Annotated in this window: 60 protein-coding genes and 2 tRNA genes (1 of these 62 running past the window's edge); 21 read left to right on the top strand and 41 right to left on the bottom strand. The window is 59.0% G+C overall.

Annotated elements, in window-relative coordinates; genetic code table 11:
* The 10 genes from radA to leuC form a co-directional block, all read right to left on the bottom strand.
* On the bottom strand, positions 1-179 hold the 5' end (the start) of the coding sequence (radA, locus tag B5F98_RS01305) for a DNA repair protein RadA (protein ID WP_087234302.1). The gene continues 1,189 nt to the left of window position 1, outside the view; the window shows 179 of its 1,368 coding nt (coding positions 1-179); the start codon lies at positions 177-179; its stop codon lies off the left edge, out of view.
* Positions 180-893, bottom strand: coding sequence for an N-acetylmuramoyl-L-alanine amidase (locus B5F98_RS01300; protein ID WP_158096806.1), 714 nt, complete (start codon positions 891-893; stop codon positions 180-182).
* 59 nt (positions 894-952) lie between these two features.
* The gene (locus B5F98_RS01295) at positions 953-1,744 is read right to left on the bottom strand and encodes a Nif3-like dinuclear metal center hexameric protein (RefSeq protein WP_087369293.1); all 792 of its coding nucleotides are present in this window, start codon (positions 1,742-1,744) and stop codon (positions 953-955) included.
* Positions 1,741-2,421 carry a class I SAM-dependent methyltransferase gene (locus B5F98_RS01290; protein ID WP_087369292.1) on the bottom strand — a complete coding sequence of 227 codons (681 nt, stop codon included), beginning with the start codon at positions 2,419-2,421 and terminating at the stop codon, positions 1,741-1,743. The genes B5F98_RS01295 and B5F98_RS01290 overlap by 4 nt, the downstream gene beginning before the upstream one ends.
* 66 nt (positions 2,422-2,487) lie before the next feature.
* Positions 2,488-2,688 (bottom strand): DUF1858 domain-containing protein, encoded by a 201-nt coding sequence (locus tag B5F98_RS01285; RefSeq protein ID WP_087234294.1) that lies wholly within the window; start codon positions 2,686-2,688, stop codon positions 2,488-2,490.
* Positions 2,689-2,771: 83 nt separating this feature from the next.
* On the bottom strand, positions 2,772-3,920 hold the full coding sequence (locus B5F98_RS01280; protein WP_164488792.1) for a pyridoxal phosphate-dependent aminotransferase: 1,149 nt from the start codon (positions 3,918-3,920) through the stop codon (positions 2,772-2,774).
* 167 nt (positions 3,921-4,087) lie between these two features.
* Entirely contained in the window at positions 4,088-4,900 is an 813-nt protein-coding gene (locus B5F98_RS01275; RefSeq protein WP_242955024.1) for a type III pantothenate kinase, read from the bottom strand.
* Positions 4,901-4,985: 85 nt separating this feature from the next.
* Positions 4,986-6,062 (bottom strand): 3-isopropylmalate dehydrogenase, encoded by a 1,077-nt coding sequence (gene leuB, locus B5F98_RS01270; protein ID WP_087369290.1) that lies wholly within the window; start codon positions 6,060-6,062, stop codon positions 4,986-4,988.
* Positions 6,059-6,544: a 3-isopropylmalate dehydratase small subunit gene (leuD, locus tag B5F98_RS01265; protein WP_087369289.1), complete on the bottom strand. Its 486-nt coding sequence runs from the start codon at positions 6,542-6,544 to the stop codon at positions 6,059-6,061. The genes leuB and leuD overlap by 4 nt, the downstream gene beginning before the upstream one ends.
* Before the next feature lie 15 nt (positions 6,545-6,559).
* Positions 6,560-7,819 (bottom strand): 3-isopropylmalate dehydratase large subunit, encoded by a 1,260-nt coding sequence (gene leuC, locus B5F98_RS01260; protein ID WP_087369288.1) that lies wholly within the window; start codon positions 7,817-7,819, stop codon positions 6,560-6,562.
* A 109-nt stretch (positions 7,820-7,928) separates the two neighbouring features.
* Here leuC and B5F98_RS01255 point away from each other — a divergent pair, with 109 nt between their 5' ends.
* Positions 7,929-8,534, top strand: coding sequence for a Crp/Fnr family transcriptional regulator (locus B5F98_RS01255; protein WP_087369287.1), 606 nt, complete (start codon positions 7,929-7,931; stop codon positions 8,532-8,534).
* 43 nt (positions 8,535-8,577) lie between these two features.
* Here B5F98_RS01255 and B5F98_RS01250 read toward each other — a convergent pair whose 3' ends face one another.
* From B5F98_RS01250 to cdaA, 21 genes are all read right to left on the bottom strand, one after another.
* The gene (locus tag B5F98_RS01250) at positions 8,578-9,354 is read right to left on the bottom strand and encodes a zf-HC2 domain-containing protein (RefSeq protein ID WP_087369286.1); all 777 of its coding nucleotides are present in this window, start codon (positions 9,352-9,354) and stop codon (positions 8,578-8,580) included.
* Positions 9,351-9,839 carry a sigma-70 family RNA polymerase sigma factor gene (locus B5F98_RS01245; protein ID WP_087369285.1) on the bottom strand — a complete coding sequence of 163 codons (489 nt, stop codon included), beginning with the start codon at positions 9,837-9,839 and terminating at the stop codon, positions 9,351-9,353. The genes B5F98_RS01250 and B5F98_RS01245 overlap by 4 nt, the downstream gene beginning before the upstream one ends.
* Before the next feature lie 142 nt (positions 9,840-9,981).
* Entirely contained in the window at positions 9,982-11,460 is a 1,479-nt protein-coding gene (gene spoIVA, locus B5F98_RS01240) for a stage IV sporulation protein A (protein ID WP_087369284.1), read from the bottom strand.
* 107 nt (positions 11,461-11,567) lie between these two features.
* The gene (locus B5F98_RS01235) at positions 11,568-13,082 is read right to left on the bottom strand and encodes an SPOCS domain-containing protein (RefSeq protein WP_158096564.1); all 1,515 of its coding nucleotides are present in this window, start codon (positions 13,080-13,082) and stop codon (positions 11,568-11,570) included.
* Between the two features lie 215 nt (positions 13,083-13,297).
* The gene (rsgA, locus tag B5F98_RS01230) at positions 13,298-14,176 is read right to left on the bottom strand and encodes a ribosome small subunit-dependent GTPase A (RefSeq protein ID WP_087369283.1); all 879 of its coding nucleotides are present in this window, start codon (positions 14,174-14,176) and stop codon (positions 13,298-13,300) included.
* A 3-nt stretch (positions 14,177-14,179) separates the two neighbouring features.
* Positions 14,180-16,198: a Stk1 family PASTA domain-containing Ser/Thr kinase gene (gene pknB, locus B5F98_RS01225; RefSeq protein ID WP_087369282.1), complete on the bottom strand. Its 2,019-nt coding sequence runs from the start codon at positions 16,196-16,198 to the stop codon at positions 14,180-14,182.
* 25 nt (positions 16,199-16,223) lie between these two features.
* Positions 16,224-16,961 (bottom strand): Stp1/IreP family PP2C-type Ser/Thr phosphatase, encoded by a 738-nt coding sequence (locus B5F98_RS01220; protein WP_087369281.1) that lies wholly within the window; start codon positions 16,959-16,961, stop codon positions 16,224-16,226.
* Positions 16,958-18,010: a 23S rRNA (adenine(2503)-C(2))-methyltransferase RlmN gene (gene rlmN / locus B5F98_RS01215; RefSeq protein WP_087369280.1), complete on the bottom strand. Its 1,053-nt coding sequence runs from the start codon at positions 18,008-18,010 to the stop codon at positions 16,958-16,960. The genes B5F98_RS01220 and rlmN overlap by 4 nt, the downstream gene beginning before the upstream one ends.
* A 3-nt stretch (positions 18,011-18,013) precedes the next feature.
* Entirely contained in the window at positions 18,014-19,339 is a 1,326-nt protein-coding gene (gene rsmB, locus B5F98_RS01210) for a 16S rRNA (cytosine(967)-C(5))-methyltransferase RsmB (protein ID WP_087369279.1), read from the bottom strand.
* Between the two features lie 13 nt (positions 19,340-19,352).
* Entirely contained in the window at positions 19,353-20,282 is a 930-nt protein-coding gene (gene fmt / locus B5F98_RS01205) for a methionyl-tRNA formyltransferase (RefSeq protein ID WP_087369278.1), read from the bottom strand.
* On the bottom strand, positions 20,279-20,767 hold the full coding sequence (gene def / locus B5F98_RS01200; RefSeq protein WP_087369277.1) for a peptide deformylase: 489 nt from the start codon (positions 20,765-20,767) through the stop codon (positions 20,279-20,281). Before def ends, fmt begins: the two co-directional genes overlap by 4 nt.
* A 22-nt stretch (positions 20,768-20,789) precedes the next feature.
* The gene (gene priA / locus B5F98_RS01195) at positions 20,790-23,267 is read right to left on the bottom strand and encodes a primosomal protein N' (protein ID WP_087369276.1); all 2,478 of its coding nucleotides are present in this window, start codon (positions 23,265-23,267) and stop codon (positions 20,790-20,792) included.
* Between the two features lie 88 nt (positions 23,268-23,355).
* The gene (rpoZ, locus tag B5F98_RS01190; RefSeq protein ID WP_087234082.1) at positions 23,356-23,568 is read right to left on the bottom strand and encodes a DNA-directed RNA polymerase subunit omega; all 213 of its coding nucleotides are present in this window, start codon (positions 23,566-23,568) and stop codon (positions 23,356-23,358) included.
* A gap of 29 nt (positions 23,569-23,597) precedes the next feature.
* Positions 23,598-24,218: a guanylate kinase gene (gene gmk, locus B5F98_RS01185; protein ID WP_087234084.1), complete on the bottom strand. Its 621-nt coding sequence runs from the start codon at positions 24,216-24,218 to the stop codon at positions 23,598-23,600.
* Positions 24,215-24,487 (bottom strand): DUF370 domain-containing protein, encoded by a 273-nt coding sequence (locus B5F98_RS01180; RefSeq protein ID WP_087234086.1) that lies wholly within the window; start codon positions 24,485-24,487, stop codon positions 24,215-24,217. Before B5F98_RS01180 ends, gmk begins: the two co-directional genes overlap by 4 nt.
* A gap of 15 nt (positions 24,488-24,502) precedes the next feature.
* The gene (locus B5F98_RS01175) at positions 24,503-25,390 is read right to left on the bottom strand and encodes a YicC/YloC family endoribonuclease (RefSeq protein ID WP_164488791.1); all 888 of its coding nucleotides are present in this window, start codon (positions 25,388-25,390) and stop codon (positions 24,503-24,505) included.
* A gap of 7 nt (positions 25,391-25,397) precedes the next feature.
* Positions 25,398-25,928 carry a hypothetical protein gene (locus B5F98_RS01170; protein WP_087369275.1) on the bottom strand — a complete coding sequence of 177 codons (531 nt, stop codon included), beginning with the start codon at positions 25,926-25,928 and terminating at the stop codon, positions 25,398-25,400.
* Between the two features lies 1 nt (position 25,929).
* Positions 25,930-26,541, bottom strand: a complete 612-nt coding sequence (locus tag B5F98_RS01165) for a J domain-containing protein (RefSeq protein WP_087369274.1) — start codon at positions 26,539-26,541, stop codon at positions 25,930-25,932.
* Positions 26,525-27,415, bottom strand: a complete 891-nt coding sequence (locus B5F98_RS01160) for a DUF5685 family protein (protein WP_087369273.1) — start codon at positions 27,413-27,415, stop codon at positions 26,525-26,527. The genes B5F98_RS01165 and B5F98_RS01160 overlap by 17 nt, the downstream gene beginning before the upstream one ends.
* Positions 27,416-27,417: 2 nt before the next feature.
* On the bottom strand, positions 27,418-28,683 hold the full coding sequence (locus B5F98_RS01155; protein WP_087369272.1) for a hypothetical protein: 1,266 nt from the start codon (positions 28,681-28,683) through the stop codon (positions 27,418-27,420).
* The gene (gene cdaA / locus B5F98_RS01150) at positions 28,658-29,551 is read right to left on the bottom strand and encodes a diadenylate cyclase CdaA (protein WP_087369271.1); all 894 of its coding nucleotides are present in this window, start codon (positions 29,549-29,551) and stop codon (positions 28,658-28,660) included. Before cdaA ends, B5F98_RS01155 begins: the two co-directional genes overlap by 26 nt.
* Positions 29,552-29,758: 207 nt before the next feature.
* On the opposite strand from cdaA, the gene B5F98_RS01145 reads away from it, so the two are divergent.
* Positions 29,759-30,853 (top strand): amidohydrolase, encoded by a 1,095-nt coding sequence (locus B5F98_RS01145; protein WP_343219379.1) that lies wholly within the window; start codon positions 29,759-29,761, stop codon positions 30,851-30,853.
* 380 nt (positions 30,854-31,233) lie between these two features.
* Here B5F98_RS01145 and glyA read toward each other — a convergent pair whose 3' ends face one another.
* Entirely contained in the window at positions 31,234-32,484 is a 1,251-nt protein-coding gene (glyA, locus tag B5F98_RS01140) for a serine hydroxymethyltransferase (protein WP_087369270.1), read from the bottom strand.
* A 137-nt stretch (positions 32,485-32,621) separates the two neighbouring features.
* On the opposite strand from glyA, the gene nth reads away from it, so the two are divergent.
* The gene (nth, locus tag B5F98_RS01135; protein ID WP_087229786.1) at positions 32,622-33,260 is read left to right on the top strand and encodes an endonuclease III; all 639 of its coding nucleotides are present in this window, start codon (positions 32,622-32,624) and stop codon (positions 33,258-33,260) included.
* Between the two features lie 34 nt (positions 33,261-33,294).
* Here the strand turns inward: nth and folD are convergent, their stop codons facing one another.
* From folD to B5F98_RS01115, 4 genes are read right to left on the bottom strand one after another with little or no spacing between them, the layout of a single operon-like run.
* Positions 33,295-34,134, bottom strand: coding sequence for a bifunctional methylenetetrahydrofolate dehydrogenase/methenyltetrahydrofolate cyclohydrolase FolD (gene folD / locus B5F98_RS01130; protein WP_087369269.1), 840 nt, complete (start codon positions 34,132-34,134; stop codon positions 33,295-33,297).
* Entirely contained in the window at positions 34,124-35,047 is a 924-nt protein-coding gene (gene lgt, locus B5F98_RS01125) for a prolipoprotein diacylglyceryl transferase (protein WP_087369383.1), read from the bottom strand. The genes folD and lgt overlap by 11 nt, the downstream gene beginning before the upstream one ends.
* A gap of 2 nt (positions 35,048-35,049) precedes the next feature.
* Entirely contained in the window at positions 35,050-36,345 is a 1,296-nt protein-coding gene (locus tag B5F98_RS01120) for a pitrilysin family protein (protein ID WP_087369268.1), read from the bottom strand.
* A 1-nt stretch (position 36,346) separates the two neighbouring features.
* Positions 36,347-37,630, bottom strand: a complete 1,284-nt coding sequence (locus B5F98_RS01115) for a pitrilysin family protein (RefSeq protein WP_087369267.1) — start codon at positions 37,628-37,630, stop codon at positions 36,347-36,349.
* A gap of 260 nt (positions 37,631-37,890) precedes the next feature.
* Here B5F98_RS01115 and ylxM point away from each other — a divergent pair, with 260 nt between their 5' ends.
* The 12 genes from ylxM (at position 37,891) to B5F98_RS01055 (ending at position 45,353) form a co-directional block, all read left to right on the top strand.
* The gene (gene ylxM, locus B5F98_RS01110; protein ID WP_087229773.1) at positions 37,891-38,262 is read left to right on the top strand and encodes a YlxM family DNA-binding protein; all 372 of its coding nucleotides are present in this window, start codon (positions 37,891-37,893) and stop codon (positions 38,260-38,262) included.
* 3 nt (positions 38,263-38,265) lie between these two features.
* On the top strand, positions 38,266-39,606 hold the full coding sequence (ffh, locus tag B5F98_RS01105) for a signal recognition particle protein (RefSeq protein ID WP_087369266.1): 1,341 nt from the start codon (positions 38,266-38,268) through the stop codon (positions 39,604-39,606).
* 65 nt (positions 39,607-39,671) lie between these two features.
* On the top strand, positions 39,672-39,908 hold the full coding sequence (gene rpsP, locus B5F98_RS01100; protein ID WP_087229767.1) for a 30S ribosomal protein S16: 237 nt from the start codon (positions 39,672-39,674) through the stop codon (positions 39,906-39,908).
* 20 nt (positions 39,909-39,928) lie between these two features.
* On the top strand, positions 39,929-40,159 hold the full coding sequence (locus tag B5F98_RS01095) for a KH domain-containing protein (RefSeq protein ID WP_162607922.1): 231 nt from the start codon (positions 39,929-39,931) through the stop codon (positions 40,157-40,159).
* 66 nt (positions 40,160-40,225) lie between these two features.
* Positions 40,226-40,711 carry a ribosome maturation factor RimM gene (rimM, locus tag B5F98_RS01090; protein ID WP_087369265.1) on the top strand — a complete coding sequence of 162 codons (486 nt, stop codon included), beginning with the start codon at positions 40,226-40,228 and terminating at the stop codon, positions 40,709-40,711.
* Positions 40,712-40,716: 5 nt separating this feature from the next.
* Positions 40,717-41,907: a tRNA (guanosine(37)-N1)-methyltransferase TrmD gene (gene trmD / locus B5F98_RS13505; RefSeq protein ID WP_087369264.1), complete on the top strand. Its 1,191-nt coding sequence runs from the start codon at positions 40,717-40,719 to the stop codon at positions 41,905-41,907.
* Between the two features lie 18 nt (positions 41,908-41,925).
* Positions 41,926-42,741, top strand: a complete 816-nt coding sequence (locus tag B5F98_RS01080) for a hypothetical protein (protein WP_087369263.1) — start codon at positions 41,926-41,928, stop codon at positions 42,739-42,741.
* A complete protein-coding gene (gene rsmA / locus B5F98_RS01075; RefSeq protein ID WP_087369262.1) occupies positions 42,732-43,589 on the top strand; it encodes a 16S rRNA (adenine(1518)-N(6)/adenine(1519)-N(6))-dimethyltransferase RsmA in 858 nt (285 codons plus the stop codon). Before B5F98_RS01080 ends, rsmA begins: the two co-directional genes overlap by 10 nt.
* Before the next feature lie 102 nt (positions 43,590-43,691).
* Entirely contained in the window at positions 43,692-44,432 is a 741-nt protein-coding gene (locus tag B5F98_RS01070) for an SH3 domain-containing protein (RefSeq protein WP_087229749.1), read from the top strand.
* Positions 44,433-44,867: 435 nt separating this feature from the next.
* Positions 44,868-44,943: transfer RNA gene (locus B5F98_RS01065), tRNA-Thr, on the top strand.
* A gap of 14 nt (positions 44,944-44,957) precedes the next feature.
* Positions 44,958-45,034: transfer RNA gene (locus B5F98_RS01060), tRNA-Arg, on the top strand.
* Positions 45,035-45,104: 70 nt separating this feature from the next.
* Complete coding sequence (locus B5F98_RS01055) at positions 45,105-45,353, top strand: ASCH domain-containing protein (RefSeq protein ID WP_087369261.1); 249 nt, start codon at positions 45,105-45,107, stop codon at positions 45,351-45,353.
* A gap of 4 nt (positions 45,354-45,357) precedes the next feature.
* On the opposite strand, the gene B5F98_RS01050 is transcribed toward B5F98_RS01055, so the two are convergent.
* On the bottom strand, positions 45,358-46,539 hold the full coding sequence (locus B5F98_RS01050) for an IS110 family transposase (RefSeq protein WP_158099742.1): 1,182 nt from the start codon (positions 46,537-46,539) through the stop codon (positions 45,358-45,360).
* A 571-nt stretch (positions 46,540-47,110) separates the two neighbouring features.
* Between B5F98_RS01050 and B5F98_RS01045 the strand changes: the two genes are divergently transcribed.
* The 5 genes from B5F98_RS01045 to B5F98_RS01025 are packed head-to-tail and all read left to right on the top strand — an operon-like array spanning position 47,111 to position 52,209.
* Entirely contained in the window at positions 47,111-48,406 is a 1,296-nt protein-coding gene (locus tag B5F98_RS01045) for a dihydroorotase (RefSeq protein WP_087229743.1), read from the top strand.
* Positions 48,396-49,319 carry an orotidine-5'-phosphate decarboxylase gene (gene pyrF / locus B5F98_RS01040; protein WP_087369259.1) on the top strand — a complete coding sequence of 308 codons (924 nt, stop codon included), beginning with the start codon at positions 48,396-48,398 and terminating at the stop codon, positions 49,317-49,319. The genes B5F98_RS01045 and pyrF overlap by 11 nt, the downstream gene beginning before the upstream one ends.
* Before the next feature lie 23 nt (positions 49,320-49,342).
* Positions 49,343-50,113: a dihydroorotate dehydrogenase electron transfer subunit gene (locus B5F98_RS01035; RefSeq protein ID WP_087369258.1), complete on the top strand. Its 771-nt coding sequence runs from the start codon at positions 49,343-49,345 to the stop codon at positions 50,111-50,113.
* Positions 50,106-51,023, top strand: a complete 918-nt coding sequence (locus B5F98_RS01030; RefSeq protein WP_087369257.1) for a dihydroorotate dehydrogenase — start codon at positions 50,106-50,108, stop codon at positions 51,021-51,023. Before B5F98_RS01035 ends, B5F98_RS01030 begins: the two co-directional genes overlap by 8 nt.
* Before the next feature lie 31 nt (positions 51,024-51,054).
* Positions 51,055-52,209, top strand: coding sequence for a bifunctional histidine phosphatase family protein/GNAT family N-acetyltransferase (locus tag B5F98_RS01025; RefSeq protein ID WP_087369256.1), 1,155 nt, complete (start codon positions 51,055-51,057; stop codon positions 52,207-52,209).
* A 44-nt stretch (positions 52,210-52,253) separates the two neighbouring features.
* Here the strand turns inward: B5F98_RS01025 and B5F98_RS01020 are convergent, their stop codons facing one another.
* The gene (locus B5F98_RS01020) at positions 52,254-52,637 is read right to left on the bottom strand and encodes a YtxH domain-containing protein (RefSeq protein WP_087369255.1); all 384 of its coding nucleotides are present in this window, start codon (positions 52,635-52,637) and stop codon (positions 52,254-52,256) included.
* 144 nt (positions 52,638-52,781) lie between these two features.
* On the opposite strand from B5F98_RS01020, the gene rbr reads away from it, so the two are divergent.
* Positions 52,782-53,315, top strand: a complete 534-nt coding sequence (rbr, locus tag B5F98_RS01015) for a rubrerythrin (RefSeq protein ID WP_087229723.1) — start codon at positions 52,782-52,784, stop codon at positions 53,313-53,315.
* Positions 53,316-53,380: 65 nt separating this feature from the next.
* Here rbr and rsfS read toward each other — a convergent pair whose 3' ends face one another.
* From rsfS to yhbY, 3 genes are all read right to left on the bottom strand, one after another.
* Positions 53,381-53,731 (bottom strand): ribosome silencing factor, encoded by a 351-nt coding sequence (rsfS, locus tag B5F98_RS01010; RefSeq protein ID WP_087369254.1) that lies wholly within the window; start codon positions 53,729-53,731, stop codon positions 53,381-53,383.
* Between the two features lie 62 nt (positions 53,732-53,793).
* Positions 53,794-54,975: a bis(5'-nucleosyl)-tetraphosphatase (symmetrical) YqeK gene (gene yqeK / locus B5F98_RS01005; RefSeq protein WP_087369253.1), complete on the bottom strand. Its 1,182-nt coding sequence runs from the start codon at positions 54,973-54,975 to the stop codon at positions 53,794-53,796.
* Positions 54,976-55,026: 51 nt separating this feature from the next.
* Positions 55,027-55,332, bottom strand: coding sequence for a ribosome assembly RNA-binding protein YhbY (gene yhbY / locus B5F98_RS01000; protein WP_087229713.1), 306 nt, complete (start codon positions 55,330-55,332; stop codon positions 55,027-55,029).
* Between the last annotated feature and the right edge of the window lie 116 nt (positions 55,333-55,448).

The raw sequence follows: 55,448 nt of genomic DNA, 5'->3' as shown, positions 1-55,448 counted from the left end.
CGGGGCTTTCGCAGGGGCGAGGTGGACAGGCTCCCCCCTGCTTTTTTCTTGCTCTCCGCCGCCGGGGCGGGCTGCTCCACAATGGTGTTCCAGGCCCCGCAGGCCAGACATCTGCCCTGCCATTTGGGAGTCTCGTTGCCGCACTGAGTGCAGTAGTACACAGTTTTATTTTTTGCCATTCAGATTCCTCCTGAGGCTCGGTTTATCATTTGCATTTGGTGGAGGTAGGCTCCGGTGATGGCCATGGACAGCCGGGTCTGATACCCGTCTGTGAGAAGCAGCGAGGCCTCCAGCCCATTGCTGAGAAAGCCACACTCCACCAACAGGCCAGGACAGGAAATATGGGAAAAGAGATACACGTCCTCGGACACCTGCTTGGCCTTTTTTGTGTTGGAGCTGTCCACCGTCTCCTGGAGCATCTGCTGGGTATATTCTCCCCACTGCCGCCCCACATCGCCCAGGGTGTAAAACACCTGTGCCCCTCGTACCGAGGGGTCGGAATATTGGTTTTGATGGATGCTGATGAGCATGGCCCCTGGGGTGTCGTTGACCAACTGGACCCGATAGTCCAAATCGGAGCGTTTCCGCTCTCCCCTCTCCTCTGCCCCCGGCGTATGGAGTGAGACATCTTCCGTCCGGGTGAGCACCGGCTCCACTCCGCACAGAGCCATGAAATATTCCAGCTTCTTCACGATCTGGAGATTGATCTCACTCTCCCGGTGGCCCGAAGCGGTGACGGCTCCCCCGTCCTCTCCACCGTGTCCGGCATCCAGCACCACGACAGGATGTCCGGTATCCACTTGAACCACTGTGGGCACCACCAGCTTGCCCCATCGGGCGAAAAAACAGAGGATACATGCCGCAATGAGCAGAATCACCATCCATGGCTTCATAGCCATCCCCCCTTCCCTCCATCCATATGAAGCAGGGGGACAACTCATACCAGCCTAGGTTAGACGCAGTGATAGACCTCTCGGTGGCGCTGGGAAATTTCCACCCGCAGGTCGGGGAACGCCTCCTTCAGCCACCCCTCCAACACGGGGCACACCACGTTCTCTGTGGGGTAGTGTCCGGCGTCCAACAGGTTCAGCCCCTGGGCCTTGGCCGCCAGAAACACGTCGTACTTCACGTCAGCGGTGACAAAGGTGTCACACCCGGCGGCCACCACATCACCCAGCATACTGCCGCAGGAGCCGCCGCCAACAGCCACCCGGTGCACCGGCTTGCCGCTGTCCACCACCCGCACGCAGGCGGCATCCAGCCGCTCCTTCACCAGGGCAGCAAAGCTCTCCACACTCTGAGGTTCCACCTGGCCAATCCGTCCAATGCCATAGGGTTTTCCCTGCTGGTCCACCCCATCCTGGCTCAGCTGCTCCACCTGGGTCAAACCCAGCTTGCAGGCCAGGGCGTCGTTGACCCCCTCTGCTACAGCGTCCAGATTGGTGTGGGCGCAGACGGCGGCAATGCCGTGCTCTGCCATGGTCAGCAGCAGGTCTCCGCCGGGGGTGACGTCGGTGAGCTGTTTGACCCCTTCCCAGATCACCGGATGGTGGGACACAATGAGCTGTGCTCCCAGCTCCACGGCCTCGTCCACTACGTCTCTGGTGATGTCCAGAGCGATGAGAACCCGATCCACCGGGGCGTTGCGCCGCCCCACCAGGAAACCGGCGTTGTCAAACCCCAGCTGATATTGAAAGGGGGCCTTCTTCTGGATGGCCTCATAGATTTGCTGTACGGTGTTCATGCTTCCAGCTCCTTTTTCATCTCATCCATGCCTGCCAGTACCTGTTCCAGCTGCTCCACCACAGCCTGGTCCGGGTTGGCAGAGGCCTTCTGTCCCTCCAGGGCCCGGCGCACCTTGCCCTCCATCATGGACAGGTATGCCCCTCTCAGAGGCTGTGGGGTGTTGCGCCCCACCCAGAGCTCTGCCGGGGTCATAGGTGCATCCTGGCCGCCCCACACGGTGAGCACGGTATACATACGGCTCCCTTCTTGGCACAGGGTCTCGTGCTCCACCCGGTAGCCGTTTTCCACCAGCCACTGGCGGAGGTCCGGGAAGGAGGTCATGGGCTGGAGGAGCAGCAAGGTGTTCTCCTTCGTCCAGGGGGCCTGCTCCAAAATGGCGGCAATGGTCTCCCCGCCCATGCCTGCGATGGCCACTACGTCCGCCTCCCCTGCCTGAATTCCGGACAGCCCGTCACACAGGCGCAGAGAGACTCGGTCCGCCACTCCGTGCTGCTCCACCGTCTCCTTGGCCCGGGACAAGGGGCCCTCCCGCAAATCCGAGGCGATGGCGGAGGGGATACACCCCTCTAACAGCAGCCATACCGGCAGCAGTGCATGGTCCGTGCCCACATCTGCCAGCACCGAGCCCTGGGGGACCTGCTGGGCAATGGCACGCAATCTCGGCGTCAATTCCATAAAAATCCCTCATTTTCATCAGATACAAGAAAAGAGCGGTTACCCGCTCTTTTCCCGCAATGGTTTTTATTCGCCGATGTTGGCGTTGAGCTGCTCCAGCAGAGCGTTCACGTCCACGCCGTGGACCATGCAGGCCTGCTCCACCGTCTCACCCCGGGAAGAGGGGCAGCCCAGGCAGTGCATGCCGATGGACAGGAAGATGGGGGCAGTCTGAGGAGCGATGTCCAGAATATCGCCGATGATAGTATCCTTGGTAATCTTAGCCATGTGATATGACCTCCTGATCTAGTTTGTCGAACAGTGATAGTATATCCAACCCTGCAAGGTTTTGCAAGGGTCAGTTGGGGAACTCACTGGAATTCCTTCAAGAACGCCTCCAGGCGGTCCATGCCCTTCTTGATGTTCTCCATGGAGGTGGCATAGGACCAGCGCACAAAGTTGGGGGCACCGAAGGCGGTACCGGGCACGGTGGCCACCAGACCATACTTCAAGAAGGCCTGAGAGAAGTCGTCACAGGTGTGGATCACCTGGCCGTGGACGGTGCGACCCACCAGCTTCTCCATGTTCATCATCACGTAGAAAGCGCCCTCGGGCTTGATGCAGCTGACGCCCTCCACCTGGTTCATGCGCTCCACCAGGTAGTTGCGCCGCTCCTCAAAGGCCTGCCGCATGGTCTCAATCTTCTCCTGAGAGCCGCTGAGGGCCGCCTCTGCCGCCTTCTGGGAAATGGTGCAGCAGGAGCCCGCACAGTGGCTGAGGTAGTTGCTCATGACTTTGATGATCTCGGGCTCAGCCAGAGCGTAGCCAATGCGCCAGCCCGTCATGGCATAGGCCTTGGAGACGCCGTTGATGAGGATGGTGCGCTTCTTTACCTCTTCGCCCAGGCTGGCCACAGAGGTAAATTTCAGCCCATCATAGAGCAGGCAGGAGTAGATCTCATCGGCGATGATGTACAGGTCATTCTCCACGCACACATCCACCAGAGCCTTCAGCTCCTCCCCGTTGTACACCATGCCGGTGGGGTTGGAGGGATTGTTGAGAATCATAGCCTTGGTCTTGGGGGTAATGGCATCCCGTAGCTGCTGAGCGGTAATTTTAAACCCGGCAGATTCCTCCGCAGTCACCACCACAGGCACGCCACCCATCATGCGGACCAGCTCAATGTAGCTGACCCAGTAGGGGGCTGGGACAATCACCTCGTCCCCGGGATTGACCAGAGCCCGGAGGGCCACATACACACAGTGCTTGGCACCAGCGGCCACCATCACCTGGGACGGCTCATACTCCACGTGGAAGTCCGCCTTCACACGCTCGCACACCGCCTTCTTAATGCCGGGCAAACCGGAAGCGGGGGTGTAGCGGGTGTTGTTCTCCTCAATGGCCCGGATACCAGCGGCCTTGATCTCGTCCGGGGTGTTAAAATCCGGCTCACCAGCGCCAAATCCCACCACGTCTATGCCGTCGGCCTTCATCTGCTTGGCCAGAGAGTCAATGGCCATGGTGCTGGATGCCTGCACCTGAGAGGCAATCTTGGACAGTTCTTTCAAGTCAATCCCTCCGTACACTTCATTTGTGACATATTATATCGTCTTTCTTGCACATATGCAAGAGTCAATCCCATGGATACGGGTTATTTTGCATGTTATAACGTCTTGTGCTGCAAAATTCACCGGGTGCGCTTGGTGGTGTTCTTGCGGTAGAGAAAATACAGCCCCTTGACCATCAGGTCCCGGTCGTACTGAATCTCATGGCGGCAGTGGCGGAAGATCTCCGGGGCGTACTCTCCCGTAGCCACCACAGAGGCGGCCTTCTCCCCGGCAGACTCCTCCATCTCGTCAATGAGGCGATCAATGGACCCGGCATACCCGTACACCACACCCGCTCGCATGGAGTCCACCGTGTTGCGGCCTAGGGGAGAATCCACCTTCCCCATGGCAATGTGGGGTAGCTGGGCCCCGTTGTCGGACAGGGCCTCCAGAGCAATGGCCATACCCGGCATAATGGAACATCCCTCATAAGAGGCCTGACGCATGTAGGAGAAGGACAGGGCGGTGCCCGAGTTGATGACAATGGACGGGGACGGATACAGGGCCACCGCTGCCATCGCCGAGGCCACAATGTTGCTGCCCAGCTGGTTGTGCACGTCCGCCCGGATGTTCAGCCCAGTTTTCACTCCCGGGCCCACCACCATGGGGCGCTTCCCCGTCAGACGCTGAATGGCCCGGACAAAAATATCCGTCACCTGGGGTACAACGCTGGACACAATGGCCCCCTGTACTTCCTGGATCTTCCCGCCGTACAGCTGGAACACCCCCATGAGGTCCAGGGCGCATCGATCTTCACTGTATCTGCGCTCACTTTCCAGCTCAGAGCGGAACCGGATGTCACCGTTCTCTTCAAACAGTGCGATGGTGACATGGATATTGCTGATGGCCACAGCCAAAATCAAAGCGCCCAACCCCTTCATGATCAGATTCATATTATTTTTATTATAGCCAGCAATCCAGAGCAATGCAAGAGGGAACCTCCGCCCGAATCCAGTCCGGCGGAGGTTCCCCAGGTCGTTAAATATTATCCCGGATGATCTGACCCATACGGCGGGTGCCAATGACGTCTTCTCCCGGTTTGGCAATGTCGGCCGTGCGCCAGCCGTCAGCCAGGGCCTGGTCCACCGCCCGCTCCACAGCATCCGCCTCGGCAGACAGCTGGAAGGAGTAGCGGAGCATCATGGCCACGGAGAGAATGGTGGCAATGGGGTTGGCCTTGTCCTGCCCGGCGATATCGGGGGCAGAGCCATGGATGGGCTCATAGAGGGCGGGGGCCGTATCTCCCATAGAGGCGGAAGGCAACAGGCCAATAGACCCGGTGATCATGGAGGCCTCGTCGGAGAGGATATCTCCGAACATGTTCTCGGTGACCACCACGTCAAACTGGCCCGGGTCCCGCACCAGCTGCATGGCGCAGTTGTCCACCAGTACGTCCTCATAGGCCACGTCGGGGTACTCCTCCGCCAGGCGGTGCATCACAGACCGCCACAAGCGGCTGGTCTCCAGCACGTTGGCCTTGTCCACACTGGACACTTTCTTCCGTCTCAGTCGAGCCATCTCAAAGGCTCGGCGGCCAATGCGCTCGATTTCCATCTCGGAGTAAGCCATCAAGTCGGTGCACTCCACACCTCGGTCCGAGGTCTCATAGCGGTCCCGCTTACCAAAGTACACGCCTCCGGTGAGCTCCCGCACCATCATCAGGTCAATACCCTTCTCGGCAGTCTCCTTCTTCAGGGGGCAGGCCTCGGCCAAAGCGGGTCGCAGAGCGGCAGGACGCAGATTGGCGTATAGCCCCAAGTCCTTACGAATGGCCAGCAGAGCGGTTTCCGGCCGCTGCTCGGCGGGCTTGTCGCTGCCCCACTTGGGGCCGCCCACAGCACCCAGCAGCACGGCATCACAGTTTTTACAGGTTTCGGCGGTGCCGTCGGGATAGCTCTTTCCCACCGCATCGGTGGCACAGCCTCCCAGCAGCACATCCACATAAGTGAAGGTGTGGCCGAACTTCTCTCCCACCTTGTCCAGGACGCCTACCGCCTCATGGACAATCTCAGGGCCGATTCCGTCCCCCCGAATCAGTGCAATTTTGTAATTCATTTGGCAATCCCCCTAGCTTTCAGAGAGTGGAGCAGGCCACCGTGCTCAATAATGCCGTTGACAAAGGCGGGGAACGGCGCTGCCTGGAAGGTCTGCCCGGTGGTTTGATTCTCAATGACACCCGTAGCAAAGTCCACCGTGACGCTGTCACCGGGAGAGATACCGTCCACCGCCTCCGGGCACTCCATGATGGGGAAGCCGATGTTGATGGCGTTGCGGTAGAAGATACGGGCAAAGCTCTTGGCGATGACGCACTTCACGCCACAGGCCTTGATGGCCAGGGGGGCGTGCTCCCGGGAGGAGCCACAGCCGAAGTTGCTGCCACCCACCACAATATCGCCGGGTTCCACAGTGGTGGCAAAGTCGACATCGATGTCCTCCATACAGTGGGAGGCCAGGGACTTCTCGTCCGGGGCGTTGAGGTAGCGGGCGGGGATGATGACGTCGGTATCCACGTTGTCGCCGTATTTGTAAATCTTCATCTTTTCATCCCTCCCTCAGATGGTGGCGGGGTCGGTGACCACGCCGGTGATGGCAGAAGCCGCTGCCACCGCAGGGCTTGCCAGAATGATCATGGAACTGGTGGGGCCCATGCGGCCCACGAAGTTGCGGTTGGTGGTGGCAATGGCCCACTCGTTGTCACTGAGCACGCCCATGTGGCCGCCCAGACAGGGCCCACAGGTGGGGGTAGATACCGCGGCCCCGGCCTGGATAAAGTCAGCAATGAGGCCCTCCTCCATAGCCTGGAGATAGATCTGCTGGGTGGCGGGAATGACAATGCATCGTACCCCGTCAGCCACCTTCTTTCCCCGGAGGATGGCAGCGGCCTCTCGCAGGTCCTTCAAGCGTCCGTTGGTGCAGGAGCCAATGACCACCTGCTGGATGGGCTTGCCCGCCACTTCGTCCACCGGCTGGGTATTAGAGGGCAAATGAGGCAAAGCCACAGTGGGACGCAGCGTGGACAGGTCGATCTCCACAGTGCGGGCATACACGGCGTCCTCGTCCGCCTCAAAGGCGGTCCAGGCCCGCTCCACCCGTCCGTTCAAGTAGGCGATGGTCTTCTCGTCCACAGGGAAGATGCCGTTTTTGGCACCTGCCTCAATGGCCATATTACAGATGGTGAACCGATCGTCCATCTCCAGGGAGGCCACGCCATCTCCGCAGAACTCCAGGGACTGATACAGAGCTCCATCCACCCCGATCATGCCGATGAGGTGGAGCACCACGTCCTTGCCACTGACATAGGGGGAGAGAGTTCCGGTGAGCTTGACCTGAATGGCCTGGGGCACCTTGAACCAGGCAAGACCGGTGGCCATGCCCGCCGCCATATCGGTGGAGCCCACGCCAGTGGAGAAAGCGCCCAGAGCGCCATAAGTACAGGTGTGGGAGTCTGCGCCAATGATGACCTCACCGGGGGCAGCCAAGCCCTTCTCGGGAATCAGGGCGTGCTCAATGCCCATCTGGCCCACATCGTAGAAGTGGGTGATGTGGTGCTTGTGGGCAAAGTCCCGGCACCTGGCGCACAGCTGGGCGGACTTGATGTCCTTACAGGGGGTGGAGTGGTCCAGCACAATGGCGATCTTGTCCTGGTCAAACACCGTGGACAACCCCGCCTTCTCAAACTCTTTGATGGCCACAGGGGTAGTAATGTCGTTGCCCAGCACCAGGTCCAGCTTGCCCTCTAAGAGCTGTCCGGCCTGTACCTGGTCCAAACCCGCTGCCCGGGCCAAAATTTTCTGCGTCATGGTCATACCCATGAGACGCACCTCCTTGTTTCTCAGGTTGTTCGGTACATTCATTATGCCAAAGCCTCTGGAAAAAGAATGTAACATGTGATACAATCTTAGGGAGATTGGAGGGAACGGCATGGCACAGTGGGACATCTTCGCCCGGGGGCAGACCCCCAAGTTGTACACCAAGGGGCAGATGATTTATCTCCAGGGAGAGCAGCCTCACCACTTTTACTACCTAGTGTCCGGCTCCGCCCGCAGCTTTCTCAGCAGCCCGGAGGGAGACGAGCGTATTTTGACCATCCACCGCAGTGGGGACCTGATGGGGGAGGCATCTTTTTTTGACCAGTACCCCCGGGTCAGCTCCGCCATGGCCTTGGAGGACAGCCTGGTGGTGTCCATTGACCAGCAGCGACTGGATCAGATCTTCATGGAGCACCCACAGCTGGCCCAGCCCATGCTGCGCTATCTGGCCCGCACCATTCGGATTCTCTCCGACCACGTGGACACTGCCTCTCTCCCAGCCATTGGCCGGGTAGCTCGGTACCTGCTGACCTTACCCCGAGGCGAGAACAACACCGTGGCGTGTACGCACGAGAGCATCGGCCAGGCCATTGGCATGAGCCGCATCACCGTCAGCCGGGCCATGAAGCAATTGGTACAGCAAGGAGCTGTGGAGACGGGGTACGGCACAGTACAGATTTTGGACGAAGGACAGCTTCAAGTGTTGCAAAACCGATAAACCAGCGAGGCCGGGAAGCCCCATCGAGCTTCCCGGCCTTCTCTCATGTTCCATGATCGTCAGAGATATCCACTCCAGTATATTGATTGTACATGGTATAGTTCCACGACACCATAGCCTCCAGAGGGTCAGCCAGGCTCAACTCTGCATGGCCGGAATCTACGCCGTCCTTGGTCACCCACAAAATAATCTGTCGGTCCACTCCCTTGTATTCTGCGGCAAACCATATCTCATACTCGTAATCCCCAACGAAATGATCTGCATAACCGTTTACACCGATGTACCGAACATTTTGAATTCCTCCAGCCTGTTCCAGTTCTTCCCCCAACGCCAGAAAACGTGCCTTGGTGTCCTCCTCAAAATGGTCCAGTTCTTCCGCTGGGATATGGCCCTCTTCCAACCATCGCTGCTTCGTATTCCTCAAATCCAGATATTCAAAGGCTTTCTCATAATCTCCAGCTTCCATATAGTGCATAAACCGATTGCCGAGGTAAATTTGCCGCAGGTTAGAAAAGCTGGGGCCTACACCTCTCACTTGTCCTACACCCAGGTAGAGTACAGGAATCAACAGAACTATAACCACAATGGATGCAATCCAGCGGTTGCGAATCTTTTTGAAACTCTTAGCTGCGGCCTTTTTCTCCTGTTTGGGTTTCACCTCCATCTCTGGCTCTGTGAGCTCCTGGACGGCTGCGTGCTGCTTCCCGCAGGCCTCGCACTCCCGCAAATGCTCCTCCACCGCCTCTCGGGTGGCCTGGCTGCACAGATTATCCTCGTACAGCGGCAGCAAGTCCTGCACAATGTCACATGACAACTTCATTTTGACACCTCCTGAATAATCTTCTGCTTGGCCCGATAGTAGGTCACTCTGGCCCACGTCTCGGATTTTTCATATAACTCTGCAATCTCCTTAAGCTTTACATCGGCATAGGTATGGAGAATAAACACATCCTTGTAGGGCTCACTGAGCTGCTGTACCGCCTGACGTACCCGCATACGCTCTTCCCGCTGAACGACCTGTTCCTCAGGAGTCAGTTCCTGAGCGGCTATCTCCACCATCTTCTCCACAGGACATGTCTCATGGTGTTTCTGTCTGCGGCATTCCTTCAGCCAGGCGTTTTTTCCGATCTGGCACAGCCAGGTGTACAGGCTGCTGCGCCCCTCGAATCGGTCAATATGTAAGAGAGCCTGATAGAACACGTCTTGTAACAAATCCTCGGCCATGGTCTCGTTCCGGGTCAGGGCCAGGAGAAACCGGTACACAGGCCGACTGTAGGTCTCATAAATCTCTTGAAATCCTGACATGTCTCTCCCCCCTTCTCCCGGCACTTTGTTTCCCCATTGTATCAGATCTCTTTTCTTGATTCATCCATTAGAACCCGAAACATACAAAACGTTACAAAAAAAGATGTGCCACAGAACCCATGTTCTGCGACACATCTTTTCCTTACAGAATGATGCAAATCAGGCCCCCGGACCCCTCGTTGATGATGCGCTGGAGGGTGTCCCGCAGCTTCTCCCGGGCATCCTCCGGCATACGCTTGAGTTTGGCCTGCAAATCCTCCCCCACCAGCTCGTGGAAGGAGCGGCCAAACATGTTGGAGTCCCAGATCTTTCCCGTATCCCCCTCGAACTGACGCAGGAGGAAGTCCACCATCTCCTCCGACTGTTTCTCCGTGCCCATGATGGGAGAGACCTCGGTTTTAATGTCCGCCCGCATCATGTGGATGGAGGGAGCCGAGGCTTTGAGGCGTACCCCGTAGCGGCCGCCCTGCTTGACGATCTCCGGCTCCTCCAGGGTCATCTCCTGGGGATCGGGCATGACGATGCCGTAGCCCGTCTCCTCCACCTGGGCCAGCGCCTGCTCCACCTTCTCATATTTCCGCTTCATGGAGGCCATCTGGACCAGCTGTCCAATGAGGTCTCCGTCGTCGTGAATCTCCAAGCCGCAGCGCTGGGACACCGTCTCATAGAACAGACTTCGTGGCAGCTCCAGCACCGCCGTTACCACGCCGTTACCCATGTCCATGCGGGTGATCTGGGCAGAGGCAATTTCCTCCCGCTGGTCCAAGGCCTCCACCGCTGCTTCTGTGTCCCGCAGCCGCTCCAACCCTCCGGCCTCTTGGCGAATCATCCCATAGAGCTGGCTTTTGATGGGGTGGTCAAAGGGGAGCACATCCACCCAGGAGGGGAGAAACAGCTCCAGCTGCTTCATGGGGAACTCGTGGAGCACCCCGCTCAGGATGGCCTCCACCGTCTCCTCGTCCAGGGTCAGGCAGTTCACCGCCAGGCAGGTGACCTGGTACTGCTGGGCAATATCCGCCTGGATGGCTTGGGCCCGGTCGCTGTAGGGCTGGGCGGAGTTGAGCAGCACCACAAAGGGCTTGCCCATGGCTTTGAGTTCCTCAATGACCCGCTCCTCCGCCTCCAGGTAGTCCTCCCGAGGGATGTCGGCGATGGTTCCATCGGTGGTCACCACAATGCCAATGGTGGAGTGGTCAGTGATGACCTTCTGGGTGCCCAGCTCCGCGGCCTGAGTCATGGGGACCTCGTAGTCCATCCAGGGGGTGGTCACCATCCGGGGCTGGTCTCCGTCCATCTGCCCCATGGCTCCAGGCACCATATAGCCCACGCAGTCAATGAGCCGCACGGAGAAGGAGCTGCCGTCATCCATGGACAGGCTCACCGCATCCTCCGGGACGAATTTAGGCTCGGCGGTCATCACCACGCGGCCGGACCCGCTCTGGGGCAGCTCATCCCGGGCCCGGTCCCGCAGATAGGTGTTCTGGATTTCCGGCAGCACCATGGTCTCCATAAAGCGTTTGATAAAGGTGGATTTTCCCGTGCGTACCGGACCAACCACCCCAATGTAAATATCGCCTTGGGTGCGCTGGGCGATATCCTCATACAATTTGTTGTGATCCACAGCAATTCCTCCTCACCGCAAGTTCTCTACATGTGTATGGGGATAAGCTGTGTAATATGCCACATCAAAAAATCGGCCGGAGAAACCCTCCGGCCGATTTTGGCGTGTTAGACTCGCTTGGTGGGAATGAGCAGAATCATTCCCTCCGGCACCGTCTCAGAGGCCAGCTCATTGGCGGTGCAGATATCCTGGATGGTGGCACCGCAGGCCTTGGCCACATCCCACAGCTGCTCTCCCGCATCCACCCGGCGAATGACCAGGGAGGGGCGGCTACACGGGCCCTCATAGGCACCCGTAGAAGCCACAGAACTGACACACAGCAGTTCCTCCTCCTTGGTGGTCAGCCAGCGGAACTCCAGCTCAAAGCGCAGGTCAATGCCGCCGCTGACAGCCGCCGCAGTCAAATCTCCCACCGCTCTGCAATGGACCTTGCGCTGGCACCCCTCCGGGATTTGATAGGGGCAGGTGACCAGAACACTGTCCGTGGCCCCACGCAGCTCTCCCTCCTCGTCCAAATACAGCATGTGTACTTGAATCTGGGCGGCTAGCTCGTTTCCGTGCTCTCCGCTGCGCTGGGTCACTTCCTTGACCACGGCGAAGCTGTCCAGCACCTGCTTGGCCTCCACCGAGGTCTGATAGAAGTGCCGGACACTTTGGCTGGTGCCGCCTGTCTCCGCCAGGGTACATAGAGGACAGGGAGAACGTTGGGCATCCAGCCGACAGCTCACAGAGTACACATCGGAGAGCAGTGTCACCTCCCGCTCCATACGCACCACCGCCTGGGCGCAGGCCTCCACAGTGACCTCCAGTTCTCCCTCTCGCAGGCGACAGTCCACGCTTTTCAGGCGCACGTCCACCTGAGAGCCCTGGTCCCCCGCCTCCTGCTCCACGTCCAGCACCTGGGAGAAGGGGAGCTCGAAACAGGTGGAAGTGACGCTGTCCCCGCACTGGTATACCAGGTACAGCTTCACAGAGCCCTTCACCACCAGCTTACGGCCGATGAGCTTTCCCTCCATCACATCCAGCTGGGGTCGGCACAGCAGCAGCTGCTGCACCTCTCCCTTGGAGGGGGGCATGCGCACCAGATCGGAGAAGAGGAAAGGTTTCTCCACCACCCCGGTGATCACAATGTCCCGAGCGGGCAGAAGTCGCTTCTCCAAGCTCCCCTCCGGGCCGCCCTGGACGTCGGTGTTCACCTCTTTGGCCGCCAGCTCATAGGCGGTGAGCTCCACCATAATTTCCGCCCGAGCCACCACTTTTCTGGGATTGATCGCCCGGGCATCCGCGAAGGTGACCGTGGCGCTGGATTGCACCACGGTGGTGGTGCGCAGCGATGGATGGTCTTTCAAGCACTGGAAGGGGATGGCCACCTCCAAGGTCTTGGGCAGCTGCTCCCCCTCAGGGATGTAGAACACCGTGGTCTGGATGGTGCCTGTCAGCCGCACCGTTCCCTCTCCCGGCTCGCAGTCCCGGACATACACCCGCCCCACCGCCGTAACGATGCGGGCAATGTCCGGGTAAGTATCCGGCACAATGCTCTCCAGCGTCTCCTCCTGGGTCACCGCAGTGTCCAGAACCTGGCGGTATCCCTCCAGCACCACAGGCTGTAACTCCATATCCATAGACATCCTCCCTTTGTCCACATTCTGAGGTATCTATATGACCATGGAGGCCGGGATATTCCCTCAACCCGAGATGCCGAAAATCCGGCGCATAATCCCACACAGAGCTTTGGGAAACTTTACAACTACGATCCGCATAAACAACAGCCTCTCCTTTCCATGCTGAAATCTACTACAGCATATGTAAGAAGAGGCTGTCTGGTTCCTGATCCAATTTATTTTTCCCATTGGGGGCGGGACTTCACTTGATCGTACAGGCGCACATAGCTCTGGTAGCGGCTGGGAGCGATGGCACCGTTGTCCACCGCCTCCCGCACCGCGCAGCCCCGCTCCTTGACGTGGGCACACCCCACAAAGCGGCACTGCTCCAAATAGGGGCGGAATTCCCGGAACGTGTGGGCCAGCTCCTCCTTGGGGATGAGCTCCATCTGTTCCACATCGAAGGCGGAGAATCCGGGGGTGTCTGCCACCAGTCCTCCACCCACCCGAAACAACTCCACGTGGCGGGTGGTGTGGCGGCCACGGCCCAGCTTTTCGCTGACCTGACCCACCTTCAAGCCGAATTGCGGGCACAGGGCGTTGAGCACGCTGGACTTGCCCACACCGGAATTTCCAGTGAATGCGGAGATTTTCCCATCCAGAACCCCCAGCAGCTGCTCCAGGCCTTCGCCCGTCTGGGCGCTGATGGCAAAGGACTGAAATCCAGCCCTCTGATACAGCTCCACCAGCTGAGTGGCGGGCTCTAGATCGCACTTGTTAAAGCAGATGATGGGCTGGCACCCCTTGTACTCGGCCAGAGATACCATCCGGTCAATGAGGAATGGGTCCGTGACCGGGATAGCCCCGGAGGCCAAAATCACCAGCTGGTCCATATTGGCCACCATAGGCCGCTGGAACTGGTTGGAGCGGGGCAGGACCTCATCCACCATCCCGGTGCCGTCCTCGGTCACCGTAATGGCCACGTGGTCCCCCACCAGCGGGGTGATCTTCTGGTGGCGCAGTTTCCCACGGCCCCGGCAGGTGATGGGCTCTTGCTCTGCCCCCACGTCCACATAATAGAAGCCGCTGAGGGCCTTAATGATGGTACCCGTCATACGTTAAAACTCCAAATTATAGCTCTCTACTTGCACCCCGTCGATTTCAATGGTCACCCGCTTGGTGGTGCCAGGGCTCTGGGTCACTTCACGGGAGAAGTTGCCCTGCTCATCGGCATTCCAGGAGCCGTCAAAGACGGTGGTGGAGCCCAGGGTTACCTTCAAATTGATGGTACCGGTATAATCGCTGAGGTCCACAGTGATGGTCTTTTTCACCGGGGCGTCTGTGGTCACCACCGGGGGATTGGTGACAGGAGGCTGGGTGGCCTCTGGGCCAAGGCTGACTTGGAGGTCAATGGTGGTGCCAGGGTCCACCATGGTCTCCTTTTCAATGCTCTGCCACATCACCTTGCCGGCGGCATAGGTGTCGCTGTGATACTCCTTCACATTGGCCTTGAGCCCCTGCAGCTCCAGCTGGGCCTTCACCTGCTCCAGGCTCAATCCCACGTAATCGCCCACAGCTACCTTTTGATTCTCCTTGCCCTTGCTGACCACCAGGGTCACCTCGTCCCCCTCTTCCAGCTCGGTATCCTTCTTGGGGGTATAGGAGATGATATAGCCCTCTTCCGTGGTGGAGGAATACTCCTCCTCTGTGACCACTTTGAGTTTCATATCCTCCTTCAGCTTCTTCAATGCCCGTTCCAGTTCCCAACCCGTGACGTCAATCATCTTCAGTTCCTCTGTTCCGCCACTGATGGTAACGGTGATGGTGGACTTGCCATCCTTGACCTTTTCATCGGCCTCAGGGGTCTGCTCACAGATCTGGTCCTTCTCATACTCCTCGTTGAACACCGTCTCGCCCACCTCGATGGTGAAATCGCCCAGGATGGAGGGGTCCTTTTCCAACTCCTCCAGGGTATAGCCCAACAGATTGGGTACGGTGTACTCCTTGGCCGGAGCAAAGATGGCACCTCGGATGAAATTAAAGAGGAAGATCACAATACCCACTACGAAGATAAGGATAGCCGCCACGGCGACCGCAATGGGCGGAAGCTTGACTCGGCCTCCGAACAGCTTGATGCGCTCGGTCCGCTCTCCCTCCTCATCATAGTACTCGTCATCCTCGTCGTACAATGCTCCAGTGTCGTCGGAGACTGGTTGCTGCTGCTCCGGCTCCCGGGCACCGGGAACGGGGATCACCCGAGTGGGCTCCTCGATGTTGTCGATACGGATGGTGTCCGAGCGAACGGCATCGGGATTTTTCTGAAACTCCGTCACCGCATCCAACATATCCTGAGCGGAAGCATAGCGCTGGTTGGGATTGGGGGCCATGGCCTTCATGGTGATGGCCTCCAGACCCACGGGGATATCAGGATTCAATTCCCGAGGCTGAATGGGAATGGAGTTGATGTGCTGAATGGCAATGAGCACCGGGGTCTCGCCCTCAAAGGGCAGCCGCCCGGTGAGCATCTCATAGAGCATGACACCCACAGAGTACAGGTCCGACCGCCCGTCGATGTGGCTGCCCTTGGCCTGCTCTGGGGAGATATAATGCACCGACCCAATGGCCTCCTGGGTCAGGGTGGCCTGAGAGGACGTCAGGCGGGCAATGCCAAAGTCGGCCACCTTAATGCTCCCGTCCCGCAGCACCAGAATGTTGTGGGGCTTGATATCCCGGTGGATGATGCCCCGGCTGTGGGCATGGTCCAGTGCCCGCAGCACCTGGGAGATAAAGTGCAGGGCCTCCTGCCACTTCAAGGGCGTGCCGCGCTTTTGCATATATTGCTTCAAGGTCATGCCGTCAATGAGCTCCATGACGATGTAGTTGAGCCCATCGCTCTGGCACACGTCATAGACACCCACAATATTGACATGGGACAGCATGGCAACCGCCTGAGACTCCGCCTGGAAACGGCGGCGGAACTCCGCGTCGCTGGCCAGCTCTGGCTTTAGGATCTTGATGGCCACCAGCCGATTGAGCCGATGGCAGCGGGCCTTATACACCACGGCCATGCCACCCACGCCAATACGCTCTAAAATCTCATAGCGATTGTCGAGCATTTTACCTATGTATTGATCCATGGTAAATGTTCCTCCTCGTTGTGGTTCACCGCTGCGCCATGACAATGGTCACATTGTCCGGCGCACCGTGCTCCAACGTCATACGCATCATACTGCGGCACCGCTCCTCCAGGGGGCGCTGCTCCACAGCCTGCTCCAGCAAAACCTGGTCGGTGAGGACGTTGGACAGGCCGTCGCTGCACAGCAGCAAGCTGTCTCCCTCCCGCCAGGTCACATGGTAACAATCTGCCGTCACATCCCGGTCCACACCCAGCGCCCGGGTAATCAGGTTCTTCTTGGGGTGGGTACGGGCCTGCTCCGGGGTGATATCCCCCCGAGAGACCAGCATCTGTACCAGGGAGTGGTCACAGCTGACCTGCTGAATCTCTCCATCGTGGATGTGATAGCAGCGGCTATCCCCTACGTTGATGACATAGGCCTCCTGGTCCAGCAGCAATGCCGCCACCAAGGTGGTCCCCATCCCACGATACTGCTCATCGGTGCGGGAGAGCTGGTAGACGTGGGTGTTGGCCTGGTCACAGGCCTGGCGGAGCAGCTGGGTACAGTCCTGCTCCCCCTCCGGGACCCCATCCTGGCACAGCTCCTCCAGTTTCGCAGCAAAACTCTCCACTGCAATGGCGCTGGCCACATTGCCCGCTCGCGCGCCGCCCATACCGTCGCAGACCACCGCAATGGCCACCTGCTCGCTGAGCTGGCGCACGGCATAGCTGTCCTGGTTCTCACTGCGTACCGAGCCGATATCCGTCATTCCAAATATGTTCATAGGGCTTCGTCCTTTCCGGGCTGGAGCTGATCTTGCTGCATGTGCTTCCGGCGCAGCTGACCACAGGAGGCGTCGATGTCGCCCCCCAGCTTACGCCGTACGGTGGCTGTGATGCCCTGGGATTCCAACCGTTTCTGGAATTGCCGCACCCGGCGGCTGGGCTTGAGGGGAGACTCCTCCACGTGGTTCAGGGGAATCAAATTCACATGTCCAGGCTGACCCCGCAGCAGCTTCACCAGCAGGTCCGCCTGCTGGTCGCCGTCATTGACGCCGTCGATCATGGCGTACTCGTAGGAGATACGCCGTCCCGTCTGCTGGAAATACCGCCGACAGGTGTCCATCAGCAGGTCCACCCCCACGGCCCGGTTCACCGGCATCAGCTTGGAGCGGGTCTCGTCATCGGGGGCGTGAAGGGATACGCTTAGAGTTAATTGTAACCCCAACTGTGCCAATTTGTCAATTTTCTTCACCAGGCCACAGGTGGACAGGGAGATGTGGCGCATGCCGATGTTCACACCCTGGGGGTGGTTGACCAGGTGCAAAAATTGGATTACATTGTCAAAATTGTCCAGAGGCTCCCCAATTCCCATCATCACGATGTTGGAAATCTCCGCTCCGCTGTCCAGCTGGGTAAAAATGATCTGGTCTAAAATTTCGCTGGGCTGCAAATCCCGGACCTTTCCACCCAGGGTGGAGGCGCAGAACTTACACCCCATGTTGCACCCCACCTGACAGGACACGCACACGGTATTCCCGTGCTGATAGCGCATGAGCACCGTCTCCACGCAGTTGCCGTCCCGCAGCCGCCACAGGTATTTGATGGTGCCGTCTAAGGCGGACTGCTGCTTGCGCTCCACAATGGGGGCGGTGATGTAGCACTGCTCCTTCAAGGTCTCCCGCAGAGCCTTGGGCAGATCGGTCATCTGGTCAAAGGAGGTCACGCCACGGTGCAGCCACTGGAAAATCTGTTTGGAGCGAAAGGCGGGCTGTCCCAACTCCTTGAGATACGCCCCCAGCTGGTCAGGCAGCATGGATTTGATGTCGATCACGGCTCAGGCCTCCTTCTTTCGCAGACGGGCCACGAAAAAGCCGTCTGTGTGATGTATATGGGGCCAGAACGTCATCATGCCTTCCTGGCGCCCAAAATGGGGCAAATCAAATGCCTCCAACGTAAATTCTGGGTGTTGCTGCAAAAACCACGCCACCACGTCCTGATTTTCCCGCTCCCGCAGGGTGCAGGTGGCATAGATCATCACCCCGCCGGGGCGCACGTAGGCCGCGCAGTTGTCCACGATGCCCTTTTGCACCTGGGGCAGCCCATCCAGAGGCTTGGGGTCCTTATAGCGGATGTCCGGCTTCTTGCGGATGATGCCCAGACCCGAGCAGGGCACATCCACCAGCACCGTATCAAACCGCTCCACCCAATCCTCCCGGCGCTGGACGGCGCTTTGCAGCTGGGCGGTCAGAATGGACAGGCCCAGACGGCTAGCCCCCGCCTCCAGCAGCTTGATTTTGTGGGGATGAATGTCACAGGAGATGATTTCCCCCTGATTGTTCATGTCCACGCCAGCGGCAAAGGACTTGCCGCCGGGAGCGGCACAGCAGTCCAAAACCCGCTGGCCCGGCTGGACATGTGCTGCCGTCACGGCCAGGCGTGCCGCCGCATCCTGGATGTAGAAATAGCCCTTCTGGTAGGCGTTCAGCCGCTCCATATCTCCGGTGCTGCTCAGGAGCAGGCAACCTTCCAACCAGAGGTGGCGCTGTACCTCCACCCCGTCCCGCTCCAGCTCCTCCACCGCCTGGTCCACGGTGCATACCACCGTGTTCACCTGGGCCGTGGTGGGGGGCTGGCAGTTGTCTGCCTGGGCCCAGGCCTTCACGCCGTCCACGCCCAGCACCTGGGCAAACTCCTCCACCAGCCACCGGGGGTGGCTGGTCTGGAGGGCGATGGTCTCCAGCTCGTCCTTCCCCTTGGGAAGAGGCAAGGGCATGTCCCGGAGGATACCCCGGAGCACACCATTGACCATCCCAGCCGCTCGGGGATTGCGGCAGTGCTTTTTGGTCAGCTGGACCCCTTCATTTACCGCCGCACTGGGTGGAATCTTGTCCATATACAGGATTTGATAGAGGGAGAGGCGCAGAATGGACAGCACCTTGGGTTCCAGTTTTTTCAGGCCACCAGTGCATCGGCGTTCCAGATACCAGTCCAAAGTCATCCGGGTTTGGAGCACGCCAAAGCACAGCCGGGTGGCCAAGGCGGCATCCCGACGGTCCAGGGCGCTCTCTTTCAGTATTCGCTTCAAATGTCCCTCAGACCAGGCCCCCTGCTTGTCACAGGCTGTCAGGGTCAACATGGCCGCTTCTCTGGCAGAACCCATAGGTAAACTCCTCTCAGATGGCTTTCTTCTCCTTCAGGGGGTGGCCCAGCAAAAAAGCATGGGCCGCCATAGCCTTCTTCCCGTCGGGTTGAAGCTCCAAAATTTCCAATACGGTGCCCTCTCCACAGGCCACCCACAGGCCACGCTTGTCTGCCTTGACGCAGGTGCCAGGGGCCTGGGCTGTCTGCTCGGTTCCCACCGCCGTGCGGATGATCTTGCACCGCACGCCGTCCACCACTGACGTGGCGGCGGGCCAGGGAGTCAGGCCCCGCACCTGGTTGTGGATTTGGGTGGCAGTATGGGTCCAGTCAATGGGGGACAGGGCCCGGGAGAGCATGGGGGCGTAGCAGGACTGGGCATCGTCCTGGGGTACTGCCACCGCCGTTCCCTGCTCCAACTGCTCCAGCACCTGGGGCAACAGGTCTGCCCCCATCTGAGCCAGACGGTCGTGGAGCTGCTGGGCGGACTCATTGAGATCAATGGGCGTGGCGGCGCTGGCCAGCATGTCGCCGGTGTCCAGCCCCTCTGCCATATACATGATGGTCACTCCGGTCTCGCTCTCCCCGTTGAGGATGGCCCAGTTGATGGGGGCTGCACCCCGGTACTTGGGGAGGAGAGAGGAGTGGACGTTGATACACCCCAGAGGGGGCAGCTGTAAAATATCCACGGGGAGGATTTTGCCGTAGGCCGCCACCACAATGAGCTGGGGAGCCAGCTCCCGCAGCTGCTCCAGGGCGCTTCCATCCCGCAGGGTGGTGGGCTGGAATACAGGAATTCCAACCGACAAGGCATACTCCTTCACAGGAGGCGGCAGCAGCTTCATGCCGCGGTTTTTGGGCTTGTCCGGCTGAGTGAAGACTCCACACACCTCATGGCCATCCTCCACCAGGCGGCGCAGAGAGGGGACGGCAAAGTCCGGGGTGCCCATAAAGACGATTCTCATGCGTCCTCGTCCTCCATGGCATCCAACTCGTCCACCGTGTAGAGCCGGTCGGTGTGCTCCACAAACAGGTGCCCGTCCAGGTGCTCCAGCTCGTGGCAGAAGCAGCGGGCCACAATGCCCTCACCACTCATCTCGAAGAAGTTGCCGTTGCGGTCCTGGGCCCGCACGGTGGCGGTGGCGGGACGGGTGACCACGCCGTACTTTCCGGGCACAGACAGACAGCCCTCCAGACCAGTCTGCTCTCCATCCGAGGCAATGATCTGGGGGTTGACCAGCTCCACCATGTTCTCCTGGTCGTCCATGACGATGACCACTCGGCGCAGAATGCCGATCTGGGGGGCAGCCAGGCCCACACCGTTGGCCTGGGCCAGAGTCTCCTTCATATCGTCCAGCAGATCGTGCAGCTTCTCGTCAAATTTCTCCACCGGGTGGCAAGTCTTAGCCAGCGCCGGATCTCCTTGGGTCAAAATGGTTCTCAAAGACATTGTTAGGTCCTCCTTTGTTGGATTAATCCTGAGGGTTGATATCTGCATACACCGACACGCCCCGGTTGGCCTTGTCTGTCTGGGCCTGGCGCACCATGTGGGCCACCAGCTCCCGGGCTTGTCTGGTATTTTTGGTCTGTAACGTCAAATGATAGCGGTAGCGGTTATTCACCTTCACCACCGCCGCCGGAGCGGGGCCCAGCAGGCGACACGCCATGGAGCGATAGCCGGGCTGGGAGAGAATCTGCTCAAAGGCCTGGCGCAGCCGCATGCACACCCGCAGCACCTCGTGCTCCTGGTCTCCGGTGATGTGCAACACGAAGAAGTCCCCAAAGGGGGGACAGTCCCGGAGCTGGCGCATACGGATTTCCTGCTCGTAAAACCCGTCATAGTCCTGACGGGAGGCACACTGAATGACCTCATTGCCAGGAGTAAAGGTCTGGATGAAGGCCCGTCCGGTCTTGCCGCCCCGTCCTGCCCGGCCCACCACCTGGGTGAGCAGAGAGAAGGTGCGCTCTCCGCCCCGGTAGTCCTCCACATACAGGGTCTGGTCAGCGGCCACCGCCCCCACCAAAGTCACATTTTCAAAGTCCAGCCCCTTGGCCACCATCTGGGTGCCCACCAGCACCGGGATTTTCTCCTCCCGGAACTGGGCCAGCAGCTTGGCATGGCCCTGGACGCCAGACACGGTATCGGTATCCATGCGCATCACCGACACGCCGGGAAAGAGGCGTTGCAGTTCCTCCTCCACCTTCTGGGTGCCCAGCCCCACAAAGCTGTAAATACCACCGCACTGGGGACAGTGCTGGGGTAGAGGCTGAGAATAGCCGCAGTAGTGGCACATGAGTCGGCCGTTGGCCTTGTGGTAGGTCAGGTGTACCGAGCACCGGGGGCAGCTGGGGGACTCCCCGCACTCTCCGCACACCACCATCTGACTACTGCCTCTCCGGTTGACAAAGAGAATGGCCTGTTCTCCCCGGTCTATGGTCTCTCTTAAAGCCTCTACCAGAGGCTGGCTGAGGGCAACTCCGTTCCCCTCACGCAGCTGCTCCCGCATATCCACCACCGTCACCTGGGGCAGTTCCCGCTGGTTGAAGCGGTGCTCCAAAGTAAACAGGTGGTAGGTGCCTGCCTTGGCGTGGTACATGGTCTCCACTGATGGGGTCGCCGAGCCCAAAAGAAGCAGAGCATTCTCTTTCGAACACCGGAACTTGGCCACATCTCGGGCGTGATACCTGGGGTTCTGCTCAGACTGGTAGGTGGGTTCCTGCTCCTCATCCAGCACCAGAAGTCCCAGGTTGCGCACCGGGGCAAACACCGCCGAGCGGGTACCCACCACCACCATGGCCTGACCAGAGCGGACCCGTTTCCACTCGTCGTACCGCTCTCCCGTGGATAGGCCACTGTGGAGAATGGCCACCTGCTGGCCAAACTGGCAGGTAAATTGGTCCATGAGCTGGGGGGTGAGGGAGATCTCGGGCACCAACACCATGGCACCCCTGCCCTCCTTCAGGCCCTTGTGGATGAGCTGGATATAGACCTGGGTCTTACCGCTGCCCGTGACTCCGTATAGCAGGGCGGCAGCGGCCTGCCGGGTCTCTATCAGCGCCCACAGCCCTTCCATGGCCCGCTGCTGTTGCTCATTGAGGGCCACAGGGGTGGGAGCCTGGGCATTCTGCACGCCCACCTGAGGCGGGCGGCGGAACACCTCTTGCTTGCGCAGGGTGAGAAGCCCCTGTTTTTCCAGGGACCGCAGCGTACTCATGGAGGCCCCAGTGAAATAACACAGCTCCTTGGCGGACACCTCTCCCATCTCGCCCAGAACCTTGATTGCCTGGTACTGGAGAGGTGCTCTCCGCCGTCGGCCGGACACCTGGGCTAAGGCCTCCTCCGGCTCCACCGCCAGGGCCACCCGCTGTTCCAGCTTGTCCTTCACCCCGGGGATTCCGTCCGCCCGGCGGACGATGCCCCCCGCCTCAGACAAGCGGCGCAGGGCAGGCCAAGGGTCCGCCCCGTCAAAGGCCCGCTGAATCTCGCTGAGTTCCGCGTTGCCTCCATAGGCGCACAGGACGTCCGCCAGACGCACGGACGGCCGGTCCTCTCCGGCCAACTGGTACAGGGCCTCCCGGTCCAGTCCTGGAGCTATGCTCCAGCTCTCTTTCAGAGCGTACCAGAGCCCGGCGGGGAGCATCACCCGAATGGCCTCGTACACGGTGCAAAAGTAGTGCTCCCGCATCCACAACGCCAGCTGGATGTTCTCCCCAGTCAGCACCGGCTCCTGGTCCAGCACCGTCTGAATGGGTTTTAAGGCATCCACATTCTCCTGCTGGCCCAAGGCCAGCACAATGCCGTCACTGAGCCGGTTTCCCCGGCCAAAGGGGACGGCCACCCGCATTCCCACCTGCACACGGGACGCCATGTGCGGGGGAATTTTATAGTCAAAGGGGCGGTCAATGGCGTAGACGGCGGCTGCCACTGCGATTTTTGCTGTCTGTGGCACCTCCCGTCAACCTCCTCCTTTTGACCGCGAAAGGGCAAGCAGCGCCTCGCCGCTTGCCCTGGCTTCACAGGCCGTGCCTTTTGACTTCTTACTCTTCGGTCTCCTCAACCGGTTCCTCCACCTGCAGCTGGCCGTCGGCCACCTCGCGCACGGCCAGAGTCACCGCCTTCTCCTCCAGGGGGATACCGGTCTGCTCCGACTCGCTGGAAATCTCACGGGCACGGTGGGCCACCACATTCACCAGCATGTAACGGCTGGGCACTTTCTCCAACAGGTCCTTCATAGGGGGATAGAGCAACATAATTCTTCAATCCTTTCGTTTTCTTCCAATTAGTCGTTGGTGCCGATGATGCTCTCGGCCAGCTGAATTCGCTTGTTGACTCGGCAACTCTCCGCCTCCAGGATGGACAAAATCTCCTGGGCGGCGGACATCACGTTGTCATTGACCACCAAGTAGTCGTACTTGGTGCACTCCCGGCACTCTTCCCGGGCTTTGGCCAGCCGCTGGGCAATCACATCCTCGCTGTCGGTGTTGCGCTTGCGCAGTCTGCGGGAGAGTTCCTCCAGAGAGGGAGGGATGATGAAGATACACACAGCCTCCGGGCACTTTTCCCGCACCTTGGCTGCACCCTGGACCTCAATATCCAGCAGCACATCCACACCGGCTTGCAGCTTCTCCTCAATGATTTTGAGCGAGGTTCCGTAGTAATTGTCCACATACTGGGCATACTCCAAAAACTCATTGTCCCGGATCATGCGCTCAAACTCTTCTCGGGCGACAAAGTTGTAATTTACGCCGTGCTCCTCACCCACCCGGGGCTGCCGGGTGGTAAAGGACACCGAGAAATGGATGTCCCGTCGGCTGCTGAGCAACTCGGAGATCACCGTGCTCTTGCCCACCCCGGAGGGACCGGACAGAACGATCAACTCGCCACGTTTTTTCTTCTTCATATCTCTTTCTCTCCCATCTGCTCTTCTTCCGGTGACGAGGGGTCAAACCGCTGCCCCAGCACCTCCGGGGTCAGGGATGACCACACCACATGTCCACTGTCCATAATCAGCACCGATTTGGTCTTGCGGCCAAAGCTGGCGTCGATGAGCATACCCCGATCTCGGGCCTCCTGGCCCAAGCGTTTGATGGGGGCAGATTCCGGGCTCACCACTGCCACCACCTTCCGGGCTGACACCACATTGCCAAACCCAATGTTGATCAGTTCCATGCCGTCACCTCGGTATCACTCCAGATTTTGGACCTGCTCGCGAATCTTCTCGATCTCCGCCTTGATGTCCACCACCACCCGGGCAATGTCGATGTCATTGCACTTGGAGCCAATGGTGTTGGCCTCCCGGTTGAACTCCTGAATGAGGAAGTCCAGCTTGCGGCCCACAGCGCCGCCCTGGTCCAGCAGCTCCCGCAGCTGGGCGATGTGACTGCGCAGGCGCACCGTCTCCTCGTCCACTGCCACCTTGTCGGCAAAAATAGCCGCCTCGGTGAGAATCCGGCTCTCCTCAATCTGGGTGTTCTGGAGAATTTCCGCCATCTTGGCCTCCAAGCGGGCTCGGTACTCCGCCACCGTCTGGGGGGAGCGCTCCTCTACCTTGGACACCAGTCCCTCGATGGTCACAGCCCGGCCGAGAATGTCCTCTGCCAAGCGCTGCCCTTCCCGCACCCGCATGGAGTCAAAGTCCGCCAGCGCGGCATCCAGAGCCCCCAGAAGCCCGGCCTTCACCTGCTCCTGGTCCTGCTCCTTTTTCTCAACCGTGAGCACGTCGGGAAAGCGGGCCAAATCGGTGGCGTAATAGCTGCCCTTCACCCACTCGCCCTTGCCCAGATCATAGAGTTTGGCCAGAGCCTGGATATAGGATTTGGCCAGGCCCTCGTTGACGGTCACCGTGGAGTCATCTTCCGCCTGGGCGGTCAAGGTGACAAACACATCCACCTTGCCCCGGGAAATGGAACCCTGCACCCGGCTTTTCATGGCGTCCTCCGCAAAAATGTACGCTCTGGGCATCTTGATGCCGCAGTCCAGATAGCGGTTGTTCACCGACCGCACTTCCACGGTGAAAGTGCCGCCCTCGTAGCTGCACTCCCCTCGTCCGTATCCGGTCATACTCTTAACCATGGTTTCATCAGCCCTTTCTCCAGTTTCTTCCCTTCCCCATGCGGGAGAGATAGGCTGCAATCAGCCCGCTAAAGCCAAAGTCATATAGTAAAAACACCACGTTACCCAGCACATACATCAGCCCCAAGTGCAACTGCTCCAGAGGCAGGCCGTCCAGTGCTACCGCCTTGGTGACCAAGACCACAACTGTGTAGGCCAGGTTGAAAAACACCAGCTTACAGAGGATCTCCAATGGTTTGCGTCGCAAGGCCTCCACCTTGGACTTTACCACCGGGTACAGGCCAAATAGGGCAGCATACAGGAGCACACAGAACTTATCCGGTACCAGAAGCAGCCCCAGCACCGACACCGCACCCCAACACAGCAGTCCGGCGGAAGTTCCACCGGCAATCACCACACCTGCGCAGGGTACCCCTGCCAAGGCCACCAGGCCGATGGCTCCGGTGGGTGAGATGGCCGAGCCGTACAGCAAAATGATGGACACCGCCCCCAACAGGGCCGGATAGGTGATGCTGCTGGCAGATTTGCCTGGTTTCATATCAATTACATCCCCCACACAGACAGTTCAGGCAGAGCATGGTGGTACAGCAGTCCAGGCTGTCGCACTGCCCTCCGGTCATATTGGTATTATACCCATAGCCGCCCTGCTGCATCATGGACAGAGCCTGGCGGTACTCCATGTTCCCCGGCTCCATCTGGCAGGCGATCTGATAGTTCTGTCTGGCCTCGTCCAGCCAGCCTCGGCGGTAGGCGATACTACCCATGAGGAAGTACCACTCGCCGTTTTTGCTGGAGATGCCCCGGAGCAGCTGTTCCGCCCCGTCCAGGTTTCCCATATTGATATACTGGCGCACCTGAGCAAAGGAAGTGGAAGAGGAAGAGTCGCCTCCACTGTACTGACCCTGGTATCCGTAGGACTGGGAATAGTCCCCCTGATACCCGCCGCCGGTGCTTCCGCCCCCGCTGCGCGCCTTGGTGATGGCGTCGTAGGCCTCGTTGACCTCTTTCATCTTCTCCTCTGCCAGATCGGCCAGAGGGTTATTCTGGTAGTTGTCCGGGTGGTATTTCCGGGCCAGTTCCCGATACGCACGCTTGACTTCATCATCACTGGCGTTGGGGCTGACCCCCAGCACCTCATACGGATCTCTCATGCATGTATCTCCCTTTGTGTAGCTTTTTGACTTCCTTCCATCGCCCGTCCATCACAGCGCTCTGCACGGCGGGAAGGCCAATGCACAAAATATTTTCTATGACGTGGTCCCACTCTCCCAGTTCCAGCAAACTGGCAGCACTATATGCCAGCCGTACCGAATGGGTACAGGTGGTGGCCACATACTCCTGCTCCTCTTTGGCCCTGCCCTCAAAGCGGGCGTCCAGAGGGTTGTATCGCCCACAAGCTCGATCCTCGTCCAGATCATCCCATGCATCCATCAGGTAAATCCAGCGCCCCAAATGGTACAATAACTGTTCCAGAATACGGGCCTGGTCCCCTTGGGCCTGCTCTGAGGCCGCAGAAGCTAACATGGCAGCAAACTCATGGGCCACAGCATCCAGCCGAGGAGAGCGCTGGGCTTCCAATTGGTCCAGGCGCTCCAGACAGCCCTGCACCTGGTCCACAAAGCCCGGACAGGCCTGGGCCGCTCTCCGGTATGGCCTGTGAAACCAGCGGCGCAAGAACCGGTACGGAAGTCCGCTCCAAAAGCCGTGGTCCTTCACATCGTCGTCCAACTTGTGCCAAGTGAGAATCAGACTCACATCGGCCGCCCGCTCCATTCCTGGTCCCCTCAGGCACGCCTTGGGCTTGCGGATGGGGTGGGCGGGACAGCGCTGGCACACAGTCCGGTCACCTCCCTGGCAGATTTGCAGGAGGATGGCCAGGAGGGTCAAGTCATAGTTTAAGGTAAATCGGGTCCAAAACCCATGTCTCTTCCCCATCTCGTGGCACAGGCCACAGTAGGCGGATTGGTACAGGTCCTTCTCCTCCTGGGAGAGCTGGGTCAGGGCCGGTCTGACATATCCAAACATAATCAGGCTCTATAGAGGGAGACCACAATTTTATAGTCTCGCCCCACCACGTCGATTTGATCACGGGTGCCGACACTGTCCAAATAGACGTTGGCGGTCACCGTATATTGCCCGGCGGCCTGGTTGATGTCCTTCAAGTCTGCCACCACCCGGATTTTATCCGGCGTGACGGCATCCAGCAGCTCCTGGCTGCCCCGGACCTCCACCTCCACCATCTGGGTCAGCGCTTTGGCCGCCCAGCCGTCGGGAGGAGAAATGCAGTCGATGTTGGTAACCTCCACGGTCTTGCTCTTCAGAGAGTCGTCCAGGTCCAGGGTGGCTGTCACCTGGGTGACGCCGCTGATGTTGGTCAGCTCATCCGTGATCGCGATATCAAAGGTGATCACATCCCCATCGTGGACGGTACCCAAATCAATGGTGCCCAGAACGATGGAGCCCTCAGACTGGATGGCCTCCACGGCCGTCTTGCTGCCGGCTACCGTGAGAGACTCCTGGCTCAAGGTGCAGGTCACCTGGTCCAGGGAGACGCCGCCGCCTGCCACCAGCTCCACCTTCAAGGGGATGTCTGCCGTGGCCAAGATGGGGAAGGTGGTGTGCACCGTAGCCACCGAGCACTCCACGTCCAGATTGTCAATGACGTCGCCACTGGCGCCGATGAAGCGGTAGGGGAAGTCCCCACGCACGTTTTCGGAGAGGTTTTCACCCGTGACCACCACTTCGGCATAGGACACCTGGTTGACCAGCTCCGCCTGGCCGCTGATGGTGATCTTATTGGGGGAGAAAACAAAGTCCTCCTGGTCTCCAGCCAGATATCCCTCTGCAGTGGTACCTTCAAACTTACCTCGCAACTCGATCTCCCGCTGGCGGTATTCCGCCACCGTGAAGGAGACATTTCCCGTCCCCTCATTGATGATCTGCACCTGACTGGCGCTGATGTTGCTGGGCAGCTTCACGGTATAAGCCAAGGTATAGTCCCCGGCTCGCTCGATGGCGGCCACATCCACCACCAGCTCCACCGTCTTATCGGTGAGCTGGGCCAACACCGCAGGCTTGGCCTTCACCGTAATATTGGCGGAGGGTGCATCCCCGGCGATCATCAGGCCGTTACTCTCCAGCTGCTCTTCGCCGGAAAATGTAATGGTAATATTTCGAATGGGTTTGCTCGCCTGATTTCCATCCATGGAGGTCACATAAAACCACATGACCACAGCAATGGCGATGGATAAAACCACATAGAGCGCCTTACTGTCGAGAATCTTCTTCCCCATCTGGCTTATCCCCCTTTATTGGTTTGAGCATATTGGTCAGCCATGCCGTGCCGGAGGGCTTGCTCTCCTCCTGCTTGGGCATCAGCTCATTGCGCAGCATCTGTTCCAAGGTAGCAGGAGCCAGGTGCCGCTTGAGCATCCCGTTGATGGCCACAGAAATAGAACCCGTCTCCTCAGAGACCAGAGCCACCACCGCATCAGAGTTTTCACTGATACCAATGCCAGCCCGGTGGCGCATTCCCAAGTCCCGGCTGATGTTCACATTCCCAGACATGGGCAGCATACATCCAGCTCCCACAATTCGCCCGTTGCGGACGATGACAGCGCCGTCGTGAAGGGGCGCCTTATTCCAAAACAAGTTTTTCAGAAGTTCCGCAGACACCCGGGCATCCAGCGGCGTGCCGGTCTTGAGCACATCGTCCAGCATGGTCTTGCGCTCAAACACCATCAGAGCGCCTACCTTATCCTTGGACAAGGAGGTGTAAGCCTCCACCGTCTCCCGGATGGCGTACTCCAGTTCATCGTCAATGGTCTCTTGGACAAAGATCTCTTTGATTTTACCGCTGCCCATCTGCTCCAGGAAGCGGCGAATCTCCGGCTGAAAGATGATGACCAGGGCGATAAATCCCAGTTCCACCGCATTGTTCAGCACAAAGCTCACTACTTGCAATTGCAGCAGATTGGCAACGCCCAGAGCCACTACGATCAACAGAATGGCCTTGACGACCTGGCCGGACCGACTGCGGCGGACAAAGCGAAAAATATGGTACACCACGAATGCCACAATGGCCATATCCAACACGTCAAAAAAGCCGATCAGCTTCACGTACTCCTGAACGGTGCGCAGGAACTGCTCAATATATTCCATTTCATCGCCTCCAACCACATGGCAAAATGCCACAGTATGGCTATCCTACGTATTATAGCTCATAAACGCCGAATTGGCAAGACAATGACAGCTAAAACTTCAAATATGAAGCAGATATGAACAAATCAGCCTGTCTCCTCTTCCTTTTTTCGGGCTCCTATTGTATAATTCCGAAAGATACACAAAGGACCCAGGAGGTATGTCCCTATGTTAATCAAACATGCACAAATCTACGACGCCGTTCACCCCCAGCCCTATGTGGGGGATGTCCTGATCCACGGCACCGTCATCCAGGCCATTGGCCCCCAGCTCTCCGCCCCCGGCGAAGAGGAGCTGGACGCCCAGGGTCTGCGCCTCTACCCCGGCTTTATCGATGCCCACAGCCATTTGGGCCTGGACAACTACGGCATGGGCTTTGAAGGCCACGACTACAACGAGATGGGGGACATTGTGGCCGCCCACCTCCGGGGCATTGACAGCTTCAACCCCCTGGAGCTGGGGGTACGCCGCGCCCTGGAAGGCGGCGTCACCACCGTGGGCACTGGTCCGGGCAGCGCTAACGTGCTGGGCGGCACCTTCTTCGCCGTGAAAACCCACGGCAACTGCGTGGACGACATGGTACTCCGGGACCCGGTGGCCATGAAGTGCGCCTTTGGCGAGAACCCCAAACGTTGCTACCAGAGCAAAGGCAACTCCGCCCGCATGAGCACCGCCGCCAAGCTGCGGGAGATGCTCTTTGCCGCCCAGGACTACCTAGCCCGTAAGGAGGCCGCCGGAGACGACCCCCTCAAGCGTCCCAAGTACGATATGAAGCTGGAGGCCCTGATTCCCGTACTCAAGGGAGAAATTCCCCTCAAGGCCCACGCCCACCGGGCCGACGACATCTGCACTGCCATCCGCATTGCCAAAGAGTTCGGGGTACAGATGACTCTGGAGCACTGCACCGAGGGGCACCTCATCCCGGAAGTGGTGGCCCGCTCCGGGTTCCCCGCCGCCGTTGGTCCCACCCTCACCAATGCCAGCAAAATCGAGCTGGTGAACAAGACCTTTGAGACCCCCGGCGTGCTGGCCCGGGCCGGGGGCCAGGTGAGCATCATCACCGATAACCCCGTCATTCCCCAGTCCTATCTGCCCCTGTGTGCCGGGCTGGCCGTGAAGGCGGGCATGGACCCCCTTCGAGGCGTTGAAGGCCATTACCATCAACCCCGCCAAGCATCTGGGCGTGGAGGATCGGGTGGGCTCCCTGGAGCCAGGCAAAGATGCCGACTTGGTGCTGGTGGACGGAGACCCCATGGTCAGTGACAGCCACATCCGGTGTGTGTGGATCAACGGAGAAAAAGTAGTTGGTTAACCAAAAATGTGCCTGGCAGCCGGAGCTGCCAGGCACACGCTTCTCAAAAATGCCAGCATTTTTGAGATGGGCTACAGCCCGCTGCATGCATAATTGGGTCAAAGGGCGACCCAATTCCACACTGGCGGGCTGAGAAGAGTTTTTTCCGATGCACATGTCCTCGAAAAAAACAGATTTTAATTTATTTTCCCATCTGCGGATGGGAAAACTCTGCCGAGGGCTTTGGCGTAATGGTAAGTCAATTGGTCCCTCTTGCACGAACATGAATTTTTTTGACAGTCTGAAATGTGCCTGGCGGCCGAAGCCGTCAGGCACATGTTTTATCTTATCGTTATCGGTAGATGGGGTGGGCCTGGGTGAGTTGGGCCACGCCCTGGCGAATCTCCTCCGCCTTGTTTTCGAAATCTGTGGCCGCCCATGCGATATACTGGGCCACCTGGTCCATGTCGGCGGTGGTAAAGCCACGGCTGGTCACCGCAGGGCTGCCCACCCGGATGCCGCTGGTCTGGAAGGGAGAGCGGGGATCTCCGGGCACCTTGTTTTTGTTGACGGTAATGCGCACCTCGTCCAGGCGGCGCTCCAGCTCCTTGCCGGTGAGGTCGCCCAGATTGCGCAGGTCCACCAGAGCCAGGTGGTTATCGGTGCCGCCGGACACTAGGTTCATGCCCCGGCTCATAAGCCCCTGGGCCAGAGCCCGGGCGTTGTCCACCACCTGCTGCTGGTACACCTTGAACTCCGGCTTCAGGGCCTCGCCCAGTGCCACCGCCTTGGCAGCGATGATGTGCATCAGAGGTCCGCCCTGAGCTCCGGGGAAGATGGCGGAGTTGATCTTCTTGGCCAGGTCCTCGTCGTTGGTGAGAATCATACCGCCACGGGGACCACGCAGAGTCTTGTGAGTGGTGGTGGTCACCACATGGGCGTAGGGCACGGGAGAGGGGTGGAGCCCAGCGGCCACCAGGCCAGCAATGTGGGCCATATCCACCCACAGATAGGCGCCCACCTCATCAGCAATGGCACGGAAGCGGGCAAAGTCGATGGTTCTGGGATAGGCGGAGGCACCAGCCACGATCATCTTGGGCTTGCACTCCTTGGCCACCCGCTCCAGCTGGTCGTAGTCGATGTAACCGGTCTCCTCGTCCACACCGTAGGCCACCACGTTGTAATATTTGCCGGAGAAATTCACCGGACTGCCGTGGGTCAAATGCCCGCCGTGGTCCAGGTTCATGCCCAGCACGGTGTCCCCGGGCTGGCACAGGGCCATATACACGGCGTAGTTGGCCTGAGCTCCGGAGTGGGGCTGCACATTGGCAAACTTGGCCCCGTAGAGCTGGCAGGCCCGCTGGATGGCCAGGGTCTCCACCACGTCCACGCACTGGCAGCCGCCATAATAGCGCTTGCCGGAGTACCCTTCTGCGTACTTGTTGGTGAGCACGCTGCCCGCTGCGGCCAGCACCGTCTCAGAGACGATGTTTTCCGAGGCAATCAGCTCGATGTTGTCACACTGTCTTTGATATTCGGCCTGGATGGCAGCGCCCACCTCAGGGTCCATTTTGGATACAAAATCCATATACTCCAAAACCATGGTTGTTCCACCTTTCTCTTATGAGCTAGTTGTGCCCTATTATATCCGCTTTATTCTAATAAAGCAATAGATAAACCGTGAAAGTTTCGTGACATTCCCCCTGGGTCTATGGTATGATATCGCCAGAGGTGATACATATGAAAACTCCCCAGCAAGTCCGTGCCATGGTGGATGGACTCAAGCAGCTCTATCCCGACGGCATCTGCTCGCTGCAATATAAGAAAGACTATGAATTACTCTTTGCGGTGCGGCTCTCCGCCCAGTGCACCGATGAGCGGGTCAACCAAGTCACCCCCGCCCTCTTCGCCCGCTTCCCCACTCTGGAGGCCTTCGCCCAGGCAGACGTGGAGGAAGTGGGGGAATACATCCACTCCTGCGGATTCTTCCGGGCCAAGAGCCGGGACCTGGTGCTGTGCGCCCAGATGCTCCTATCCCAACACGGCGGAAAGGTCCCCGGCACCATGGAGGAGTTGGTGGCGCTGCCCGGCGTAGGGCGCAAGACCGCCAATCTGATTTTGGGCGATGTGTTCCACACCCCAGGTGTGGTGGTGGCAGACACCCACTGCATCCGTATCTCCGGACGTCTGGGCCTCACCGATGGCACCAAGGACCCCGGCAAAGTGGAAAAGCAACTGCGGGAAATTCTCCCCCCGGAGGAGTCCAACGACTTCTGCCACCGCCTGGTGCTCCACGGCCGGGCCATCTGCACCGCCCGCCAGGCCAAGTGCGGCATGTGCCCCTTGGCTCCCGTGTGTGACTACGCGGCTAAATTGTAAGCAGCAAGCCCCGCCGATCTCGGCGGGGCTTGCTTTATTTCAAATGGTTTTTGGCCGCGGTCAAGGTATTTAGCATGAGCATAGCCCGAGTCATGGGGCCCACGCCGCCGGGCACGGGGGTGAGATAGGAGGCTTTGGGCTCCACTTCCTCCACCACCACATCGCCGCACAGCTTGCCCTCGGCGTTGCGGTTCATGGCCACGTCGATGACCACCGCTCCCTCCTTCACTATATCCCCGGTGACCAGGCCCACCTGGCCTACAGCAGAGACCAGAATGTCCGCCGTGGCGGCGATCTCTTTCATATCCGGGGTCCGGGAATGGCAGACGGTGACGGTGCCATGGGCGTGGAGCAGCAGCATGGCCATTGGCTTGCCCACAATGTTGGAGCGCCCCAGCACCACACACCGCTTCCCAGTGGGGTCAATGTGGTACTCCTTCAGCAGCTCCATGACGCCGCCGGGGGTACAGGGCTGGAACACCGGCTGGCCAATGGTAAGCTTTCCCACGTTATAGGGGTGGAAACAGTCCACATCCTTGCCGGGATCAATGGCCAACAGTACCTCTTCCTCACAGAAGCCCCGGGGCAGAGGCAGCTGCACCAGAATACCGTCGATGTCCTCCCGGCGGTTCAGCTCGCCAATGAGCTCCAGCAGTTCCTGCTGGCTGCTGGTCTCCGGCAGGGCGTACTCCTCACTGTAATAATCGCACTCCTCGCAGTCCTTGCGCTTGCTGTTGACGTATACCCGGGAGGCAGGATTGTCCCCCACGATAATGACCGCAAGGCCCGGTCTGCGCCGCAGCTGTGCCGCTTCCTCCCTGGCCTGTTCCTTTAACTTTTTGGCCAGAGCCAGGCCATCCATCTTAATTGCCATGTTCTTCTTGCTCCTTCCCGGCCGCAGTCAGGGGCGGCGTAACACCCTTCCCCCGCTTCCATTGAATCACCATGATGACAATGGCGGCCACCGCAGAAATAATTCCCACCATTTGAGACGTGCGCAGCCCGGTGCCAAAGAAATACAGGCTGTCGGTGCGCATCCCTTCGATGATGGCACGGCCAACGCCGTACCATGCCACATAGGACAGGAAAATCTGTCCATCAAATTTCCGCCCCTTCCGAGCCAGCAGCACCAAGAGCACAAAGCCCAGCACATTCCACAGAGATTCATAGAGGAAGGTGGGGTGTACGCCCAGGGTGCCGTCCAAAATGCTCTGATATGCCTCCTGGGACTCCAGCAGGCCCTTGTCCATCAGCTCATTGGCAATGGAGGTGGAGCACATGCGCCAAGGCAGCGTAGTCAGGCCGCCGTAGGCCTCCACATTGACAAAGTTGCCCCAGCGGCCAATGGCCTGACCAATGAGCAGCCCGTAACAGCCCACATCCGCATAGTTCCAAAAGGACTGGTGGCGCACCTTGCAGTATACCGCTACGGTGATCACCGCCGCGATCACACCGCCGTAGATGGCCAGGCCGCCGTCCCAGATGGCAATGGCCCGCCCCCAGTCAAAGGAGCCGTCTGCGGCGCGAAACTGAGACAGATAGAAAATCACATAGTAAGCTCTGGCCCCGATGATGGCCAGGGGCACCGCGAAAAACAACATATCAATGAGTTTTTCACTGTTCACGCCCAAGCTGGCAGCCTTTTTCGTACAGTAAAACACCGCCAGCAGAAATCCAAAGGCGATAATGACGCCATACCAATAGATGTCCTTACCAAACAGGTTCAGCGCCACCCGGTTGAGGGTAAATTCCAGGCCCAGGCCGGGAAACGACACCGTATTGACCACGATCAATCCCACCTTTCCTGATCGCCTGTACCCACCGGGCACACCACCGACAGGGCTACCCGCTCCGGCACACACCACTGCTCCAGCATCGCTCTGGCATCCTCCCACTCAATGCTCTGGAAACACTGGGGGAAGTTCAGATACTCCTCACCCCGGAAATAGTTCTGGGCCAGCTCAATGCAGGTGTCCTCCAGGGAGTTGAGCCGCCGCACCATGCTGCCGTAGGCGGCCTTTTTCAGGCGCTCCCACAGCTCCGGGTCCAGACCCTCCCGGCACAGCCGCTGGGCCTCGGCCAGCACGGCATCCCGTACCGCCTTGGGGTCCCGGCTCTCGCCGCCTGCCATGAGGTAGGCACATCCCGGCACCGACTCGTAGTCTCCGCCGAAGCTGCTGTTGATGAGTCCCTCCTCATACAGCTTGGTGTACAGGGGCGCAGAGGCGCCAAAGAGCACGTCGCACACCAGTTCTCCCACCAGCTGCTGGCGAAGCTCCTGCCCCTCCGGGGCAGGGGTTCCCTTCACGCCCAGCTCGAACACCGGCACAGACACTGGCATCTCCCGCTGCACGTAGGACTGGGCCACCTGGACCGGCTCCTTTTGCCCCAGGTCCGCCTGACCCACGCCACCTCCGGTGTGGGTCACAATCTCCCGGGCCAGCTCCACCACCCGCTGGGGGTCCACAGAGCCCGCCACGCACAGCACCATGTTATCCGGGCGGTAAAAGGCCTCATGACAGCGGTACAGCACCTCCGGGGTGATCTGGGCAATGGATGCCTCGCTGCCTGCCACCCGCACCCGCACCGGGTGGTTTTGATACATGGCCTCCATGAGCTGGTAGTACACTTCCACATCCGGGTCGTCCAGGCACATCCGGATTTCCTGGGCAATAATGCCCTGCTCCTTGGCCACGCTCTCCTGAGTAAAATAAGGAGTGGTGACAAAACTCAGCAGGGTGCGCAGGTTATCCTCAAAGCCCCGGGTACATTCAAAATAGTACCCCGTGATGGCCGCAGCGGTAAAGGCATTGTCCACAGCCCCATTGGCAGCCATGATTTGCAGCACATTGCCCTCCTCGGAATCAAACATCTTGTGCTCCAGGAAGTGGGCCACTCCCGCCGGGGTGTCCACCCAGTGCCCGTCCTCGTTGTGAAAGCGCAGGTGCATGCCACCGTAACGGGTGGCAAAAAAGGCGAATTGTTTGGCGTATTCCGGCCGCACATCCACCAGAATCTCCAGCCCGTTTTCCAGGCGGTGGCGATGGATATTCTCGCCCAGCAGTTGATATTCCCGCAGTTCCATATCAGCCCTCCTCCCCAGTGAGATAATAAATGGTATCCAGCGCCAGCATTTGAGCCACCGCCACCACATCGGCATGGGTGACCTGCTCCACCTGCTGGGCCAGATCGTCCGGGCGGGTAGGGTCTCCCCCAGACAGCGCCGTGGACACCCCGTCGTCCTCCATCAGACCCTGGCTGTCCTTGCGGCTGACCAGGGCGTTGACCACCGAGCGGATGGCAGCTTCCAGCTCCTCCTGGGTGAAGTTCCCTTGACGGATGGCTTCCAGCTGGGCCAGGATGGCCTCCTTGGCCATGCCGAACTTGGCAAACTCCACCCCCGAGGACACCACCATCAGCCCCTTCACCTTATCCAGCATGGAGGAGGCGAAATAGCAAAGGCTCATCTTCTCCCGCACATTGGTAAACAGCTTGGAGTGGGCGGTGCCGCCGTACAGGGCGTTGCACACCAGCAGCGCCGCAAACTGGGGATGGTTCACCACCACCCCACCGGTGCGGAAGCCCAAGGCCAACTTACCCTGGGTGACATCCATGGCATCGGTGACCTCCCGCACCTCGCCGCTCTGGGGACGGCCCACCACCTGGCACACCACCGGAGCCTGTCTGGCAGAGAGCAGCGGAGCAAAGGAGTTAGCAATGGCCTGCTCCACCCGCTCCACATCGGCAGAACCACCATAATAAAAAGTAACACGGCTGGTCCGGAGCAGAGTCCGATAATGGTCCCACAGCTCCTGGGCCGTCATGCTGCGGGCGGTCTGGGCATCCCCCAGCTTGTCCACGGCATAGGCCTCCTGGGCGCACATCTCCTGTACCAGCCGGAAGATGGACCAGCCCCGCTTATCGTTGACCCGGGCAGCGATGCGGTCGGCCAGATTGGACCCTTCACTGGCCACAAAGTCCTGGGAAAACACCCCGTTCTCCGTGTAGGGGTCCAGCAGAATCTCCCCCACCAGAGCAAAGGCGGGCTCCAACACTGCCATACCGTCCAGGGCGTAGTGATCGTCAATAAAGCTGCATTGGAATCCCACACACTGGCTCTCTCCCCGCTGACGGACCGCAGGGCCCAGGGATGCGCCGTAGAGCTCGTCCGTGGCAGCGGACAGGCTCTCCATGTTGGGATGGTTCCGACTGCCCCGATACAGGACATCGGGAATTAAAGCGTAGGCCGTGGCGGTGTCCGCCCGCAGGGGCACCGTCAACGTCACGCTGAATACACCGGTTTTGAATTGGTTGGTTCGTGTCATGACCAACTCTACCCCGTCAGCCAGGGTTTTGTGGAATCGCTCCATACCGTTCCTCCTTCAGGGAATTTCAGTACGCATATTATACATCATTTTCTCCATCTTTCCACTATAAAAACAGCCACACCCCTTTCCACACGTTTCATTGCAGCAAAATCCACAACTACACTTTTGAGGGGAGGTTATTTTTGTTGTATTTGTCCAGGTATATGGAAAGTGTTTTCCCTTGACAGCCCGAGATGGCTATGGTATAGTATCCATTGTAAAGTTCGTCTGCTTTACAACCCGCGGTCAAGGAGGTGCTCACCATGAAGAATCAGGCGTACCGCATGTCGATGCTCTATGATTTTTATGGGGATCTGCTCACCGATCGTCAGAAAGAGTTCTTCGATCTCTACTACAACGACGACCTGTCCCTGTCCGAGATCGCCGAAAACTACGGCATCTCCCGCCAGGGTGTCCGGGACGTGATTGTCCGGGCAGAGGCCGCCATGGACGAGATTGAGGAGAAAACTCACCTCATCCGCCGCTTCCACCAGAGCCAGAAAGAACTGCTGGCCATTGACGAAGCGGCTGACCGACTACTCCAGGCTGTGCGAGCCGGGTCCTGTACCGCCTCTACCCTGGAGGAGATCGCCCTGAGTATTAAGGAACACACCGCCAAACTCAAACAGGAGTAAGCTATGGCATTTGAAAGCTTAACGGAAAAACTCTCCGCCACCTTCCGACGCCTGCGTGGCAAGGGCCGCATTAGCGAGGCGGACGTGAAGGTCGCCATGAAAGAGATCAAAATGGCTCTTTTGGAGGCGGACGTCAACTTTAAGGTGGTCAAGAACTTTGTGGCTTCTGTCACCGAGCGTGCCGTAGGCACCGACGTGCTGGAGTCCCTCACCCCTGCCCAGATGATCATCAAGATCGTCAATGAGGAGCTCACCTCTCTCATGGGCGGCGGGGACAGCAAGCTGGCCATCGCCTCTGCCCCTCCCACCGTGATCATGCTGGTGGGCTTGCAGGGTGCAGGTAAAACCACCAACGGCGCCAAACTGGCCGGATTGATGAAAAAGCAGGGCAAGCGCCCCCTGCTGGCCGCCTGTGACATCTACCGCCCCGCCGCCATCCGGCAGTTGGAAGTGGTGGGTGAGCAGCTGGACATCCCGGTCTTCCAGATGGGGCAGACCAACCCCGTTGACATTGCCAAAGCCGCCGTGGAGCATGCCAAAAAACATGGCAACGACATGGTGTTCTTGGATACCGCCGGCCGCCTGCACATTGACCAGGAGCTCATGGATGAGCTGAAGGCTGTGAAGGCTGCCGTCAACCCCACCGAGATCCTGCTGGTGGTGGACGCCATGATCGGCCAGGACGCCGTGAACGCCGCTAAGGCCTTCGACGACGCTCTGGACATTGACGGCGTGATGCTCACCAAGCTGGACGGCGACGCCCGAGGCGGCGCTGCTCTGTCCATCCGAGCCGTCACTGGCAAGCCCATCAAGTTTGCCGGCACCGGTGAGAAGCTGGACAACATCGAGGTGTTCCACCCCGACCGCATGGCCAGCCGTATTTTGGGCATGGGCGACGTGCTCTCCCTCATTGAGAAGGCCGAGCAGAGCCTGGACGCCAAAAAGGCCGCCGAACAGATGGAGCGCCTGCGCAAAAACAAGTTCACCTTGGCTGACTTCTATGACCAGCTGGTACAGGTGAAAAAGATGGGCTCCATGCAGGACATTGCCGCCATGCTCCCGGGCATGAACGGCAAGAAGCTGGACTTCAATGTGGACGAGGCCGGTCTGAGCAAGATCGAAGCCATCATCCAGTCCATGACCCCCTATGAGCGGGAGAATCCCTCCGTGCTCAACTCCAGCCGGAAAAAGCGCATTGCCGCCGGGTCCGGCACCCAGGTGGTGGATGTCAATCGCCTGCTCAAGCAGTTTGAGGCGATTCAGATGCTCACCCGCCAGTTCTCCAATCCCAAGAAGGCCAAAGGCCTGCTCAGCCGCATCAAAGGCATGGGATTGCCCTTTTAAGGTTGGTTTCTGTCCCCCACGGACATTGCCATATACATGCTAGAATCTATGGAGGTGAAGATACAATGGTTAAGATCAGACTGCGTCGTATGGGTGCTAAGAAGGCTCCCTTCTACCGCGTTGTGGTTGCCGATTCCCGCTATCCCCGGGATGGTCGTTTCATCGAGGAGCTGGGCACCTATGATCCCCGCCAGAATCCCGCTGCCGTCAACATCGACGTGGAGCGTGCTCAGGCTTGGATCAAGACCGGCGCTCAGCCCACCGACACCGTGCGTGACCTGCTGAAGAAGGCTGGCCTGTAAGCGCGCGATTGGAGGTCCTCATGAAGGAATTGCTCACTTATATTGCCCAAAACCTGGTGGAGCATCCGGACCAGGTTTCTGTGACCGAGCACGAGACTCCCGCAGAGACCGTTTTGGAACTGCGTGTAGCCGCTGAGGACATGGGCAAGGTGATCGGCCGTCAGGGCCGCATCGCCAAGGAGATTCGGGCGCTGATGCGCTCGGTTGCCCAGCGTCAGGGCAAAAAGGTATCCGTTGACATCATCGACTGATACAGCCGCTTAAGGCGGGGGCAAGCCCCCGCCTTTTTGATTTTGACACAAAGAGGTGAACCGATTATGATCCATCCCTATCTGGAGTGCGGCCAAATCGTCAACACCCACGGCATTCGCGGTGAGGTGAAAATCGTCCCCTGGGCGGACAGCGCCGATTTTCTCTGCCAGTTCTCCACCCTGTATATCGACGGCAAGCCGGTGAAGGTTTTGAATGCCCGGGTCCACAAAAACAGCGTCATCGCTCAGCTAGAGGGTGTGTCCGACGTAAACACCGCCATGCTGCTGAAAAACAAGGTGGTGCACATCCGCCGGGAGGACGCCAACCTGCCCGAGGGCACCTTCTTCCTGGCTGACATCATCGGCCTGGACGTGGTGGACGAGAACGGTGTGAAGCTGGGCACTCTAAAAGACATTCTCTCTCCCTCCCGCCAGCAGGTGTATGTGGTGGAAGGGGAGCGTCAAATTCTCATCCCCGCCGTGCCGGAGTTTATTCTGGAGACCAATGTGGACGGGGGTTATATCAAGGTTCGCCTCATTGAGGGGATGTGAGAGGCATGTATCACATTGATATTATGACCCTGTTCCCTGACACCGTGGGGGACGTGCTCAGCGAGTCCATTTTGGGCCGTGCCCAGGAACGGGACTACATCCGCATCCTCACCCATCAAATTCGGGACTACACCAAAAACAAGCAAAAGCAGGTGGATGATTACCCCTATGGCGGCGGCCAGGGGGCCATTCTCCAGGCAGACCCCCTCTACCAGTGCTGGGACCACATCTGCCAGGAGCGCCAGTGCCGCCCCCACACCATCTACCTCTCCCCTTGCGGCAAGACCTTCACCCAGGAGGACGCCCGCCGTCTGGCCCGGGAGTACGATCACCTGATTCTGGTGTGCGGCCACTACGAGGGCATTGATCAGCGGTTCATTGACGGGTATGTGGACGAGGAGATCTCCCTGGGGGACTTTGTCCTCACCGGCGGAGAGATCGCCGCCATGGCGGTGGCAGACGCTGTGTGCCGCCTCATCCCTGGGGTTCTCTCCCATGACGCCTGTTTTGAGGACGAGAGCCACTGGAACGGCATGCTGGAATACCCCCAGTACTCCCGCCCCGCCCAGTGGCACGGCATGGAGGTACCCAAGGTGCTCACCTGCGGAGACCACAAGAAGGTGGAGCGTTGGCGGCGTAAGCAGTCCATCCTCCGCACCCGGGACCGCCGCCCCGACCTGTACGCCCAGTTGGACCTGTCCTCCAAGGAGGACCAGAAGCTGCTGGCAGAAATCCGGGCGGAGGAGCTGCTCCGCCCCCTCCCCCATCCCGTCTACTCCGTCCCGGCCACGCCGGAGCTGTGGGCCTCCATTCCCTGGCCCCACACCGACGCTATGCCCCCTCACAGCTACCTGCTGTGTCACGGACCAGAACCCGCGGCCTGCTTCTCCCTGGAACCCCTGGAGGCAAAGGAGGATTTGGGCATTCAGGACGGCAAGTGGTCTGCTCCGGAGCGCAGCATGCTCCTCACCCTCCACGGCCAGGACCCTGCCCTCCTCCACACCGACCTGGTGGACAAGCTGCTGGACCGGGCGGAGGATCTGGCCAGACAGGCAGGCAGCCCCTGGCTACGCATGGCCGTGAGCAAGAAGGACAAGGAACTGCTGGCCCACATGAAGGCCGTGAGTTTTCAGTATCGTGGAAACCTGGAGTACCAAGGCGAACGCCGGGTGGCCTACGAACTGCGTTTGAAATAACAAAGGGAGGTGCCTGCCATGATTTTGGGCATTGATGCCGGAACCAGCGCCGTGAAGCTGGCGGTGCTGGACGGAGACCGCATCTGTACCACCTACTATCAATCCAACTGCGGCACCAGCGCTCACACCCTCCAGCAGGCCCTGGAGCGCTCCGGCATCCGCTCCCTTCCCATCACCCATGTGGCCGTCACCGGGCTCAACGGCTCCCGCTGCGGAGCGGATGCCCTGGGCCTGCCCCTGTGCACCGTGTCCGAGCTGGACGCCATCGGCTGCGGCGGCTGCTTTCTGTCCGGGAAGGACGATGCCCTGGTGGTGAACATGGGCACGGGCACCACCTTTGTTCTGGCCCGCAACGGCGCTTACACCCACCTGGGCGGCACAGGCATTGGGGGCGGCACCCTCATGGGCCTGGGGCGAGGCCTTCTAGGGGTCCACACCCCGGATGAGCTGTTTCAGCTGGCCAATGAGGGCGATTTGGGGCAGGTGGATCTGCGTATTGGAGACCTATTTGAGGGCTCGGAGACTCTAGACCCCAGCCTCACCTCCTCCAATCTGGCCAAGGCCTCCCCCGACTCCACCCGGGCAGACTGGTCTGCCGGGCTGTTAAACTTGGTTTTGGAGTGCACCGGCACCATGGCCATGCTGGCCTGCGGGGCCCACCAGGTGTCTGACGTGGTGCTGCTGGGGGCTCTGACCAAGCTCCCCCAGGCCAAGGCCCGCTTCCAAGTCTTCACCCAATTCTACGCCCCCAACTATGTCATCGCGCCCCATGCCGATTGCGCCACCGCCATCGGCACAGCCCTGCTGGCAAAGGAGAACACATCATGGATTTGACCAATCTTTCTGATATTAAGGCCCTGCTGGCCCGCCATGGATTTCACTTTTCCAAGTCCATGGGCCAGAACTTTCTCATTGAGGACTGGGTGCCCCGGGACATCGCCCACAGCGCCCAGCTGGATGAGAGCTGCGGCGTGCTGGAGATTGGTCCCGGCATCGGCCCCCTCACCGTCCAGCTGGCCCAACAGGCGGGCAAAGTGGTGTCAGTGGAGCTGGACCGCTCCCTGCTCCCCATTTTGGAGGAGACCGTGGGCGGCTATGACAATGTGGAGATCGTCCCCGGCGACGTGATGAAGCTGAACATCCCCCAACTGGTAGAGGAGAAGTTTCAGGGGCTCACCCCCATGGCCTGCGCCAATCTGCCCTACAACATCACCACCCCCGTCATCACCCTGCTGCTGGAGAGCGGCTGTTTCCGCCGGGTCACGGTGATGATTCAGCGAGAGGTAGCCAAGCGCATCTGTGCCCAGCCCGGCACCTCCGACTTCGGGGCCTTCTCCCTGTTCTGTCAGTACCACGCCGTGTGCGAGTACCTCTTTGAAGTTCCCGCCCAGTGCTTCCTCCCCGCCCCCAAGGTGACTTCTGCGGTGATCGGCATGACCCTGCGGGACACTCCCCCGGTGGACTGTCCCCCCAAGCAGTTGTTCTCCGTCATCCGGGCTGCCTTCGCCCAGCGGAGAAAGACCCTTCTTAACGCTCTGTCCTCGGCCTACGGCAGCCAGCTGTCCAAAGAGCAGCTGCGAAACGTGCTGACCGAGTGCGGATTTACAGAGACGGTCCGTGGCGAGCAGCTGGACCTGGAGGAGTTCTCCCGTCTGGCCCACACCCTATACGCTCATATGTAATATTCAGCCCTTCTGTAATATTCAGCCCTTCCCGGCCTTTTCCCTGGGAAGGGCTGTCACTTTGCCCTTTGGGGCATACACTGGGATGAAGGAGGTAACATCATGCCTATCATTTATCTATCTCCCTCCACCCAGGAGAATAACTTATACGTCAACGGCGGCAGCGAAGAGGAGTGGATGAACCGCCTTGCCGATGCCATGATTCCATACCTGGAGGCCACCGGGATTCGATACAGCCGAAACACCCCGGATATGACGGCTGCGTCCTCCATCCGGGCCTCCAACGCAGGAAACTACGACCTGCACCTGGCGCTGCACTCCAACGCCTCTCCAGAGGGAGAATATGGCCAGAACCGAGGTGTCCTGGTGTTCCACTACCCGGGCAGCGTCCAGGGTACCAAAGCCGCCACCATTATGGCCGACCATCTGCGGGAGATCTACCCCTTACCGGACAAAGTGCGGGTGGAGCCCACTCGAACCATCGGAGAGGTGCGGCTCACCCGGGCCCCCTCCGTCTTTTTGGAGCTGGGCTACCATGACAACCTGGATGACGCCGTGTGGGTACAGACCAATCTGGACCTCATCGCCCGGACCATCGTCCAGGCCCTGGCGGAATACTTCCAAATTCCCTTCCTGGCACCTAACGCCCCTCGTCAGGGGGTGGTGGACGTGAGTTGGGGGCACCTGAACATCCGTTCCCGCCCCTCCCTGTCCGCCCCCGTCATTGCCAAGGCCTATGACGGGGCCATCTTGACCATCCTCAACCAGTGGCAGGACTGGTACCTGGTCTCCTTTGACGGGACAGAAGGATATGCAAGCGCAGATTTCATCACCTTGGTTTGAGCCCCTCGCCCCTGAGGTTTGCATCCCGCCCGAACACGTCTGGATACAGCTGGACCACTCTGACCACGCCATGCCCGCCTGGTTTCTCCTGCAAACCCTGGCATCCCAGCCCCATAATTCCATACCCAAATTACCCCAGGATCGGGTGTGAGGGCTTATTCACAATTTCTTCAAAAAAACTTCAAAGAATATCCACTCACACAATCTGGGATGTGGTATCCTAACAGTGTCAGAAATGACAACTCCTCCCTCTCTCTTTTGAAAACCATGCCTCCTCCATCTCGCCCACGATGGAGGAGGCAACTTTTTTGTTTTTCACGACACCGGAAAATCATCTCTGGGAATTTTGAAAAATAGGGTTGACAAATGCCCATCCCCGTGGTAAGATAATCAAGCTTTTGAGCCTCGCCTCTGCCACGAAGGCACGACAGGAATGCTGGTGTAGCTCAGTTGGTAGAGCAGCTGATTCGTAATCAGCAGGTCGCGTGTTCAAGTCACGTCACCAGCTCCAAAAGCTTTTCATACGCGGCTGTAGCTCAGCTGGATAGAGTGTTTGGCTACGAACCAAAAGGTCGGGGGTTCGAATCCCTCCAGCCGTACCAAGAATCTCGAATGCGTTTGCATTCGAGATTCTTGTTTTTTCATCCCATTCAGAAGGTGAAGGTGGATCATATGAATCACGAAATGGGGCTGTACCCCGAAAATTTTGAAACCGTCAAATCCGGGCAAAAGCGTCGGGAGTACCGTTTATATGATGAGAAACGGCAAAACATCCGCCCCGGAGACACCATCACATTTTATAACACGGAGTCCAACAAACGGGTCACCGTACTGGTGGAAAGCCTGCACATTTATGGAGACTTCAAAACCTGCTATCAGGATTTCTGGGAAGAGGATTTTGCAGACCGAGACCAACTATAACAAGTCAAGCAGCATTAAGTGAATAATGAAGTGAATAAGCAGTGTTCTTTTTCAAAAGAGCGAAGATCGTTCTCACCAATTTTTTTGCAACATGAGAACAAATGACATTGTAGTGCTTGCCTTCAGAGACTTTCTTTTGATAATAGGTAGCGAAATTTGGATTGTTTACGATTGTGCTTCTCGCAGCCATGAGGAGTGCCCAGCGCAAATAAGGAGAGCCCCTCTTTACCATCGTGCCGGATGCTGGTGTATACTTACCAGACTGGTACACGCTGGGCTCCAGCCCTGCAAAAGCAAGGACTTTCTCAGGGGCTGCAAACCGTCCAATGTCCCCTAGTTCTGCCAGAATCATGGCACCAAGTACAAATCCAATCCCTGGAATGGTCGTAATTGGAGAATTGATTTGATTCATGATGTTCTGAATAGATGCTTCATAGCGACGAATATAAGCGGTGTTCAATTCTATCTGATCGAGATAGTATTGAATCTCCAACGTCTTTGTCTCTGAGTGGCAACCAACAGAGTGCTTGGCCAATTCCATTAACATAGCCGCCTTTTCATCGCCTAAACGATGTCTGGATGCTTCGTAGAGGATTTTGGAAACTGTGCTCTTCCTGGCGGTGGCAAGTTTTTGGGCAGAAGGATATTTGCGTAGGATTGCAATGGCCGCTGTTCCAAATACATTGCTGAATGCTGTGTGGAATTCTGGAAATACACAGATAAGAAGCGCTTTCAATTTCGCTTTTGCCTTAGAACGTTCTCTTACAGCAGAAAATCTTGCTCTGGTTAGTGACTTCAACTCCGAAATGTGGTATGATACCTGCGGATCGGGTTCTGGAAGCTCCCGTGCAAGGTAAGATGCCAGGAAACAGGCATCGGACTGATCTGTTTTTGTTTTTCTTAGAGTGGTTGCTTGAATGCTCTTTTTAATGAGCAGAGGATTGAAGGTGCGAATTTCATATCCATTACGCCTGAGAAATGCACACAGATTGTCACCATAAATGCCGGTGCTTTCCAACCCGATCTTTGTTTGTCCCTGGTCAGCGTACTTTTTACACACACGGAGCAACAAAGCAAATCCGGCTTTGGTGTTTGGAAATGAAAAACTCTCCAATTTCTTGTTCTGTTCACTTAGAATACAGCAGTCATGTTTTTCTGATGCAACGTCAATTCCAACATAAATCATGATGTATACCTCGTTTCGTGATTTGCGCTGTGATCCACATGCGTCTTGCCGAGTAACCTTGCTCGATATAAAACGTCCATGCGTTATCCAACTCATTAACTCTTAAGCAAGACGTTGTGGTTGTAGCCTCAGTCAACCAGTCTGCAAGCAGCTGTAAGGGATTAGAACCACTCCACAACGCTTGCTTTGAGTATACATCACTTATTCACCTTTTTCTCTACCACTTAATTATACAAGGAATTACGGTGGAACAACTGGTTCAAGACACCTATCGGGGCTGGTGGTCCAAGGAGAAGGAAGAAACATACGGCTGTGTGGTAATCAAGTTCAAGCCACTGTAAGTTCTCGAAGCTCAATGGCAAGCTCTTTGCAAAGGCATCTGTTTTTTCAGATGCCTTTTTTGTCGTTTTCGTACCTCATCTTGGCAGTCCCGCCCTGTTTCACCCTGTGTTTCACTTCACTTTTTTGGGATTGATGGCATACTTTTTTGCAATTACGAATTGCATCTTGCTGCTATTTCGTGTATAATAGGCCGAATATATAAGTAGAAGTAACACGAGGAGTGAGAAATTTGAAATTACTGGTGAAAGGTGGACATGTGGTTGACCCCTCCACCGGCCTGAATCAAATCTGTGATATATTGATTGACAACGGACGGATTTCCGCTGTGGGCGAATCCCTGACCACCCCCGAGGAGCACTGCTCCACGCTGGACGCCAGCGGTCTGGTGGTTGCCCCCGGTCTGGTGGACCTCCACGTCCACCTGCGAGAGCCCGGCCAGGAAGATAAAGAGACCATTGCCACCGGGTGCGCTGCCGCCGCCCGTGGCGGCGTGACCACCCTGGTGGCCATGCCCAACACCCGCCCTGCTACCGACTGCCCCGAAGTGGTCGCCCTGGTGAAGGAGAAGGCCGCCCACACGGGTATCCACGTCTATCCCGCTGGCGCTGTCACCCAGGGCCAGAAGGGCGAAGCTCTCACCGACTTCCAGGCCCTTTGGAAAGCGGGCGTACCCGCCTTCACCGACGACGGCGTACCCGTCCAGAACCTGGCTCTGCTGCGCCAGGCCATGCAGCAGGCCCGCACCTTGGGTCTGCCCATTCTGGACCACTGCGAAGATAAGGACATGGTACGCAACTACGCCGTCAACGAGGGTGTAGTCTCCCGCCAGTTGGGCCTCCCCGGCCGCCCCGCCATCGCCGAGGAATTGCAGGTGATGCGGGATGTGATGCTGGCCAAGGAAACGGGAGCCCGGGTGCACATCTGCCACATCTCCACCGCTGGCACTGTGAACATCATCCGCCGGGCCAAGGCGGAGGGTGTGGCCGTCACCTGTGAGACCTGCCCCCAGTACTTCATTCTCACCGAGGAAGAGGTGCTGCGCCAGGGCACCATGGCCCGAGTCAATCCCCCGCTGAGAACGGCAGCCGATCGGGCCGCCATTCTGGAGGGTTTGAAGGACGGCACCATTGACGCCATTGTCACCGACCACGCCCCCCACTGCGCCTGGGAAAAGGCCCAGCCCCTGGAGAAAGCCCCCAGCGGCATGGTGGGTCTGGAGACCTCTCTGGGCCTCGCCCTCACCTACCTCTATCACGCCGGCCACATGTCCCTGATGAAGGTGATTGACCGCATGAGCACCACCCCCGCCTCCCTGCTCCGGCTGCCCGGCGGCACCCTCCAGGAGGGCCGTCCTGCGGATTTGGTGCTCTTCGACCCCGACCAGGTCTGGACGGTGAACCGGGACACCTTCGCATCCAAGGGCCGCAACACCCCCTTCCACGGTTTCCAGCTGAAAGGCAAAGTGAAATATACCATTTCGATGGGTCAGATCATTTATCAGGAGGATGAAAGAGATGTCATTTGATGTTTTGCAGGAAAAGATCCGTGAGAAAGCCAATCCCACCGTGGCCGGTCTGGATGCCCGCGTGGAGTACATTCCCCCTCACATTCTGAAAAAGCACACCGACCGTCTGGGCGAGACCCTGGAAGCCGCCGCCGAGGCAGTGGCCGAGTTCGACTGCGGTCTCATTGACGCCCTCTGTGACGTGGTCCCCGCCGTCAAGCCCCAGGCCGCCTATTTCGAGATGCTGGGCTGGCGTGGCATGAAGGTGATGGAGGACGTGATGGCCTACGCCAAGAGCAAGGGTCTGTACGTCATCGCCGACATCAAGCGGGGCGACATCGGCACCACCGCCACCGCCTACGCCGAGGGCTGGCTGGGCACCACCCAGGTGGGCAGCGCCAACCTCTCCGCCTTCGACGCCGACTGTGTAACCCTCAACGGCTACATGGGCTCTGACGCCATCAAGCCCTTCCTCAAGGAGTGCGTGGCCCGCAACAAGTCCGCCTTCGTGCTGGCCAAGACCTCCAATCCCTCCTCTGTGGAGCTCCAGGACATGGTGGCCGGTGACCGTGTGGTGTACACCGTCATGGGTGACCTCATCGAGCGCTGGGGCAAGGACACCGAGGGTACCTGCGGCTATCAGGCTCTGGGCGCTGTGGTGGGCGCCACCCACCCCTCCGTGCTCAAGGAACTGCGCCGCCGTCTGCCCAAAACTTTCTTCCTGGTCCCCGGCTACGGCGCTCAGGGCGGCACTGCCGAGGACGTGCGCAACGCCTTTGACGAGCTGGGCCGCGGCGCCATCATCAACGCCTCCCGCTCCATCATGTGCGCCTGGAAAAAGACCGACAACAACGGTCTGGACTACCAGGAGGCCGCCCGTGCCGCCGCTGAGAAGATGCGGGACGAGCTGAAGGAATACATCACCGTGCGCTAAGCCAAGAGAGGGAGAGAAGAGATATGACTGTAGAACAACGCTGCACCATCGTGGAGGCCGTACACCTCCCCTCCGGTGGTGTGTCCATGACCTTCCAGAGCCACGGCATGGCCGCCCAGATCACCCGTCCCGGACAGTTTGTCCACGTGCGCTGTGGGGAAGGCCTGCTGCTGCGCCGCCCCATCTCCATTTGCAGCTGGTCTGTGGAAGGAGACCTTATCCGCATGGTCTTTGAGGCCCGGGGTGAGGGCACCCGCTGGCTGGCTCAGCGCCAGGTGGGAGAAGAGCTGGATGTGCTGGGCCCCCTGGGCCACGGCTTCCAGATGGAGCCCCAGGGCCGCTACCTGCTGGTGGGCGGCGGCATCGGTGTACCCCCCATGCTGGGTTGTGCCAAGCACGCCGGGGCAAACAATACCGCCATTCTGGGCTTCCGCTCCCAGGCCAACGCCATGCTGGTGGAGGAGTTTGCCACCTGCTGCGGCCAGGTGCGCGTGGCCACCGACGACGGCTCCATGGGCCACCACGGTTTTGTGGACGCCCTGGTGCGAGAGGAGCTGGAGCGCAATTCCGACTACACCGCCGTACTGGCCTGCGGCCCCAAGCCCATGCTCCGCTCGGTAGCCAAGGTGGCTGAGGCCATGGGCGTACCCTGCCAGGTCTCCATGGAGGAGCGTATGGGCTGCGGCGTGGGTGCCTGCCTGGTCTGCGCCTGTAAGAGCGCGGACGGACACCAGAAGCACGTGTGTAAAGACGGACCTGTATTTGACTCCAAGGAGGTGTCCTGGGATGACTGAACCCTGCATGAAGGTCAATTTGGCCGGTGTGGAACTGAAAAACCCCGTGGTTGTGGCCTCCGGTACCTTCGGCTTCGGCCGGGAGTACGGCCAGTTCTACGATCTGTCCGAGCTGGGTGGCATCTGTGTCAAGGGCCTTACTGCCCAGCGCCGGGAGGGCAATCCCGCCCCCCGCATTGCAGAGACTCCCATGGGTATCCTCAACTCCGTGGGCCTGCAAAACCCCGGCGTAGACGCCTTTATCGCCGAAGAGCTGCCTTTCCTGCGTCAGTATGACGTGAAGGTCATCGCCAACATCTCGGGCAACACCCCCGAGGAGTACGGCGAGATGTGCGAGAAGCTGTCTGCCGCTGGCGTAGATATGATCGAGGTGAACATCTCCTGCCCCAACGTCAAGGCCGGCGGGTTGGCTTACGGCACCAAGCCCGAGCTGGCCGCCGAGGTCACCCACATGGCCAAGTCCCACTCCACCGTCCCCGTGATGGTGAAGCTCTCCCCCAATGTCACCGACATCACTGAGATCGCTCGGGCTGTGGCAGACGCTGGGGCCGACGCCCTCTCCCTCATCAACACCCTGCGTGGCATGCGCATTGACATCAACACCCGCCGTCCCATTCTGAAAATGAACACCGGTGGTCTGTCCGGCCCCGCCGTGCTCCCCGTGGCCGTGCGCATGGTCTGGGAAGTGGCCCAGGCTGTGAACCTGCCCATTCTGGGTATGGGCGGCGTGTCCAAGGCCGACGATGCCGCCCAGCTGATGCTGGCCGGCGCCTCCGCTGTGGCGGTGGGCACCGCCTGTTTTGCTGACCCCTACACCCCTGTGAAGGTACGGGACGGTCTGAAGGAGCTGGCCCAGGCTCAGGGTCTGGAGTCCATTACCCAACTCACTGGCGGCGTGCGCCCCTGGTAATTTCCTGACGAGAGAAGAGAGAACAACCAACATGACCACAATTTATCTCATCCGTCATGCCCAGGCGGAGGGCAATCTGTACCGCCGTTGTCACGGCTGGTACGATGGCCTGCTCACTCCCCTGGGCTACCGTCAGGTTCAGGCCCTCGCCAAGCGTTTTGAAAACGTCCACGTGGACGCCGTCTACTCCAGCGACCTGACCCGCACCATGGAGACCTCCAAGGCCATCTGTCTGTCCCGGGGCTTGCCGCTGTGTGTGGACGCGGACCTGCGGGAAGTGGGGGCCGGCTGCTGGGAAGACCACAGCTGGGGCGAGATTCTCCACGCCGAGCCGGAGAGCCTCCGCCAGTTCCTCCTCTGCGATCCCCAGTGGCACGTGGATGGCAGCGAGACCTTCCCCGGCGTCCAGGAGCGCATGATGTGCGCCATCACCAGCATTGCCGCCTCCCACCCCGATCAGACGGTGGCGGTATTCTCCCACGGCAGCGCCATCCGGGCCGGAATCTCCGGCTGGCTGGGCGTCCCTGTGGAGGAGATGGGCTATATGCCTCTGGGTGACAACACCTGTGTGGCCAAGCTCCAGTTCCAGAACGACCAGGTGAACATCTGCTACTACAACGACAACAGCCACCTGGGTGATCTGGCCAACCGCATCCACCCCAAGGACAACTCTGGGTCCGACATGCTGGATGCCATGCGGCACAACAGTCTACGGTTCCGCCCCTTGCAGCTGCCCAAAGAGGAGACCCTGTATCAGCAGGCTCGGGAAGAGGCCTGGATGACCAGCCACGGCACCATGGACCACTTTGACGGCGCCGCCTTCCTGGACGTGATGAAGAAAAATTCCGAGTACGCCCCGGAGAGTGTTCTGGTGGCTCTGCTGGGCGACGAGCCCGCCGGGATTTTGCAAATGGACTGGCAGCAGCAGGCGGAAGAAGGCGTAGGCCGCATTCCCTTCTTCTGTATGCTCCCCCCCTACCGTTCCAAGGGCCTGGGGGTACAGATGTTGGGCCAGGCCATCTCCTGCTACCGAAAGTTGGGCCGCAAGCGTCTTCTACTCCGCTGCGCCCCGGAGAACCAGCGGGCCAAGTCCTTCTACCTCCGCCATGACTTCCATAAGATTGGCGAAGAGCCCGGAGGCACCGGCGTGCTGGACACCATGGAAAAGTACATCAGCTATCAATAAGACAGAAAGCAGCTGCCAAGGCAACCCCCTGGCAGCTGCTTGTTTTATTTCATGGACTCGCTGGCCTCGTCTTTCATGCGGTTCATCTCATCTTGGGCCTTGTCGGCGGCATCGTCAATGCCCCGTTTCACGTCATCCACGCCCTGCTCCACGTCGTCTTTCACGTCGTCTACCCCGTTCTCCACGTCCTGCTTGATGTCGTCCAGGCCGTCTTCCACCCGCTCATCCGGGTCCGGGGTGGAATCCGGTGTGCCGTCGTTGTTTTCATCGTTGGTTCCCCCGGCTCCGCCCCCCTGATCGGCGTCGTTGGGCACCTGGGTGGCAGGCACCGCCTCAGGCGTGGTTTTCACCGGATCGTTGGACGAACATCCGGCAAATACAAACGTGGCCATTACCACCAACAAGAAAACAGAAAGTCTGCGTTTCATATCCTCACACTCCTTTTCGTGATACTAGAAGTATGGGATAAAAATTGAAAAATAATTAAGAAATTTTTTCTTGCTTCCCAGCTATCTGTGTAGTATCATGAGGAAAAGCTCATCCTATGAGCGTCACTTAAAGGAGGTAACAATATGGAACTCAAGGGAAGCAAGACTGAGGCCAATCTGTGGGCAGCATTTGCCGGTGAGAGCCAGGCACGCAACAAATACACCTACTTCGCCAGCAAGGCTAAGAAGGAGGGTTATGAGCAGATCTCCGCTCTGTTTACCGAGACTGCCAACAACGAGAAGGAGCACGCCAAGATCTGGTTCAAGGAGCTGGGCGGCATTGGTAACACCCGTGAAAACCTGAAGGCTGCCGCCGAGGGTGAGAACTACGAGTGGGTGACCATGTATAAGGAGATGGCCGAGACCGCCCGTGAGGAGGGCTTCGACCGCATCGCCGCTCTGTTCGAAGGGGTCGCCGTCATCGAGAAGGAGCACGAGGAGCGCTACCTGAAGCTGCTGGCCAACCTGGAGAACGACATGGTCTTCTCCGCCGGTGAGCAGACCGTGTGGATCTGCCGCAACTGCGGCCACGTCCACGTGGGCAACGATGCTCCCCAGGTCTGCCCCGTGTGCGCTCATCCCCAGGCCTACTTTGAGCGCCGCTGCATGAACTACTAATTGATCCGTCAATTACAAAAATTCCCCTGTGCTTTGCAGCACAGGGGAATTTTTTGTCCGTAACATCAAGCTTCCGGCTTGATGAGATACTCGTCCAGGTCCACGGGGGTGGCGTCGGACCACAGGCGCTCCAGCGCGTAGAACTCCCGGGCCTCCTCGGTGAACACGTGCACCACAATGGCGGAGTAGTCCAGCAGAGTCCACTGGCCGCCCCGGTGCCCCTCCACGTGGTGGGGTTCCTCCCCTGCCTTGGTCATGGCGTCCTCCACAGCGTCGGACAGAGCCTTGACCTGGGTGTTGGAGGTGCCGGTGCAGATGACAAAGTAATCGGCCAGGGTGGTCTGGTCGGCGGTGTAGAGCACCTTAATGTCCTTGCCCTTCTTGGCGTCCAGGGCCCGAACGGCCAGTGCGATCATTTCCTTTGAAGTTAACAATGATATTTCTCCTTTCACAGACACCCCTCAGGGGTGTCCGGTTCTCAAGTTTCTTTCAGCCAGTTGTAGGCCTCCAGGGTATTGCAGTGAATGGGCTGGTTGCGCTCCCGCATGTCCTCCATGGACATCTCCACGCCCATGAGCATAGCCGCCTTCAAGTCCCGGTATGCCAGCTCTCGCATCTCCTCCACGCCCTCAAAGGCCCGGTTGGGCTCAATATAGTCGGCCATGTAGAGAATCATCTCTTCCAGGGTCATGTTGGCCCGCCCGGTGGTGTGATACGAGATGGCCTGGACCACAGCCTGCTCCTGCCCAAAGACATGCTCCGCCAGAGCAGCCCCGCTCTTGGAGTGAAGCAGCTTTTCCGATCTGCGCTCCATCTCGTCCAAGGGGAACCCATACCGGTCACAGATGGCCAGGTGCTGCTCCAGGGGGAAATACTTGGTGCAGTCGTGGAGAATCCCCGCCCGGCGCATCTGGTCCACATCAGCGCCCCAGCGGCGTGCCAGCTGCACCGCCTCCTCCTCGGTCCCCTTGATGTGGGCCAGGCGCTTGGCCTTGACCATGGAGTTGGACACGCACCGCAGTTCCTCCACCGACAGTTGGGCCAGATTGGCATGGGTGTGATAGAGGTGCTCCCGCAGGATATAGCCGTATACCTGCTGGGAGAGGTGTTGCATCCCCTCACCCTGGGGCAGCTGGCTGCGAATCTGGGTGGAGGAGACCTCCCGCAAATCGGGAATCTCAATCACCTGAACTCGGGCGTTATAGCGCTGGGTCAGGGTTGCACAATGGGTATGGCAGCGGTCCATATCCTCCCGGGTGCGGGCAAAGGCACAGATGCCCGCCAGTTCCATGATACGCTGGGGAAGATGCCAGTCCTCCAGGGAGAGGAACATGTCCGAGCCCATAAGCAGCCACAGCTCATCCTCTGGCCACCGCTCCACTGCCTGCTCCAGGGTGTCCACGGTATAGCTCTTTCCCTCCCGTCTGAGCTCCACGTCCCATACCTCTGCCTTGGGACCCAGCTGGTCCGCTGTCATTGCGGTCATGGCCATGCGCTGCTGCGGGGTAGGGCTGCCGGGGGGCAGCTGCTTATGGGGAGGTTGACTGTTGGGCACCAACACCAGCCGGTCCAGGTTCAGGCTGTCTATGGCAGCCCGGGCTGCGGCCATGTGGCCCAGATGCGGGGGATTGAAGCTTCCGCCGTAAATGCCGATTCTCATCTTCCCATCACATTCCTTTCCCATTTGAATGATCTCTATGTCAACCGGAGTTTACTTGACCAATTTGATGCGCTTGTCCTTCTCCTTGCTGTGGGTTTCCCGGTACAGCACAAACTTGGTGCCGATGACCTGCACCACTTGGCTGCGGGTGGCACGAGCCAGCTCCTCGGCGCCCTCCCGGGCGGAGAGCATGGAGTTTTCCAGCACCTTGCCCTTGATGAGCTCCCGGGCCTCCAAGGCGTCGTCGGCCTGGCGGATGAGGTTGTCTCCAATGCCGTCCTTGCCGATGTGCAGGATGGTGTCGATGTTGTTGGCCAGCCCACGCAGCTGGGCCCGTTGCTTGCTTGTCAAATCCATATTTATGACCATTCCTTTCCGCTGCGCTCCAAGGCACCAAAGGAATATGAAACCCGGTACCTCTAACGCAGCCAGTCGTAATTTGTTAGAATAGGCTTGAGGAAGCAGGCACACTA

Source organism: Pseudoflavonifractor sp. An44 (assembly GCF_002161675.1).
GTDB lineage: Bacteria > Bacillota > Clostridia > Oscillospirales > Oscillospiraceae > Enterenecus > Enterenecus faecium.
This window is presented reverse-complemented; position numbering and strand designations above follow the sequence as displayed.

What these genes read in the sequence shown, in the direction of transcription:
- B5F98_RS01255 (WP_087369287.1), top strand. Translation starts at nt 7,929, where the DNA reads ATGGCACAGTGGGACATCTTCGCCCGGGGGCAGACCCCCAAGTTGTAC.
- B5F98_RS01115 (WP_087369267.1), bottom strand. Translation starts at nt 37,630, where the DNA reads ATGGAGCGATTCCACAAAACCCTGGCTGACGGGGTAGAGTTGGTCATG.
- rsfS (WP_087369254.1), bottom strand. Translation starts at nt 53,731, where the DNA reads ATGATCGCACTGGCCGTTCGGGCCCTGGACGCCAAGAAGGGCAAGGAC.
- B5F98_RS01280 (WP_164488792.1), bottom strand. Translation starts at nt 3,920, where the DNA reads ATGGCCATTGACTCTCTGGCCAAGCAGATGAAGGCCGACGGCATAGAC.
- B5F98_RS01020 (WP_087369255.1), bottom strand. Translation starts at nt 52,637, where the DNA reads ATGAAACGCAGACTTTCTGTTTTCTTGTTGGTGGTAATGGCCACGTTT.
- B5F98_RS01245 (WP_087369285.1), bottom strand. Translation starts at nt 9,839, where the DNA reads ATGTCAGGATTTCAAGAGATTTATGAGACCTACAGTCGGCCTGTGTAC.
- ffh (WP_087369266.1), top strand. Translation starts at nt 38,266, where the DNA reads ATGGCATTTGAAAGCTTAACGGAAAAACTCTCCGCCACCTTCCGACGC.
- B5F98_RS01250 (WP_087369286.1), bottom strand. Translation starts at nt 9,354, where the DNA reads ATGAAGTTGTCATGTGACATTGTGCAGGACTTGCTGCCGCTGTACGAG.
- leuC (WP_087369288.1), bottom strand. Translation starts at nt 7,819, where the DNA reads ATGGGTATGACCATGACGCAGAAAATTTTGGCCCGGGCAGCGGGTTTG.
- B5F98_RS01145 (WP_343219379.1), top strand. Translation starts at nt 29,759, where the DNA reads ATGTTAATCAAACATGCACAAATCTACGACGCCGTTCACCCCCAGCCC.
- B5F98_RS01155 (WP_087369272.1), bottom strand. Translation starts at nt 28,683, where the DNA reads ATGGGGAAGAAGATTCTCGACAGTAAGGCGCTCTATGTGGTTTTATCC.
- rimM (WP_087369265.1), top strand. Translation starts at nt 40,226, where the DNA reads ATGATCCATCCCTATCTGGAGTGCGGCCAAATCGTCAACACCCACGGC.
- fmt (WP_087369278.1), bottom strand. Translation starts at nt 20,282, where the DNA reads ATGAGAATCGTCTTTATGGGCACCCCGGACTTTGCCGTCCCCTCTCTG.
- yhbY (WP_087229713.1), bottom strand. Translation starts at nt 55,332, where the DNA reads ATGGATTTGACAAGCAAGCAACGGGCCCAGCTGCGTGGGCTGGCCAAC.
- nth (WP_087229786.1), top strand. Translation starts at nt 32,622, where the DNA reads ATGAAAACTCCCCAGCAAGTCCGTGCCATGGTGGATGGACTCAAGCAG.
- folD (WP_087369269.1), bottom strand. Translation starts at nt 34,134, where the DNA reads ATGGCAATTAAGATGGATGGCCTGGCTCTGGCCAAAAAGTTAAAGGAA.
- B5F98_RS01050 (WP_158099742.1), bottom strand. Translation starts at nt 46,539, where the DNA reads ATGATTTATGTTGGAATTGACGTTGCATCAGAAAAACATGACTGCTGT.
- B5F98_RS01170 (WP_087369275.1), bottom strand. Translation starts at nt 25,928, where the DNA reads ATGAAACCAGGCAAATCTGCCAGCAGCATCACCTATCCGGCCCTGTTG.
- def (WP_087369277.1), bottom strand. Translation starts at nt 20,767, where the DNA reads ATGTCTTTGAGAACCATTTTGACCCAAGGAGATCCGGCGCTGGCTAAG.
- B5F98_RS01055 (WP_087369261.1), top strand. Translation starts at nt 45,105, where the DNA reads ATGAATCACGAAATGGGGCTGTACCCCGAAAATTTTGAAACCGTCAAA.
- pyrF (WP_087369259.1), top strand. Translation starts at nt 48,396, where the DNA reads ATGTCATTTGATGTTTTGCAGGAAAAGATCCGTGAGAAAGCCAATCCC.
- B5F98_RS01180 (WP_087234086.1), bottom strand. Translation starts at nt 24,487, where the DNA reads ATGGAACTGATCAACATTGGGTTTGGCAATGTGGTGTCAGCCCGGAAG.
- B5F98_RS01120 (WP_087369268.1), bottom strand. Translation starts at nt 36,345, where the DNA reads ATGGAACTGCGGGAATATCAACTGCTGGGCGAGAATATCCATCGCCAC.
- B5F98_RS01035 (WP_087369258.1), top strand. Translation starts at nt 49,343, where the DNA reads ATGACTGTAGAACAACGCTGCACCATCGTGGAGGCCGTACACCTCCCC.
- rsmB (WP_087369279.1), bottom strand. Translation starts at nt 19,339, where the DNA reads ATGGGTTCTGCCAGAGAAGCGGCCATGTTGACCCTGACAGCCTGTGAC.
- B5F98_RS01165 (WP_087369274.1), bottom strand. Translation starts at nt 26,541, where the DNA reads ATGAGAGATCCGTATGAGGTGCTGGGGGTCAGCCCCAACGCCAGTGAT.
- B5F98_RS01080 (WP_087369263.1), top strand. Translation starts at nt 41,926, where the DNA reads ATGATTTTGGGCATTGATGCCGGAACCAGCGCCGTGAAGCTGGCGGTG.
- B5F98_RS01175 (WP_164488791.1), bottom strand. Translation starts at nt 25,390, where the DNA reads ATGGTTAAGAGTATGACCGGATACGGACGAGGGGAGTGCAGCTACGAG.
- ylxM (WP_087229773.1), top strand. Translation starts at nt 37,891, where the DNA reads ATGAAGAATCAGGCGTACCGCATGTCGATGCTCTATGATTTTTATGGG.
- pknB (WP_087369282.1), bottom strand. Translation starts at nt 16,198, where the DNA reads ATGGATCAATACATAGGTAAAATGCTCGACAATCGCTATGAGATTTTA.
- B5F98_RS01025 (WP_087369256.1), top strand. Translation starts at nt 51,055, where the DNA reads ATGACCACAATTTATCTCATCCGTCATGCCCAGGCGGAGGGCAATCTG.
- cdaA (WP_087369271.1), bottom strand. Translation starts at nt 29,551, where the DNA reads ATGGAATATATTGAGCAGTTCCTGCGCACCGTTCAGGAGTACGTGAAG.
- B5F98_RS01285 (WP_087234294.1), bottom strand. Translation starts at nt 2,688, where the DNA reads ATGGCTAAGATTACCAAGGATACTATCATCGGCGATATTCTGGACATC.
- rpsP (WP_087229767.1), top strand. Translation starts at nt 39,672, where the DNA reads ATGGTTAAGATCAGACTGCGTCGTATGGGTGCTAAGAAGGCTCCCTTC.
- leuB (WP_087369290.1), bottom strand. Translation starts at nt 6,062, where the DNA reads ATGAATTACAAAATTGCACTGATTCGGGGGGACGGAATCGGCCCTGAG.
- B5F98_RS01275 (WP_242955024.1), bottom strand. Translation starts at nt 4,900, where the DNA reads ATGAATCTGATCATGAAGGGGTTGGGCGCTTTGATTTTGGCTGTGGCC.
- leuD (WP_087369289.1), bottom strand. Translation starts at nt 6,544, where the DNA reads ATGAAGATTTACAAATACGGCGACAACGTGGATACCGACGTCATCATC.
- glyA (WP_087369270.1), bottom strand. Translation starts at nt 32,484, where the DNA reads ATGGTTTTGGAGTATATGGATTTTGTATCCAAAATGGACCCTGAGGTG.
- B5F98_RS01220 (WP_087369281.1), bottom strand. Translation starts at nt 16,961, where the DNA reads ATGAACATATTTGGAATGACGGATATCGGCTCGGTACGCAGTGAGAAC.
- B5F98_RS01290 (WP_087369292.1), bottom strand. Translation starts at nt 2,421, where the DNA reads ATGGAATTGACGCCGAGATTGCGTGCCATTGCCCAGCAGGTCCCCCAG.
- trmD (WP_087369264.1), top strand. Translation starts at nt 40,717, where the DNA reads ATGTATCACATTGATATTATGACCCTGTTCCCTGACACCGTGGGGGAC.
- yqeK (WP_087369253.1), bottom strand. Translation starts at nt 54,975, where the DNA reads ATGAGAATCGGCATTTACGGCGGAAGCTTCAATCCCCCGCATCTGGGC.
- rpoZ (WP_087234082.1), bottom strand. Translation starts at nt 23,568, where the DNA reads ATGTTGCTCTATCCCCCTATGAAGGACCTGTTGGAGAAAGTGCCCAGC.
- B5F98_RS01160 (WP_087369273.1), bottom strand. Translation starts at nt 27,415, where the DNA reads ATGTTTGGATATGTCAGACCGGCCCTGACCCAGCTCTCCCAGGAGGAG.
- rsgA (WP_087369283.1), bottom strand. Translation starts at nt 14,176, where the DNA reads ATGACGGGTACCATCATTAAGGCCCTCAGCGGCTTCTATTATGTGGAC.
- rsmA (WP_087369262.1), top strand. Translation starts at nt 42,732, where the DNA reads ATGGATTTGACCAATCTTTCTGATATTAAGGCCCTGCTGGCCCGCCAT.
- rbr (WP_087229723.1), top strand. Translation starts at nt 52,782, where the DNA reads ATGGAACTCAAGGGAAGCAAGACTGAGGCCAATCTGTGGGCAGCATTT.
- B5F98_RS01235 (WP_158096564.1), bottom strand. Translation starts at nt 13,082, where the DNA reads ATGGATATGGAGTTACAGCCTGTGGTGCTGGAGGGATACCGCCAGGTT.
- B5F98_RS01295 (WP_087369293.1), bottom strand. Translation starts at nt 1,744, where the DNA reads ATGAACACCGTACAGCAAATCTATGAGGCCATCCAGAAGAAGGCCCCC.
- B5F98_RS01070 (WP_087229749.1), top strand. Translation starts at nt 43,692, where the DNA reads ATGCCTATCATTTATCTATCTCCCTCCACCCAGGAGAATAACTTATAC.
- B5F98_RS01030 (WP_087369257.1), top strand. Translation starts at nt 50,106, where the DNA reads ATGACTGAACCCTGCATGAAGGTCAATTTGGCCGGTGTGGAACTGAAA.
- B5F98_RS01095 (WP_162607922.1), top strand. Translation starts at nt 39,929, where the DNA reads ATGAAGGAATTGCTCACTTATATTGCCCAAAACCTGGTGGAGCATCCG.
- gmk (WP_087234084.1), bottom strand. Translation starts at nt 24,218, where the DNA reads ATGAAGAAGAAAAAACGTGGCGAGTTGATCGTTCTGTCCGGTCCCTCC.
- B5F98_RS01300 (WP_158096806.1), bottom strand. Translation starts at nt 893, where the DNA reads ATGAAGCCATGGATGGTGATTCTGCTCATTGCGGCATGTATCCTCTGT.